This window comes from Kitasatospora sp. NPDC096147 (assembly GCF_044763225.1).
GTDB lineage: Bacteria > Actinomycetota > Actinomycetes > Streptomycetales > Streptomycetaceae > Kitasatospora.
Map to the genome: position 1 here is coordinate 601347 of NZ_JBIWFX010000001.1, position 50734 is coordinate 652080.

Sequence of the window (50734 nt, forward strand, 5' to 3'; positions counted from 1 at the left end):
CAGCTCGGCTCGGGCCCGGAGAGCACGGCGGGCTTCGGCGGCACGGGCTCCGGGCCGCGGCTCCACCACCAGCCCGCCGCCCCGGCGCCGGCCAGCCCGGCCGCGCCGAGCAGCAGCTGCCGCCGCGACGGTCCGCTGCGGGCCGGGCCGGTCGCCAACTCCTCGGCCCCGGTGTCGAGTCCGGGCCCCTCCGGCTCGTCGAAGACGATCGAACCGACCTGCTCTCCTCCGGCCACCGAGGCCCCCTCCCCGCTCCCCAGCCCGCTCCTTCGCAGGAGGATAACCCCCTCCCGATAGGGTCAGGGCAGAAAGGGGACGGCCGATGACGCTCGTCTCGCGTCCAGTGCCGTTTCCGTTCCGCAGAGAGGCCCGCCGCCATGAGCACCGCACCCACCTACCTGGTCCTGCCCGGCTACCAGAACTCCGACCACGACCACTGGCAGAGCATCTGGGAGCGCACCGACCCGGCCCGCTTCCGGCGGGTCCGGCAGGACGACTGGGACCGGCCGCAGCTGGGCAGTTGGGTCGCCGCCCTGGACCGCGCGGTGGCCGGGGCCGAGGGTCCGGTGGTCCTGGTCGCGCACAGCCTCGGCTGCACCACCGTGGCGCACTGGGCCGCCAACCCGGACGGCAAGGTGCTCGGCGCCCTGCTCGTCGCCCCGGCCGACATCGACACCGCCGAGGTCCCGGAGCTGGTCAACTTCCGCCCGGTGCCGCTGCGCCCGCTCCCCTTCCCCAGCGTGCTGGTCGCCAGCGGCGACGACCCCTGGTGCACCCTGGAGCGGGCCGGGGACTACGCGCGGGCCTGGGGCTCCCGCCTGGTCGAGGCCGGCGACCACGGACACCTCAACGCCTCCTCCGGCCTGGGCGACTGGCCGGTCGGCCGCGCCCTGCTGGACGGGCTCACCGCCTGAGCGTCCCGCGCGCCTGGTGATCCGCGTCACACCCGACCACCCCGGCCCCCTGTGAGGACCGCCACACGGCGGCCCGCAGGGGGCCGGTCCGGCCCCCTGCCCAGCACTCCCACCAGGTCCTCAACTTCCCTTCACACTAAGGCCGTTCTCCGTCGAGGCGCTGACCTGCGCAATCCCCCGGCCCGCCGCCGGAGGCCACCCCGGCATCCACTACGCTCCCCGACAGCACAGGGGTCCCACAGGTCCCCCGGGCAGTTTCCGTTATCGGCGGACGGCACCCCGCTCTCCCATCACGACAGGGCAGTACGGACGGGGCCGACGGAGAAGGTGGACCAGGCGGATGGACAGGCAGCACGCCGAACAGACCGGGCAGACGGTGCTTCAGGCACAGGCCGGTGACCAGCGGGCCACGGACGAGCTCATCGGCACCCACCTGCCGCTGGTCTACAACATCGTCGGCCGCGCCCTCGGCGGCCACCCCGACACCGACGACGTGGTGCAGGAGACCATGCTCCGCGCCGTCGACCAACTGCCCGCCCTCCGGGAGCCCGGCAGCTTCCGGTCCTGGCTGGTGGCCATCGCGATGAACCAGATCCGCCGCCGCCACCAGGTGCTCCAGCAGAGCCAGCTGCCGATCGACCCGGCCTGGGACTCGGCCGACCCGGGTGCCGACTTCGTCGACCTCACCATCGTCCGGCTGGGCCTCTCCGGCCAGCGCCGCGAGGTGGCCGAGGCGACCCGCTGGCTGGACGAGGGCGACCGCGAACTGCTCTCGCTCTGGTGGCTGGAGGCGGCCGGCGAGCTCAGCCGGGCCGACCTGGCCGGCGCGATGGAGCTCCCGGCCGCCCACGCGGCGGTCCGGGTGCAGCGGATGAAGGGTCAGCTGGAGACCGCCCGCGTGGTGGTCCGGGCACTGGCCGCCCAGCCGGCCTGCCCGCCGCTGGCCGAGCTGACCGGCTCCTGGGACGGCGTGCCGTCCGCGCTCTGGCGCAAGCGAATAGCCCGGCACGCCCGGGAGTGCGGCTACTGCTCGCGGCAGTGGGCCGACCTGTTCCCGGCCGAGGGCCTACTGGCCGGCCTCGCCCTGCTGCCGCTGCCGCACCCGGTCGACCCCGCCACCCTGCTCGCCGCGCACGCCTCCTCGGCGGCCGGCTCCGGCTCCGCCCCCACCGCCGGCGGGCTGCCCGCTGACGGTACGTCGGCCACCACCTCGATGCCCGCGGTCCGGCCCGGCCGGGCCGAGCTGCGCCGCGCCGCCGCCGGGCGGGGCAAGCACGGTGGCCAGGCCGCCCCGACCGGGCGGCACGGCCGCCGCGCCAAGCCCGGGGCCCGCCGCCGGGTGCTGATCACGGTGATCGGCACCGCCGTGGTGACCGTCGCCGCCGTCGGCGTGGTCGGCGCCGACCAGGAGCCGACCACCCAGAGCGCCGCCCCCCGGGTCGACGCGACCGCCGCCGAGTTCACCGCCCCGCCGGCCGAGCCGACCGCTTCCACCCCGGCGCCCTCCCCCGCCGTCAGCTCGGCGGCCCCCACCTCCGCGAGCCCGACCCCCTCGGCCTCCACCGCCTCGCCGAAGCCGAGCCCGAGCCCGTCCTCGGCGCCCCCGAGCCCCAGCCCGACGCCCACCCCGAGCGCCGCCCCCACCCCCAGCGCGACCCCCTCGCCGAGCCCGAGCCGGACCGCCACCACCACCGCCCCGACCCGCGCCACCACCGCCGAGCAGCAGGTGCTCGACCTGGTGAACTCCGAGCGCGCCAAGAACAACTGCGGTCCACTGAAGGCCAACGCCAAGCTCCAGGCCGCCGCCCAGGGCCACTCCGACGACATGGCCGCCCGGAACTTCTTCGACCACACCAACCCCGACGGCAAGGGTCCGCAGCCCCGGATCGAGGCCACCGGCTACCAGTGGAGCACCTGGGGCGAGAACATCGCCAAGGGCCAGAAGGACGCCGCTGCGGTGATGAACTCCTGGATGAACAGCCCCGGCCACCGGGCCAACATCCTCAACTGCGCCTTCACCGAGCTCGGGGTCGGCATCCACACCGGCTCCGGCGGCCCCTGGTGGACCCAGAACTTCGGCACCCCGGGATAGGCGACGGGCCACCACCGCCCGAACGGCACCCCGGCCGTCGCACCCGAGCCGCACCGGAATACCGTGTGCCGACGACCGGTTCTCCCCGCCGGGCCCGTTCCCCGCCGCCCCCGACCCGAAGGATCGATCCCCGTGAGCCTGTACGACATCCCGCTGCACACCCTCGACGGCACGCCGACCTCCCTCGCCGACCACGCGGGCAAGGCCCTGCTGCTGGTGAACGTCGCCTCCAAGTGCGGTCTCACCCCGCAGTACGCCGGCCTGGAGCGGCTGCAGAAGCGCTACGCCGACCGGGGCTTCACCGTGCTCGGCTTCCCGTGCAACCAGTTCCTCGGCCAGGAGCCCGGCACCGCCGAGGAGATCCAGACCTTCTGCTCCACCACCTACGGCGTCAGCTTCCCGCTGCTGGAGAAGATCGACGTCAACGGCGAGCACCAGCACCCGCTCTACGCCGAGCTCACCAAGACCCCGGACGCCGAGGGCATCGCCGGCGAGATCCAGTGGAACTTCGAGAAGTTCGTCGTCTCCCCGGCCGGTGCCGTCACCGCCCGCCTGCGCCCGCGCACCGACCCGGAGTCCGCCGAGGTCACCACCGCGATCGAGGCCCAGCTCCCCGCCTGACCCCGCGTCACCCCCGCCCCGGCCTCCCGGCCCACCCACCGGGAGGCCGTCGGCGTGCCCGGCCCGCGTCCGATCAGCGGTAAAGCGCTGGTCAGCGCCGCCGCCCGTCCCCCAGGATGTCGGCATGACCGCTCCCGCGCCGCTCGCCCGCATCCGCCGCGTCCTGGCCTCCGCCCGCACTCCGGACTCCGGCGCGGAGCTGCTCGCGGCCCTGGGCGAGCTGGCCACCGCGGCCCGGACCGCCACCTCCAGCGCCGCCCTGCGGCTGCTCGGCGAGCACCCCCGGGCCCTGCTCGAACTGGACCGGGCCGTCCGGGCGGACGGGACCCGGCAGGTCGCGGACCCGGGCCCGGAGCAGCTCCCCACCGACCCGGCCGCCCTCGCCCTCGCGCTCTGCGACCGGAACGGCCGGCTGCGCGAGCGGGCCGTGCACGAGGCCGCGGGCCGGCTGACCGGCCGATCCCCCGCCTTCGAACTGGCCGCCCTGCTGGTGATCCGTACCGGCGACTGGGCCGCCCCGGTCCGCCGCGCCGCCCGGGCCGCCCTCGCCCTGGCGCTGGACGAGCACCCGGCCGAGCTGCTCCCGGTGGTGGTCCGCACGGTGGTCCTGACGGACCGTCGGGACCGGGGCGCCTTCGCCCACCGGCAGACCGCCGCCACCCTGGCCCACCTGCCGGTCACCCCGCAGCTCGACCGGGTGGTGCCCGCGCTCCTCACCGCTCCCGACCTCCGGGTCCGCCGCTTCGCCCTGCAGGCCCGGCTCTCCGGTCCGCAGCGCCTCCCGCTGAGCACCCTGACCGACCTCGCCGAACGGGACCACGACGGCCGGCTGCGCTCGATCGCGGCCGAGGCCGCCGTCCGTGAGGCGCTCTGGACCAACCGGCCGGACCTGCTGCGGCGGCTGACCACCAGCCGGCACGCCGAGGTCAGGGCACTCGCGCTCACCGCCCTGGTCCGCAGCGGCCGACCGGACGAGGCGGCCGAGCGGCTCACCGACCCCTCGGGCCAGGTCCGCGCGCTCGCCCGGGACGCGGTCCGCCGGGCCGGCGGCGACGCCCTCGCCCACTACCGGGAGGCCGTCCGCGCTGACGAGCCGTCACCCGGCGCGATCGCCGGGCTCACCGAGACCGGCCACCGTGCGGACACCGCGCTGCTGCTCCCGCTGCTCTCGCATCCGCGGCCCCGGGTCCGGGCCGCCGCCGTGCGCGGTCTGCGCGGCCTCGGCCCCGTCCCGGCCGAGACGCTGCTGCCACTGCTGCGCGACCCGTCCCCGAAGGTCGTCCGGGAGACCGCCGGCACCCTGCGCTCCCGGGCCGCCCACCTGCCGTCCGACCTGGCGGCCGACCTGCTGGCCGAGCACGACCGCCCCGCCGTCCGCCGGGCCGGCTACCTGCTTCTGCACGAGCCCGACCCGGTCGCCCACCTCGCCCGCGTCCTGCGGCTCACCACCGACCCGGACCCCCGGCTCGCGAGCTGGGCAGCCACCAGCGCCGCGCACCGGGCCCGGGCCCTCTTCACCAGCGGTCGCCACACGCTCCGCCCGGCGAACCCGGAGGAGCGTGCCGCCCTCGTCCCCCTCGCCGAGTCCGCCGCCTCCGCCCTCCCGCCCGCCACCCGGCAGCTCCTCCGGGCGGCACTGGACCCGACCGCCGGTGAACCGGTCGGCTGAGCGGCCCGCCTGACCCCCGGTCAGCCCCCGCCCGGGCAGGGCCGCGCGTGTGTCGCCGCCGTCTGCTTGGATCGCCCTCGTCGAACGCTGCTGCCGCTCCTGGGGGACCCCGATGACCGCTCGTGCCGTGCTGTTCGCGCTGGACGACCGCGATGCCGCGCGGCTGCTGACCTGCCGGGAGGACCACCGGCGGCTCATGGAGCTGGTCGCGGAGGTCGAGGAGCGCTGGGACCCCGACCACCTGGTCGAGCTGGACAAGTCCTGGGACGCCCTGCACCGCTGCTTCACCGACGGCGATCTCGTCTTCGGCAACGGCGAGTTCCCCCTCTCCCACGCCATCCTCGGCGACGGTCCGCTGACCGAGGACGACGCGTACCTGGTCTGCTTCGTGACCGCCGAGCAGGTGTGCGCGGTCGCCGCCGCCCTGGAGCCGCTGGACGCCCGGTGGATCGCCGAGCGCTTCGCCGCCCTCGACTTCCCCGGCTACCAGGGCTCCGGGGACGCCGATGACATCGCCTACACCCAGGCGTACCTCGCCGACCTCCAGGACTTCTACCGCTCGGCGGCCCGGCACGGCCGTGCGGTGGTCTTCACCGTCGACCAGTGACCGGAGACGGATCACGCCCCCGCCCCGTGTGCGGGGTGGGGGCGTGATCCGGCGCAGCGTCAGTTCCAGGGGTTGGCCTGCTGGTCGTTGATGGCCACCCAGAAGCGGGTGTTGTTCGGGATGTCGCCGTACGCCCAGTAGGTCCAGCCGCCGGTCTGGGCGAGGTCCGGGCCGTAGTGGCCGTCGTGGAACTCGGCCTGCCGCCCCGGTGCCGTAGGTGGACTGGCAGATGGTGTCGGCCACCGCCCGGCTGTTCAGCCGGGAGCCCTTGACCGGGGCACTCAGCGCGACGCTGCCCAGCGCCCAGCCGTTGTGGAAGGCGATGGTCAGGTCGGCCGGGGCCGGGCTGCCGTCCACCCTGAGGCAGAGCACCGGCAGCGAGACGGACGGCGCGGTGTCGCCGTTGTAGGCGTTGCTGGCGCTGCCACCGGGCCCGCCGACCTGGACGCTGCCGTCCGGCCCGTGGTTGAGCACCTCCCAGGTCATCCCGAGGTGGGTGGCAGGCTGCCCGACGGCGGCGTCCGCCGGGGCGGCGGCCAGCGGGACCAGGCAGGCGGCGGCGAGGCTCGCCGCTGCGGCGGCCAGGCGCTTGGTGCGGGTCATGACGACTCCTCCGAAAAGCGTGGACAGGGAGGCCGGCTCCGCAGTGGTCGGCCGGCCGGGGCCGACCCTCCCAGGCCCCGGCCTCGAACGAGCACCGCCCCGACCTCGCCCCGGCATCCCGCCCGCACCCCGCCGCCGGCCGCGCACGGGCGGGCCGGCTGACCGGCCCGGCTCCGTCCCCCGTGACCGCACCGCCCGGCCCGCTCCGTCGTTGAGCACGGCGTCCGCCGTTCGGCGGTACGACTGACGGGCCGTCAGGGGCGGCGCAGCGGTGAGGGAGCAGTGGTGAACGAGCAGTGGCAGGCCCCGTGGCAGTACGAGTGGGAGCTCCAGCCCCCGGCCGCCGTACCGCCACCACCGCCCTGGGAACCGCCGGTCACCGTCGCACCGGCACCGCACCGCCGCCGGAGGCGCCGCGCCGCCTGGGCGGCCGGCGCGGTCGGCGTGGTCGGCCTGCTGGCCCTGCTGCCGAGCGCCTGCGACCCGGACACCACACCGACGGCCGCCGTCCTGGACACCCCGTCCCCCAGTCCGGAGACCTCGCCCGTACCGGTGCCCATGCCGCCGCCACCGCCGCCCCGGCCGAGCGCCTCCCCGTCCCCGCTCCCCTCACCGTCCACCACGTCGAGTGCCACCCCGGCCCGCCGCACGCCCTCCCCCAAGGCCCGCCCGAGCCGCACCCCCGGACCGTCCGGCACGGCGAAGCAGCCCACCGCCGCCACCGCGTCCCCCTCCCCCTCGGTCGGCCCGCCGCTGCTGGCCTCGCTGGGCATCTGCGCGCAGGCCGAGCAGCTCGGCCAGTGGGCCCCGGGCTCCGAGGAGGCCCGCGTCTGCCGGTCGCTGTACGGCGGCTGACGGAGGGCCGACTGACGGGCCGTTGCCTGACGGGCCGTCGCCTGGCGGGTGGTGCGCGGACGGAAAAGCGCTGGACGGCCCGGATAGCCTCGCCCCATGCGCTCGGAAAGATCAAGACTGCTGCTGGCCCTGACCGCTCTGACCCTGGTCGGCGCGTGTTCTTCCGGGGGGCCGCAGGCCGCCCCCGCCCCTGCCTCCATACCGACCACGGCCTCCGCCCCGACCGCCACCGCCACCGCCACCGCCAACAGCACCCCCTCGGCCACCGCCACCACCGCGCCCGGCAGGCTGGTGCCGGAGGCCCTCCAGAGCCGTTGGTGGAACTGGGCCGGCGGCACGGCGGCGATCGTCAGTCCGGTGACCGACCAGGACGGCAAGCGGTGCGGTCACCGGCAGACTCCGGACGTGTGGTTCCTGGCCGGCACCACCGGCGGGCACGCCGAGCGGAGCTGTACGGTGCCCGCCGGCGTCCCGATCGCGCTGCCGCTGGTGAACCTGATGGGCACCGACGAGCAGTGCCGGACCTTCATGGCCACTGCCCAGGGCGAAGCCGTCCTCGACGGCCGGGCCCTGCAGCCCGAGCGGGTCGAGGCCACCACCGCCACCCTGTTCCTGGGCGCGAACAACCCCTTCACGGGCAAGCGCTCGACCGGCTCGGCCACCCTCTGCGGTCTCTGGGTCCAGCTCGACCCGCCGAGCCCCGGCGCCCACCGGCTCACCATCAGCGGCAGCTCCGCGGACTTCTCGACCAGCGTCGCGTACGCCCTCACCGTCGGTACCTGAGCCCCGGCCGCCCCTCGCCCCCGCCGCCTCCGCGAGAATGACGGTCGAGTACGACCCGTCGGTCCGTCAGACCCGTGCGCAGGAGGCCCCCATGACCCCGTCCACCGCTACCGTCTACCGCGACGTCCGGCCCTTCGGCGCGGGGGCTCCCGTCGATCTGGTGGCCGTGGACGGAGTGCTCGCCGAGCGGGTGCCGGACGGGGCGGTGGTCGAGACCGTGGAGGGCGGCGGGCGGATCGCGCTGCCCGGGCTGGTGGACGCGCACATCCACCCGGACAAGACGGCTTGGGGCCAGCCCTGGTACACCCGGCGCCCGGCGGCCGGGCTCGCCGAGTACGTCCGGGGGGACGTGGAGCTGCACGACTGGCAGCGCACCCCGCTCGCCGACCGGGCGTACGGCCTGCTGGCACACGCGGTGAGCCGGGGCACCCGGGCAGTGCGGGCGCACGTGGACGTGGCGCCGGCCTACGGGCTGGAGGCGGTGACCGGGCTTGCCGAGGCCCGGGAGCGGCTGCGGTCCGCGCTGGACGTGCAGATCGTGGCCTTCCCCCAGCACGGGGTGCGCCGCGCGCCGGGGGCGGGGGCGCTGCTCGCCGAGGCGGCGGCGAGCGGACTGGTGGACGCGGTGGGCGGGCTCGACCCGGACGGCTTCGACGGGGTCGGGGTGGACGGCGAGGGGCCGGCCCAGTTGGACCAGGTCTTCGCCCTGGCGGAGCGTCACGGGCTGCCGGTGGACGTGCACCTGCACGACCGGGGCGAGCGCGGTCTGGCACCGCTGCGGGACATCGCGGCCCGGACGAAGGCGGCGGGCCTCCAGGGGCGGGTGGTGGTGAGCCACGCGTTCTGCGTGCCGGAGCTCTCGGGCCGGGCGCTGGAGGAGCTGGCGGAGCTGCTGGCCGGGGCCGGGATCGGGCTGACCACGGTGGCGCCGTCCGCCCACCAGGTGCTGCCGTTCCGTCAGCTGCTGGCTGCGGGCGTACGGGTGGGGCTCGGCTCGGACGGGGTGCGGGACTCCTGGAGCCCGTTCGGCAACGCCGACATGCTGCACCGGGCCCACCTGCTCGGCTGGACCACCGACGCCCGGACCGACCGGGACCTCGCCGAGTGCTTCGACCTGGCGGCCACCGGCGGCGCCGAGCTGATCGGGCTCCCGGCCGCCACCCTCGCCCCGGGTTCCCCGGCGGACTTCTTCCTGGTCGCGGGCGAGTGCCTGCCCCAGGTGGTGGTGGACCTGCCCGCCCGTGACCTGGTGGTCAAGGGCGGGCAGGTGGTCGCCCGGGACGGGAAGTTCACGGGCTGACCGCACCGGGACGGGACGGGCTGTCAGGGCAGCGGGAGCGCGACCACCTGCCGGTCGCGGCCGCGCACACGGGTGTGGAACGCGCAGACGTGGGTGTGGCGCCCGGCCGCCGACCGGATGCGCGGACGGGAACGGCTCGGCATCGAAGGGTCCTCCTGAGGCGCCGACGGGCGGGGGCCTCGGAGGTCGGGCGTCGGCGGGGACGGGAGGAGGGGCCGTACGGTCTCCGCGCCTCCCCCCGCCGCCCGCCGTCGGCACCGACGCCTCAGGAGAACCCCGAGCGAACCGGCCACGTCGTCACCTCACGGCAGCAGTCCGGCCGTTCGCAGGTCGAAGTCGATCCGGGGGGCCAGCGTGGCGGCCAGCGTGGAGGTGATGTGGCCGGTGTCGCGGTAGAGCAGCACGCCCTCCCGGGCGGGCGGGCACTCCCCCTCGCCGGGGCAGAGCAGGGCGCGGTAGTCCAGCACGGTGACGCCGTACTCAGCGGCCAGGCCGTCGGTGAGCAGCGGCTCGGGCAGCAGCGCCTGCTCGCGCGGGAAGGTGCACTGTTCGCCGGAGGCCAGGCAGACCGGGATGTCCTTGCCCGGCATCGGGGTGTCGGCCAGGTAGGCGACCGGGGCGCCGAGCGAGCGCAGCCGCTCCAGGGTGGTGGCCCAGCCGGCCGAGCGCTCCTCGGCGCTGCCGAAGCGGTTCAGCCCCGCGACCACCACCAGCCGGGGCTTGGCCCCGGTGGCCAGCCGGTTGAGGGTGTGCTCGCGCCAGCGGTCGCACTCGGTGTACTCGCGGCCGAGCACCTCGTCCCGCACCGTCATGGTCGGCAGCGGGCAGCCGGGCTTGACCAACACCTCGAGCGCCCAGCCGCGTTGGCGCACCACCGGCAGCAGTCCGGCCATCCACTGCCCGGCGTGCGAGTCGCCGAGCAGCACCACCCGGTCCGGGGAGTCGGGGTTGCCGAACCGGCAGGTCGGGCTCTGGTCCGCCGTCAGGGGGATCTGGCAGCCGCCGGCCGGCGGGTGGTCCGTCCGGGCCCGGGCCAGCGACGGGGTGAGACCGGCGAGTTGGACGTTGGGCGCGAGCAGCAGCGGGCCGCTCGGCGCACCGGCCGGGATCACCACGGCGGCGTCCGGGTCACCCAGCGCGCGGACCGCGCCGCCGCCGAGGGTGAGCCCGGCGATCAGCGGCACGGTGAGTGCCACCGCGCCGACCGCCAGGCCCTTGCGCGGGGCGTTGGACCGGCCGCGCCGCAGCGGCTGTTCGACGTAGCGCAGGGTCAGCCAGGCGGGCAGCGCGGAGCCCAGCGCGAGGGCCACCGTAACGGTCAACGGCAGGGCGCCGTACCGGGCCTGGGCGATCGTCAGGACCGGCCAGTGCCAGAGGTACCAGGCGTAGGAGAGCCGGCCGGCGGCCCGCAGCGGCGGGCTGGCGAGCAACCGCCCCGCCTGGTACCACCGGCCGGTGCCGGGGCCGGCCAGCAGGAGGGCGGCGGCGCCGAGGGCGGGCAGCAGGGCGGCGCTGCCGGGGAAGGGGGTGGAGCGGTCGTAGACCAGCGCGGCGGCGACCACGGCGGCCAGGCCGAGCCAGCCCAGCAGGGTGGCGCCGGGCAGTCGCCTGCGGTACAGCAGCGCGGCTGCGCCGCCGAGGGCGAACTCCCAGAGCCGGGTGGCGGTGGAGAAGTACCCGAGCGGGGCGGCGTCGGCGGTCCAGCGCAGGCAGAGCAGGAAGGAGAGCGCGCCGACCAGCAGGGTGAGGGCCCAGACCACCGGGCGGCGGCCCTTGGCCAGCAGCAGCACCAGGCCGCCCCACAGTAGGTAGAACTGGTTCTCCACGCCGAGCGACCAGAAGTGCAGCACCGGGCTCGGGTCCCGGGTGGCGGTCAGGTAGTCGGTCTGCTGCCCGGCGAACCGCCAGTTGGCGAACTGGCCGGCTGCGGAGAGCAGATCGCGCGCCAGGTCGGTGGAGCGCAGCGGGTCCAGCAGCAGCCAGCCGGCCAGTGCGGTGGCGGTCAGCACCACGGCGGCGGCGGGCAGGATGCGGCGGGCCCGGCGGGCCAGGAAGTCCCGCAGAGCCGGCGGCCGGGGGCCGGCCAGCAGGCCGGTGATCAGGAAGCCGGAGAGCACGAAGAACACGTCGACGCCCACGTAGCCGCCGCTCAGGGCGGGCACTCCGGCGTGGAAGGCGAGCACGGTCAGCACGGCGACGCCGCGCAGGCCCTCGATGTCGGGGCGGAAGGCGCCGCCCTTGGTACTCGGCACGGTCTTCGGCGGCGGGGCGGTGCCGGCGTCGGTGGGCCGGGTCAGGGTGATCAGGTCGGACACGGTGGTGCTCCTTGCGACGGCTGCGGTGGGTGGTGCCGCCGGGCCCATGGGGGTGGGCTGCCGGGGGCCGTTCCCGCGCCGGTGGGGCGACGCGCACGGAGGTTCTGAGGGCTGGTCAGCGGTGGTGCGGCTCAGCGGTGGTGCGGCTCAACGGTGGTGCGGCTCAACGGTGGTGCGGCTCAGCGGCGGTGCGGCTCAACGGTGGTGCGGCTCAGTGGCGGTGCGGCTCAACGGTGGTGCGGCTCAGTGGCGGTGCGGCTCAGTGGCGGTGCGGCTCAACGGTGGTGCGGCTCAACGGGGACACCGGGTCAGAACAGCGGGTCGGCCCAGCCCGAGGCGAGCAGCGCGGTGAGCGCCAGCACCGCGGTGACCGCGAGTGCCTCGGGGCGCTCGAAGCGCTCGCCCGTCCCGCTCCTCCTCGGCGCGCGCACCTGGTCCTCGCCGCGCAGTAGCGCCCAGAGCGCGGTCAGCACCGGCACGGTGGTGTAGGCGGTGAGCAGCAGCAGCGCGGCCAGCGCCCAGTACGGCTGCCAGCCGTGCAGCAGCACGGCCCGGACCAGGCCGACCGCCCCGGCGAGCAGGCAGAACGACAGCCAGAGCACCCCGATCCGGCCGACGGTGCGGCCCAGCGCGGAGCGGCCGGCGATCGCCCCGGTGGGCACCCAGTCGGCGCTGCGGCTGCGCAGCGCGTGGCCGAGCGCGATCAGGTGGCAGAAGCCGCCGAGGAGTTGGACCCGGGTGACCTCGAACCGCCAGCGGGTCCGGGAGGCGGCCGGGAGCAGCGCGAGCGAGACCCAGAGCGGCGGCAGGAAGGGCAGCACCTGCCAGGGCTCGATCCGCTCGGGCGCGAAGAACAGCAGCAGCAGGGCGGGCAGCGGCACCGCGAAGACGTTCACCGCGCTGCTGAGGTAGCCGAGGATGCCGTTCCAGAAGCACATCCGGGCGGAGCGGGAGAGCGGGCCCCGGTGGAAGTCCGGGTCGCGCAGCAGGGCGAGCGAGCCGAGGCACCAGCGGTACTGCTGGCTGATGAAGGCGGACAGCCCGGTCGGCGACATGCCCTTGGCCAGCAGGGTCGGCACGTAGCGGGTGCGGTAGCCGTGCCGGGTCAGGGCCAGGCCGGTGTAGAGGTCCTCGCTGTGGTCCGACTCGAAGAAGCCGCCCGCGAGTTCGAGCGCGCTGCGGCGGTAGAGGGCGTTGGTGCCGCAGCAGACGGTGCCGTCCTGGGCGTCCCGGGAGGGCTGGATCCAGCGGTAGAAGATCTCCTGGGTGGCGCCCGCGCCGCGCTCCAGCCAGCTCATCGTCGGGTCGGTGTCGAAGCACTGCGGGCTCTGCACGATGCCGGTGTCGGGCTGGTCGAAGTAGGGCACCAGGTGGTCGAGGAAGTCCTCGCGCGGGCAGAAGTCCGCGTCCAGCACCGCGACCAGGTCGGAAGTCCCTGCGGCCAGGCCGTAGTTGAGGTTCCCGGCCTTCTTGAACCGGCCCCGGTCCGGGCGGCTGTGGTAGTGGAAGCCGTACTCCTCGGCGAGCGCGCGCACGGCCGGGTCACCGGCGTCGTCCAGCACTCGGACGGTCAACTCGCCGTCCCAGCGCACCCGGGAGACGTACCGGTAGGCGTTCTCCAGCACGGCGAGCGGCTCGCCGCAGGTGGGCAGCAGCAGGTCGACGGCGGGTATCCGCTCGGGGCGCCAGGCGCGCAGCAGCAGTTGGTGGCCGTCCAGCGAGTGGCGCCGCTGGCGCTGGCCGTCACCGAGGCCGAGCAGCCAGGTCGCGCCGTTGAGCACCACCAGCAGCAGGAAGGGCCAGAGCAGCGGGTGACTCAGGGCGAACAGCCCGAGGGTGAAGGTCGCCCCGGCGTAGGAGAGGGCCGAGCAGAGCAGGACCCACCTGCGCTGCGGGCCGAAGTACCAGTAGAGCTCCCGGTCGCCGGGCGGCTCCGGCAGGGCCGGAGCGGGCGGAGTGATCAGGCGTGCAGGCATGCGGAAGAAAGCCCCCCCGGGCTCGGACGGACGGGACCGTACTGCCGCCAGTCTTCCACATTGGTCTGGACCAATCGTGAACAGGGCGTGAATCACGCCAGGCAGTACGGCCCCTGACGTCCCGTCAGGCCGCCTCGGGGCCCTCCCGCCCGGCTCAGAGCGCCTTGATCAGCTTCTCGAACCGCAGATCGGGGCGGAGCGGCACACCGAACCGCTCGTCCCCGTACGGGAACGGCGAGAACTCGCCGGTCCGGCGGTAGCCGCGCCGCTCGTACCAGGCGATCAGCTCGGCCCGCTGCTCGATCACCGTCATCTCCAGCTCCCGCACGCCCCACTCGGCCCCGGCCACCCGCTCGGCCTCCGCCAGCACCCGCCGGCCGACCCCGCCGCCCTGCTGCCCCGGCCGGACCGAGAACATCCCGAAGTACGCCCGCTCGCCCCGATGTTCGAGCTGGCAGCAGGCGAGCAACTCGCCGTCCCGCTCGGCCAGCAGCAGCCGGCTGCCGGGTGCGTCGATCACCGCCGTCACGCCCTCGACGTCCGTCCGCTGACCCTCCAGCAGGTCCGCCTCGGTGGTCCAGCCGGCCCGGCTGCTGTCCCCCCGGTAGGCCGACTCGACCAGGGCCACCAGGGCCGGCACGTCCGCCGGCCCGGCCGGCCGGAAGGTGAGTTCGGAGGTCTCGGAGCTCATCGTCGCCACTCGCTTTCCGCATCCCGGACCGCCCGTCGGCCCGCCCCCGCATCGTGCCACAGCCGCACGTCAGACGAGCCTCGCGGCCCGTCGCGGGCGGCACCGGCCCCACCCCGACGGACCCGGCGGCCGTCAGCCCTTCGGCCCTCGGCCCGCCGCCGCCCCCCAGGCAGCAGGAGGCCCGGACTACGGTCCGGACGATCAGGCGGGAGCCGTCGTACCGGGCCCGGGCGGCCGCAGCAGGACGGCCGACCATCCGTCCCCCGCCAGGGAATCCGACCTCCGCAGCACCATCGCAGCAGCGCCCGCCGCGCTCCGGTCAGGGCTGCACGGCGCGGAGCATCGCCCGTACCAACACAGCGAGTTCGGCCTCGTCCGGGGCCGGGCCGATGCGCGCGGTGGCGCCGGCCAGCCGGTCGTAGAGCAGGCCCTCGGACCTGGAGACCAGCAGATCGGCCGCCATCTCGGGCTCCGGGGCACCGAGCGCCTTGAGCAGCGCCACCGCAGCAGCGCCCGCCGCGCTCCGGTCAGGGCAGCACCGCGCGGAGCATCGCCCATACCACCGCAGCGAGTTCGGCCTCGTCCGGGGCCGGGCCGATGCGCGCGGTGGCGCCGGCCAGCCGGTCGTAGAGCAGGCCCTCAGTCCAGGAGACCAGCAGATCGGCCGCCACCTCGGACTCCGGGGCACCGAGCGCCTTGAGCAGCGCCACCGCGCGGACCCTGGCGAAACTGCCCGCCTGCTCCAACTCCGCGCGCAGCTCCGGCCGTCGGGCCGCCTCCAGGCTGAGCTCGAAGCGGACCAGCTGCCGCTCCCGGGCCCGCGTCATCCAGTGGTGCAGCAGGCCGGCCAGCGCGACGGCGGCCGCCTCCGGGGTGACCGCCCCGGCCGCGTAGAAGCTGGTCCATCGCGCGCAGCGAGAGCGCCGGGGGTGCGGTCAGCACCGCCGGATCGCGCAGCCAGGACGCCAACGGGTGGGTGAGGCGGACGAGTCGGCCCGTGCGGCGGGAGCTGAGGCTGACGGCGGCGGTGCGGTCGCGCCGGGCGATGGTGCCTAGCAGCCTCGGGCCGCCTGACCGCGCGTCCCGCCCGACGGCCGGCCCCTCGAAGACGGGCTCCAGTCGTCCGGGGCCGCACGAGCACCCGGGCAGCCCACCCGTGGGTCGGTGGGCGGGGCACACGGACGGCCGCAGCCACGCGGCTCCGGCGCCCAGGGGCACCGGCCACCTCCCCAGCCGGACCTGACGCCCGATCAGGCCTGCCCCCGCCCGGGGCACCGGCAGGGCCGGGCCCACCGGCCGCCCCACATCAGACGGCCGGTCAGGGCCCCTGCACGCCGCCGGCCGCTCTCGGCCTCCGGCCCACCGGCGGGCCGCCCCGGTCACTCGCCCAAGGCATCCGACCCGCGATCAGGCCTGCTGCGCGCTACCGCCCTCCAGCAGCTCCTTGAAGTCCCGCAGACACCGCTGCACGTCGTGCGCGACGAAGCCCAGCCAGTCGCCGAGGTTGTCCAGCACCCCGTGCGGGGTATGGTCCAGCTGGAGCATCACCCGGGTCTCCCCGTCGCCCAGGGGATGGAAGGTGACCACCCCGGACTCCTCCGCACCGCGCACCGCGCGCCAGGCGATCCGCTCCCCCGGCACCAGCTCGGTGAGCTCCGCCTCCGACTCCTGCTCCACCCCGTTGACCACCGTCACCCAGCGCATGCGCGCGCCGGTCAGCTGCACCGACTCCACCCCGTGCAGGAAGCCCGGGTAGCCCGGGCTCGCCAGCCACCGCTCGTAGGCGACCGCCACCGGCGCCGCCACCTCCACCGACTCCGCCACGTGCGACATCTCGCCCTCCCGATCCCCGGTCCCCTGTTCCGTCGCGTTCCGCCTGCCCCCGATCCCCCGCTTCACGCACCGCGACGCGCCATCCGCGCCCCGCCTGCGGCGTCTCGCTCCGCAGACGCACCACCACCTGACGACCCATCGGCCGCTATCGTGCCGCAATGACCTCCGAGCCCACGCCCCCGCCCGTCGCCGACGACGTCACCTCCCCCGCCGTGCTCTCGCTCGACGGGGTCTCGCTGCACCGGCCCACCTCGGGCCAGGCGGTCATCCTCGACCGGGTCGACTGGACCGTCCGCACCGGTCAGCACTGGGCCCTGCTCGGCGCCAACGGGGCCGGCAAGACCACCCTGCTGAAGATCGTCGGGGCGGTCACCTTCCCCACCTCCGGCACGGTCGAGGTCTTCGGCTCCCGCTTCGGCCGGGTGGACCTGCGCGAACTCCGGGCCCGGATCGGCCTGGTGTCCAGCGCGCAGCGCGTCCCGGCGGAGGCCACCGCCCACACCGTGGTGCTGACCGGCGCCACCGGCACCGTGCAGCCGGTCTGGCAGGCATACGACCCGGCCACCCACGAGCGGGCCCACCGCCTGCTGGCCGAGCTCGGCCTCAAGGAGCTGACGGACCGTCGCTTCGGCGACTGCTCCAGCGGCCAGCGGGCCCGCATCCTGATCAGCCGCGCCCTGATGGCCGACCCCGCCCTGCTGCTGCTGGACGAGCCGTTCAACGCGCTCGACCTGCCCTCCCGCGAGGACCTGATCGACGCGCTCAGCCTGCTGTCGGCCCGTCAGCCCGGCCTGACCACCATCACCGTCACCCACCACCTGGAGGAGCTGCCGCCGAACACCACCCACGCGCTGCTGCTCCGCGACGGCCGGGTGCTGGCCTCCGGCCCGGTCGCCACCGCCCTGACCTCGGACCACCTCTCCGCCTGTTTCGGCCGCCCGGTCCGGGTCACCCACGACGAGGGCCGTTGGTACGCCCGCTCCGGCCGGTGAACCGGGCTGCGCCGAACGGCTGAGCCACCGCTTCGGGGCCCGCCCACCGGGTACACGCGGTGAGGTCAGAACGGAGACAGCCATGATCGTCCTGGTCCCGACCCACCGGGTCACCGGCCGTGGCCACCAGCGGTGAGGCGGGGGCTGCGACGGCTCGCGACCACCCTGTGGGCACGCGGCCGGGAGGTCGAGCTGCTGCACCGGGCGATGGCCTTCGCCGCGCTCTGCTTCGTCACCCTGGTGCCGCTGCTGGTGGTGATCGCCGCCGCCTCGCCCACCGGGGGCAGCGGCATCTCCGACTGGCTGATCGACGGCCTCGGCCTCTCCGGCGCCTCCGCCGCACGGGTCTCCGAGCTCTTCGCCTCCCCCCGCCAGGTCCTCAGCACCACCACCGCACTCGGCCTCACCGCCCTCGCGGTCTTCGGCATCGCCCTGATGGGCGCGGTCCAGAACGCCTACGAGCGGATCTGGGGGCTCAGCCCCGGCGCCTGGCACAACGTCTGGCGCCAGGTCCTCGCCCTGGCCGGGCTGATCGGCTACATCCTGGTCGCCGCCTGGAGCGGCGTGCCCTGGCCGGACACCGGTGCCGGGACCACCCTGCGCTGGTTCACCACCGAGGTGGGCGGTGTCCTGCTGTTCTGGTGGCTCCAGCACTTCCTGCTCGACTCGCGGGTCCCCTGGCGCACCCTGCTCCCCGGCGCCGTCTGCACCGTGCTCGCGCTCACCGGCCTCCGGGTCTTCTCCCGGCTGGTCTTCGCCCCCCTGGTGACCGACAGCGCGGTCTCCTACGGTGCGGTCGGCACCGTCCTGGTGGTCCAGTCCTGGCTGATCGGCGTCGGCTACACCATCTACGCCGGCGCCCTGGCCGGCTGGTCCCTCCACCAGGCCCGCGGACCCGAGCCCGAGCCCACGCCCGAACCCGACGCCGAACCGGCCCCGGGGCCCGAGGCCGGCCCGCCAGGGACCACCTGAGCCACCGTCAGCGCGCCGCCGGGCCGAACAGCACCAGCGCCGCGTCGTCCTCGCTCGGCGCGCCCGTGTGCCGCTCCACCGCCGCCCGCAGGTCCGCCAGGGCGTCCCCGTAGTCCGGTGCGTCCAGCAGGTGCGCGTGGTCGGCGAGCGGGAAGAACCGGCCGGCGCCGTCCCGGGCCTCGACGATGCCGTCGGTGTAGAGCAGCACCCGGTCCCCGGCGGCCAGCCGCAGCCGGCTCCGGCCGGGGCCCTCGTCCAGCAGGTCCCCGAGACCCAGCGGCAGCCCCGGCGCGGCCGGCTCGGCGTACCGGGTGCCGCCGCCCACCGCCCGTACCAGCGGCGGGAGGTGACCGAAGTTCAGCACGCTGAGCACGCCGTCCTCGGTGTACTCCACCAGCACCGCCGTGACGAACCGGTCCCCGTCCCGGCCGCGCCGGAGCGCCCGCTCCATCCGCACGCCGATCTGGTCCAGGCTCTCCACGTACGGCGCGGCCTCCCGGAACGCGCCGAGCACCCTGGTCGCCGCTCCGGCGGCCGGCAGCCCCTTGCCCTGCACGTCGCCGATCACCATCCGCACGCCGCCCCGGTACGCGGCCACCCCGTAGAGGTCGCCGCCGATCGGCACGGCGTGGCCCGCGCAGGTGCAGGAGGCCGCCACCGCGACCGGACCGACGCTGGCGGGCACCGGCTCGAAGACCACCTGGCGGGCCACCCCGACCACCGGAGCCAGCTCGGCGAGCGCGCTGCGCGCCTCGTCGCGGGCCAGCTCGGTCCGGTGGCGCAGCACCGCCGCGTAGGCGGCAGCGGCGGTGACGCCGCAGATCGTCGCGTAGGCCACCAGGGCCCGGAAGGTCCCGGCGGTGCCCGCGGCGAGGGCGACGGCGAGGCAGACCACGAGGGCGACGCCGCCGGCCGCCACCACCCGGCGGACGCGTTCGTTGGCCGCCGCCATGGCGGGGGCCACGGAGTAGGCCGCCAGCAGGGTGAAGTCCTCGCCGGCCAGCGCGTCCGCGCCGACCACCCCGCCCAGGACCAGGAAGGGATAGGCGGCCACCAGCCGTCGGCGCGTGGTCCTGACCATGCTGCTCACCTGCCTGTCGGGGGCGGCTCCCCCACCGTGCCGCGAGCGAATGAGCAGTCATCCTAACAAAATACGTAAAGCAATAGTAAAGACATCCAAAACGACATACCCACTCATACTGGTCACATGGCCGACAACACGAACACCTCCGACCGCCCGTCCACCGTGACCGTCCGGGGCCGGGCCGTCCGCCTCCGCACCATCGGCGTCGCGGTCCTGGCCGCCCTGGCCGTCTGGTTCATCGCCGTCAACACCGCCTCGGTCCGGATCAGGCTCTGGATCCCGACCGTCACCCTCCCGCTCTGGCTGGTGCTCGCGGCCACCCTGCTGGTGGGCGCCGCGATCGGCTGGTGGGCGGCCCGCCGCCGCGCCAAGCGCTGACGGCGGGTCACCTCGCCCCCGGCGGCCCGACGGACCGTCACTCCCCCGGGTGGGCCATCGCGTCGATCGCGATCGCGGCGGCCAGCACGGTCGCCCGGTCCACCGCGTCCGAGACGTCGATCCCGTAGGTGTCGCGCACCCGGAACCACTTCTTCGACACCTCGGCCACCTTCACGCCGTCCCGCTCGATGGTGTACTCGTGGTCCAGCACGTTGCCCTGCACCGAGAGCTCGCCCCCGTCCTCCTGCTTGATCACCCAGCGCTCCCGCAGCGGGCTGATCAGCGCCTTCTTCACCAGGGCGATCCGGTGTCCGTCGGCGTCCTCGATCTCCATCGAGTCCTTGATCCGCATCGGCCGGCTCTGCACCTTGGCCACCCGGTGCCCGTCCGGGTCCTCGATGGCGTAGGTGCGGCGCAGCCGCAGCGCCTTGCCGTTCACCTTGTAGGCGTGCTGCCCCGCCTCGTCGTCGATCCAGTAGTCGTTCCCGATCGAGAACATCTTCTGCTGCATCCGGTACCGGCTGACCCCCTCTCCCCGGTCGAACGCGTGGTTGGCCTCCCGGCGGGCCCGGCGGTCCTCGAACATCGGCGTGTCCTCTCCTCGGCACTGCGGGTCCCCGCCTTCCTACCGCCGCGCCCTGCGGCCCGCCCGCCTTACGGGCGTCCGGGGGACGCCCGCCGCCGGCGCCGGGCCCGAACGGCGACGGCGACCGCCGTGGCGAGCACCGTGCCGGCCAGCAGGAGCAGCCAGTTCCGCAGGTACGGCAGCGGCAGCACGGAGGGGTTGCCGTGGTCCTGCCCGGCGCGCAGCACCACGGGGAGGGCGACCGCGGTGAGCGCGGCGGCCACCACCAAACCGGTGCGCACCGGCCAGGTCCGGGCGAGCAGCGTCCCGGTGAGCAGGACCAGCGGCAGCCAGAGGCCGTCGTGCAGCAGCAGACCGCCCACCGCCCAGACCAGCACCCCGAGCGGGTCGGCGATCTGAGGGTCGGTCAGCAGCCCGTACAGGCCGAGCCCGATCAGCGCGGTGCCGGCCGCTCCGGTCAGCAGACGGAGCGTCATCCGAGCACCTCGATCCGGGAGACCCACTTGGTCTGGAGCACACCGGGCCGGTTCGGCGCGATGATCCGGGCGGGGTGGCCGTGGTCGGGGGCCAGCTCCTCGCCGTCGAGCGCCAGGGCGAGCAGGGTGAGCTCGTCCCGGGCGTACCGGGGCGGCATCTCGGTGACCGCGTACGGGCCGTCGGCCTCCAGCGAGGTGATCCGCAGCAGGGCGCCGGGCGGGGCGCCCGCCAGGTCGAGCAGGTCCCGCAGCCGGACGCCGGTCCACTCGCCGTCGGCGCTCCAGCCCTCGACGCAGGCGATCGGCAGCCGGGCGGTGTGCTGGGGCAGGGCGCGCAGCTCGGCCAGGCTCAGCCGGTAGGGGCGCGGGCCGTCGACGGTGAGCCGCCAGTCGGCCGGCACGGCGGTGGTGCCGGCCTGGGCCGCGGTCCGGTTCACCGGCAGGCCCTGCGGCCCCAGGTCGGGGCGGCGCGGGGCGAGCAGGTCGAGGCGGCGCAGCCAGGGCACGGTCTGGCCGGCCGTGGTGAGGGTGACGGCGGCGGTGGCGGCGCCGACCGCCCCGAGCAGGGCGCGGCGGCCCGGTACCGCCCCGGCCGTCCGCCGCCACCAGTGGGCGGCGATCTGCGGCGCCTTGACCGCGAGGTGGAGCAGCAGACCTCCGACCACGGTCCAGCCGAGCCAGAAGTGGGTCTGCCGGAACGGGAACGGCCAGGGGTACCACTGGACGGTGTTGAGCAGGCCGGTGAACAGCTCCAGCAGCAGTCCGGCCACCAGCACGGCGATGCCGAGCCGCTCCAGCGCGTGCCGGAGGCTGCGCGCGGGCGGCCAGGCGAACAGCTCCGGGTAGACGGTCCAGAGCTTGGCCCCGAGCAGGGGGATCGCGGCCAGCCCGGAGATCACGTGCAGGCCCTGGCTGACCCGGTAGCCGTCGACCGGGCGGCTCGGCAGCCGGGTGCGCAGCCAGGCCGGGGGCTCCTGGAGGTAGTGGCTGGTCAGCCCGGTGACGAAGCAGACCAGCACCGCCGCCCCCAGCCAGCGGCCGATCACCACCGCCGTCCTGGGCTCGTGCAGGCCGGAGCGGAACGCCCCGGGGCGGAACGGGCCGACCCGCAGCCGGTCCGGCGGGGTGGGCAGCGGCAGGTCGAAGCGGCGCGGGGCGCCGGTGTCGGGATCGGTCACCCCTCCATCAGAGCGCCGACCGGCACCGCCCGGGGCCTGCGACATGCTTACGGAAGTCGTACGGCACCCGCGCCCGGCCCGTCATCCGACGGACCGTCGGCCGTGCGGAGCCCGGAGCCGGGGACGCTCACCTGCCTCCCGGGGGCGACGTGCGGACGAAGCCACCACCCGGCCCCGGCCGGAGCACCACCGGTACCGCAGAGCCGCGCGCTCCCCCTGACCGCGCTGTGCGGACGGACGCCGTACGGCGCCCCCGCCCGGGCCGTGACCTTACGGACTCCGTACGGCGCGGCGCGCACCCGCCGGACGGCCGGGCCCCGGTGGCACCCTGACGGTGTGTCCGCTCCCGCCCGCCGGCTGCTCGCCGCCGTCCTCGCCCTCGCCGCCCTGCTGTCCGCACTGGCCGCCACCGTCCGCACCGGCGGCACCCTCGGCGACCGCGATCACCTGCTCCCCTGGTACGCGGCGGACCTGCTGCTCTTCGCCCTCGCGCTGGTGCTGCTGCGCCGGGTGCCGGCCCGGGCGGTGCTCCCGCTGGTGCTGACGGGCAGTCTGGCCGCCGCCTGCGCCGGGCTGCTGGCCCCGCCGCGCACCAGCGACGACGCCTACCGCTACCTCTGGGACGGCCGGGTGCAGGCCGCCGGGCTCTCCCCGTACGCGGAGCCACCGGACGCACCGGGCCTGGCCGGGCTGCGGCTGCGCGCGCCGGAGCTGTTCCCCCGGGGCACCGCCTGCACCGGCTGGGACGAGCGCCGCACCGCCGCCGGGGAGTGCAGCCACGTCAACCGGCCCGCCGTGGTGACCATCTACCCACCCGTCGCCGAGGGCTGGTTCGCCCTGCTGTACGCGGCCGGCGGCCGGGCCGGGGTGCGGGCCGCGCAGGTCGGCGGCGCGCTGCTGGCGCTGGCCGTCACCGGCCTGCTGCTCGCCGCGCTCGGCCGGGAGCGGCGCTGGCAGGCCGCCCTCTGGGGCTGGTGCCCGGGTGTGGTGGTCTGGGCGGTGAACGACGCGCACGTGGACGTGCTGGGCGCGCTGCTGCTGGTCGGCGGGCTGCTGGCGGCGCAGCGCGGGCGGGCGGTGGCCGGCGGCGCGCTGCTCGGGCTGTCGACCGCCACCAAGCTGATCCCGGTGCTCGCGCTCCCCGGCGCGCTCTCCGGGGTCCTGGCCCGCCGGCCGCGCGCCCGGGACCTGGTGCTGCCGCTGACCGCCCTCGCGGTCTTCGCCCTCAGCTACCTCCCGTACGTGCTGCGCTCCGGCACCGGAGTGCTCGGCTACCTGCCCGGCTACCTCAGCGAGGAGGGCTACCGGGACGGCCATCTGGAGCGCTTCGCCCTGCTCCGGCTGGTGCTGCCGGAGCGCTGGGCCGCCCCGGCGGCGGTGCTGGCGGTGCTGCTGGCGGTCGGTCGGGTGCTGTGGCGCGGTGACCCCCGGCGGCCCTGGCGCGGCTCGCTGCTGGTGGTCGGCACCGCCCTGCTGGCGCTCACCCCCGGCTACCCCTGGTACGGACTGCTGGTGGTGGCGCTGGTCGCCCTCGACGGACGGTGGGAGTGGCTGGCCGTCCCGGCGGCGGCCCAGGTGGTCTACCTGGCGGGCGGTGGCGCCCAGCAGGCGGCGTACGGGACGGCACTGGCGGTCGTCCTGCTGGGCACGGCGTTCGCGGACCGTAAGGAGACCCGGGGCACCGGGGCCGGCTCGCCCACCTAGGCTGAGCAGCGCATCTGCACATCCAACACCTGGGCGGTACAGCATGACTGACGGTACGTCAGCACTTGGCGTGATCGGTGGATCGGGGCTCTACGCCCTGCTGGACGAGGTCACCGAGGTGGTGGTGGACACCCCGTACGGGACGCCCAGCGACTCGGTCCTCCTCGGCGAGGCGGCCGGGCGGCGGGTGGCCTTCCTGCCCCGCCACGGCCGGGAGCACTCCGTGCCGCCGCACCGGATCAACTACCGGGCCAACCTCTGGGCGCTGCACTCGCTGGGCGTCCGCCAGGTGCTCGCCCCCTCGGCCGTGGGCGGGCTGCGGGCCGAGTACGGGCCGGGCACGCTGGTGGTGCCGGACCAGTTCGTGGACCGCACCTCGGGGCGGGCGGGCACCTACTACGACGGGCTGCCGCTGGCCGACGGCAGCGTCCCGGGCGTGGTGCACGTCTCGTCCGCCGACCCGTACTGCCCGGACGGGCGGGCCGCCGCGCTGGATGCCGCCAAGGGGCTCGACTGGGAGCCGGTGGACGGCGGCACGCTGGTGGTGATCGAGGGCCCGCGCTTCTCCACCCGGGCCGAGTCCCGCTGGTTCTCCGCCAACGGCTGGTCGGTGGTCGGCATGACGGGCCATCCGGAAGCCGTGCTGGCCCGCGAGTTGGGCCTCTGCTACACCTCGCTGGCGCTGGTCACCGACCTGGACGCGGGCGTGAAGACGGGCGACGGGGTGAGCCAGGCGGAGGTGTTCGCGGAGTTCGGGCGCAACGTCGACCGGCTGCGCACCGTGCTCTTCGAGACCCTGACCAGGCTGCCCGACGCCCGGGACTGCCTCTGCTCGCACGCCTTGGACGGGCTCACCACCGGACTTCCGGGCGTCGGCGCCTGACCGGCCGACCGACCCCGCCGCCGCCGGGCCGCGCGAGGCGGCCCGGCGGCGGCGGCTCAACCGGCGGCCACCCGCAGGGCGGTGAAGCTGCGCCCCCGGCTGACCCAGCGGGCCGTCTCGACCAGGCCGGCCGCAGCGGCCCGGCGGGCCAGCGCGCCCGGTCCGAGCCGGGCCCAGACGAACGGCGGGCCCAGCCGGCCGGCACCGCCCTCGATCCGGACCCGGACGCGCTCGTCCACCGGCTCCGACTCCGTCTCGACGAACAACCACCCCTCCGGCGAGACGAGTTGGGCGAGCCGCCGGAGCAGCGCGGCCGGATCCCCGCCGATCCCGAGGTTGCCGTCCAACAGCACCACCGCACCCCAGCGGTGCTCCCCGGGCACCCGGTCGAAGACCGAGCGGTGCAGCGCGCTGCCGCCCGAGCGGCGGGTGCGCTCGACGGCGGCCTCGGTGAGGTCGATGCCGAGCGCGGGCACGCCGAGCGCCAGCAGCTCGGCCACCAGCCGGCCCGGGCCGCAGCCGACGTCCAGCACCGGGCGGCCGATCCGGACGCAGCGCTCCAGCACCGTCCGGTCGGCCGCGTCCGGCGGCGCGCACCAGCGCTCCACATCGAGCAACTGCCGTCCACCGTCGGCCCGTCGGAGCCAGAGCGGTCCGCGACCGGCCCGGATCGCCTCGGCGAAGGGATCGTCGATCCACGGGCGCGGCGCCCCCGCCACGCCGCGCGGCTGCGGAGCGCGTCGGCCCGGGGCCCTCACCGGACCTCCGCACCGACGGAGCGCCAGACCCGGGCGAACCGCCCACCGGGCACCAGCGCCGCCACCTGCGCCGCCTCGGCCGCGGTGTCCACATCGGTCAGCACCGGCAGCTCGCGCACCCGCAGCCCGGCTCCGGCCAGCCGCTCCCGCAGCACCGCTCCGGTCTCCGGCACGGACATCGGGACACCGGTCAACACCCGCTCGGCCAGCGCCGGTTCGGGCCGGGCCAGGCCGACCGCCCAGAAGCCGCCGTCCGCCGCCGGGCCGTACCAGGTGTCGATCCCCGCCCGGGCGGTCGGCGACAGCGCCTCCGCCAGCACCTCCGCCGGCAGCTGCGGGGTGTCCATCCCGACCAGCAGCACCGGCGCCCCGGCGGGCGCCGCGCCGAGCGCGGCGGCCAGCCGGACGTCCAGGCCGCCCGCCACCTGCGGCACCGCCCGCCACCCCGGCGGCAGCCAGGGCCCCGGCTCGCCGTCCAGCACCAGCACCCGGCGCCCGGCCGGCACGGTGGAGAGCACGTCCAGGGTGTCCCGCAGGGCGGCCTCGGCCAGCTCGGCGGCCTGCTCGGGCGTGCACGGCGGGGTGAGCCGGGTCTTCACCCGGCCCGGTACCGGGGCCTTGGCGATCACCAGCAGGGTGGCCGGCGGCGCGGCCAGCTGGGCCCGCATGTCCCGGACCGCCTGGCGGGTGCCGCGAAGGGTGCCGGTCACCTTCGAACGGCCCTTCCGGGGACGGTAGTCGACGTCCACCTCGGCGATCCGCAGCCCGGCGGCCGAGGCGTTCAGCACCATTTCCAACGGGTATCCGGACCGCCGGTCGCCGAGGCCGAGGGCCCGCAGCCGCTCCCGCCGGGCGGCCCGCATCGGGCCGAGGTCGTGCAGCGGCGCACCGGTCCGGGCCCGCAGCCGGCGGGCCAGCTCGGCGTTGGCCAGCCGGGCGTGCAGCGGCCAGGCACCCGGCCTGGTGGGCCGACGGCGGCCGAGCACCAGATCGGCCGTCCCGTCCACCACCGGGCCCACCACCAGCGGGAGTTGGGCCGGATCGAGCGAGCCGTCACAGTCCAGGAAGCAGACCAGCTCGGCCGTGGCGGCGAGCAGTCCGGCGTGGCAGGCGGCACCGAAGCCCCGGCGCGGTTCGGTCAGCACGGTGGCGCCGAGCTCACGGGCCAGCTCGGCCGAGCCGTCGCGCGAGCCGTTGTCCACCACCAGGGCGCGCCAGCCGGCGGGAATCCGGCCGAGCACCCAGGGCAGCGCGGCGGCCTCGTCCAGGCAGGGGAGCACGACGTCGACCGAGGGACCGGCGGGCGGGAGCAGGGGACCGGCGAGAGGGTGCAGGGGAGGGGTCACCCCTGCACCGTAGGCCGACGGCCGCCGGGACGGGCCGCACCGACTCCTTACGGAACGCGGACGTCCGGCCCGGCGTTACCCGTCCGGCCGAGCCCTCTCCTAGGCTCGACCCGTGACAGAGCCGAATCCTCCCGCGACCGTCCTGGTGGTGGACGACGACCCCACGGTGGCCGAGGTGGTGGTCGGGTACCTGCGCCGTGCGGGCCACACCGTCCACCACGCCGCCGACGGCCCGCAGGCACTGGCCCATCTGGCCGGGCACCGCACCGACCTGGTGGTGCTCGACCTGATGCTGCCCGGCATGGACGGATTGGAGGTCTGCCGCCGGCTGCGGGCGGGCTCCGACGGCCGCTCCCCCGCCGTCATCATGCTGACCGCCAAGGGCGAGGAGGCTGACCGGATCCTGGGCCTGGAGCTCGGCGCGGACGACTACGTGACCAAGCCGTTCAGCCCGCGCGAGCTCACCCTGCGGGTCGGCTCGGTGCTCCGGCGGCACGGAGCGGCCACCCCGCCGGCCGGGGTCTCGGTGCGGGCCGGCGACCTCTCGCTCGACCCGCAGGCCCGCCGGGCGTTCCGGTCCGGGCGTGAACTCCAGCTGACCCTGCGGGAGTTCGACCTGCTGGAGTTCCTCCTCCGGCATCCGGGGGCGGCATTCTCCCGGGACGAGCTGATGCGCCGGGTCTGGGGCTGGGAGTTCGGTGACCAGTCGACCGTCACGGTCCACGTCCGGCGGCTTCGGGAGAAGATCGAGGACGACCCGGCGGCACCGCTGCGGCTGCACACCGTCTGGGGCGTCGGCTACCGCTTCGACCCGCTCGACCCCACCGGCACGGCGGGCGCGACCGGCACCGTCACCGTTGAGCACGTCGGCGCCCTCGATCCCGTCCCGCCCGTCGACCGGTCCGCCCCGGAAGCCCGGCACCATCCCGCCCCGCACGGCCCGACGGAGAGCTGACGCACCGCCATGAACGACATCCTGCTGATCGCCCTGTTCGCCGCCGTCGGAGCCGGGCTGGCCGGCCTGCTGGGCTGGCCCGCCGTCCGGATGCTGCGCCGCCGCTCGGTCGCCCTCTCGCTGTTCGCCGTGGCCGTGGTGACCGTGCTCGCCATGGTCTCCGGGACCGCCTCGGTCGCGCAGGCGATGTTCCTCTCCGACCACGACCTGGGCGTGGTGCTCACCGTGCTCGGCATGGGCGCGGTGGTCTCGCTGCTCACCGCCGCGCTGCTCGGCCGGCAGGTGGTCGCGGGCAGCCGGGCCCTGACGCTGGCCGCCCGGACGGTCGGCAGCGACGCCGGCTTCACCGCCCCTGACCGGCCGTTCGGCTCCGAACTCGCCGACCTCAGCGCCGAGTTGGCCGCCACCAACGAACGGCTGGCGGAGTCCCGCCGACGCGAGCGCACCCTGGAGGCGTCCCGCCGGGAGCTGATCGCCTGGATCTCGCACGACCTGCGCACCCCGCTCGCCGGTCTGCGCGCGATGGCCGAGGCGTTGGAGGACGGCGTCGCCGAGGACCCGGACCGCTACCACCGCTCCATCCGCACCGAGGTGGACCGGTTGAGCGGCATGGTGGACGACCTGTTCGAGCTCTCCCGGCTCCAAGCCGGCGCGTTCACCCTGACCCCCTCCCGGGTCTCGGTGCACGACCTGCTGGACGAGGCACTGGCCGGCGCCCACCCGCTGGCCACCCGGCACGGCGTACGCCTGGTCGGCGGCCCGGTCGCCCCCGTGCCGGTCGAGGTGGACGGCCGGGAGATCGGCCGTGCGCTGGGCAATCTGCTGGTCAACGCCATCCGCGCGACCCCGGCCGACGGCGAGGTGGCGGTCAGCGCCCGCCGCGAGCAGGACCACGTGGTGCTGGCCGTCACCGACGGCTGCGGCGGCATCCCCGAGCCCGACCTCCACCGGGTCTTCGAGACCGGCTGGCGCGGCGCCCCCGCCCGCACTCCGCTGCCGGGCTCCGCCCCGCTCCCCGGCGACAGCGGCGCCGGACTCGGCCTCGCCATCGTCCGGGGCATCGCCGAGGCCCACGCCGGCCGGGCCGCCGTGCGGAACGTGGCCGGCGGCTGCTGCTTCGAGATCACCCTCCCGGCGCCCCAGCCGTCCTGAGCGCGGGGTACCGCACTTCCGTACGCCGCTTCCCGGTCATCCGCTGACGAACTACTTTTGCTGACGGCCCGCTTGCCCTCCGGGCCGGTCAATTCACCGTATGCAGAAGACAGTTCAGTACTGATGAATTGAGGAAAAGATGACCAGGTTCCGGCTCTCCCTCGTCGTGGCGACCGCCCTGACCGTCCTCCCCCTGCCGCTGGCGACCGGCGCCACCGCGGCCACCCCGGCCCCCGCCGAGGCCCCCACCCGGACCGCCGCACCGCCGGCGGCCGGCACCGGCGCGCTCGCTCCGGCACTGGCCGCCAACTACCGCACCACCCGCTTCAGCAGCGGCCACGGCGGCCGCTGTCTGGACGCGGACCTGAACACCATCAACGGGAACGGCACCAAGGTCCAGCTCTGGGACTGCAACGGCTGGTCGAACCAGACCTGGATCTGGACCCCGGTCTCCGGCCAGCCGGTCGGCTACTACTGGATCCAGACCGAGAAGAACTACCGCTGCCTGGACGCGGACCTGAACACCATCGGCGGGAACGGCACCAAGGTCCAGCTCTGGGACTGCAACGGCTGGGACAACCAGATCTGGATCTGGGACGGACAGACCCTCCAGACCAAGAAGAACGCCCGCGTCCTCGACGCCGACCTCGGCACCATCAACGGGAACGGCACCAAGGTCCAGCTCTGGGACCGCAACGGCTGGGACAACCAGCGCTGGATCTGGGGCTGATCCTTCCCCGGTGTCCGGCCCCGCCCGGGTGAGGGCGGGCGGGGCCGGACACACCCTCACCCCCTCAGCGGCGCACCGGCGAAGTCGGCCATGCCCTGCGCGAAGCCGACCTCCGGGCGCCAGCCCAGTTCGGCCCGCAGCCGGCCGGAGTCGGCGGTGACGTGACGGACGTCGCCCAGCCGGTACTCACCGGTGACCACCGGGGCCGGCCCGCCGTACCCGGCCGCCAGCGCGGCGGCCATCTCGCCGACGGTGTGCGGATCACCGCTGCCGACGTTGTAGGCCCGGCTGCTGCCGGCCGGCCGCCGCCCTACCGCCGCCAGCGCGGCCAGGTTCGCCCGCGCCACGTCGTCCACGTGCACGAAGTCCCGCCGCTGGCCGCCGTCCTCGAACACCCGGGGCGCCTCGCCCCGGGCCAGCGCGGAGCGGAACAGCGAGGCGACCCCCGCATACGGGGTGTCCCGGGGCATCCCCGGGCCGTAGACGTTGTGGTAACGGAGCGTCAGGACCGCCCCGCCGGTGGTCCGGGCCCAGACCGCCGCCAACTGCTCCTGGGCCACCTTGGTCACCGCGTACACGTTCCTCGGATCGGCCGGAGCGTCCTCACCGACCAGACCCGGAGCGAGCGGCGCACCGCAGCGCGGGCACGGCGGCTCGAACCGCCCCGCGTCCAGGTCGGCCACCCGGCGGGGCGCGGGCGCCACCGCGCCGTGCTCGGCGCACGCGTACCGCCCCTCACCGTAGACCACCATCGATCCGGCCAGCACCAGCCGTCGCACCCCGGCCCGGTCCATCGCGGCCAGCAGCACCGCCGTCCCCAGATCGTTGCACCCCACGTAGTCGGGCGCGTCGCCGAGGTCCAGCCCCAGCCCCACCATCGCGGCCTGATGGCACACCAGATCCACTCCCGCCAGGGCCCGGTCCACCACCGCCGGATCGCGGACGTCCCCGACCACGAACTCGGCCGGCAGCTCCGGCTGCCGCCGCCCCGGGTGAACCGCCTCCAACAGCGCGTCCAGCACCCGCACCCGGTGCCCCTCCGCCGCCAACCGCCGCACCACGGCGGACCCCACGAATCCGGCTCCGCCGGTCACCAGAACGTCCATGACGGCACGTTAGAGCGCCCACCCCGCCCCGGCGGGCGCGCCGGGCCCGCCGTCAGCGAACGGTAAGACACCGCAGCCGCGTCCCGGGTACTGACCGGCGGGGCCTGGCAGGTCCATGCTGTACTCCTCGCATCCCACCGGAGCCGGAGGACCCTCGCATGCGCCTGCTCACCACCACCGCGCTGGCCGCCACCCTGCTCGTCTCCCCCACGGCCACGGCCACCACCACCGCCTCGACCTCGACCTCGACCTCGACCTCGGCCTCGACCTCGACCTCGACCTCGACCTCGACCTCGACCGAGCGCATCCCCGTGATCCTGGTGCACGGGCGCAACGCGGGCCCCGGGGTCTGGGGCACCGCCACCGCCGCCCTCACCGCGCGCGGCATACCGGCGGACCGGATCTTCGCCTGGTCCTACGACACCTCCCGCTCCACCAACGAGGTACTGGCCGGCCAACTCTCCGCCTACGTCGACCAGGTGCTCCGGCAGACCAGCGCCACCCAGGTCGACCTGGTCGCCCACAGCCTCGGCAGTCTGCCGACCCGCTGGTACGTCAAGTACGGCAACGGCTCCCGGACCGTCCGCACCTGGGTCTCGCTGGCCGGCCCCAACCACGGCACCGGGCTCGCCTGGTTCTGCGCCCTGTGGGACCAGGGGTGCAAGGACATGACCCCGAACTCCTACGTGGTCGGCCGCCTCAACGCCGCCCCCGAAACCCCCTCCCCCGTCCGCTACTTCACCTTCTGGTCGGACTGCGACGAGCAGATCTCCCCGCCCACCAGCACTCCCCTGACCGGCGCCGTCAACACCAAGACCGCCGCCTGCCTCAAGCACAACGACCTGCTCACCGACCCCGCCGTGCTGGACGGCGTCACGGCTGCCCTCACCGGCACCTGACCGGTGGGGCAGCCGACCGGACGCCGACCGACCGGATGTCAGCCGACCGGGTGTCAGCCGAGCCGGATCAGACCGGCCGTCGCGGAGGCGGGCTCCAGTGCCGGGCCACCCGCGTAGGTGGCGGTGTAGCCGAGGTGCAGCAGCACGGTGAGCACCGGGACCAGCCCCGTGCAGCGGGCGGTGCCGTTGGCGTCGGTGACGCCGGAGCAGACTGCGGTGGAGCCGACCGTGAAGCGGATGGTGGCGCCGGGCACCGGGCGGCCGGTGGTGGTGTCGGTGAGGGTGGCCGCGAGGGTAAGGTTGACGCTCAGCTGGCCCGGCGCGATGGAGAGCAGCAGCGGACTGGCCGTCAGCTTGCTGGTGTCGCGGGTGTAGTTGTAGCCGGCCTTGGCGCTGCCGCCCGGGGTGGTCACCGTGAGGTCGACCGGGCCGGCCGCGCTCGCGGACGGGGCGGTGGCGCTGATCCGGCCGTCGCTCTCGACGGTGAACGCGGCGGCGGGGACGGCGCCGAAGGAGACGGCGGTGGCGCCGCCGAGGTTGCCGCCCGTGATGGTGACCACGGTGCCGCCGGCCGCCGGGCCGTGGTCGGGAGCGATGCCGGTGATCACCGGGGCCGGGGCGCGGTAGGTGTAGCGCCCGGCCGGGACGGTGCGGCCGCCGGCCGAGGTGAGCTGCACGTCGACGGTGCCCGGTGCGTGCGGCGGGGCCGTCGCGGTGACGGTCGTGGCGTTCACCACCGTGACGTTCGCGGCCGGAGCGCCGCCGAAGCTCACCGACCGGGTGCCGGCCAGGTGACGGCCGGTCAGGGTGACGGTGGTGCCGCCGGCTGCGGGGCCCTGGTCCGGGGTGATCCGGTCGACGACCGGGGCCGCCTGAGCCTGCCCGAGGGCGAACGGGGTGTTGCCGGTCGGGACGGTACCGGTCACCGTGTGGGTGGCGGGGTCCACCACCGACAGGGTGTTGCCGCCACCGTTGGCGACGTACAGGGCGTCACCGTCCGGGTCGGCCAGCACCGCGACCGGGATCGACCCGACCGGCACCGAGGCGACGATGCCCAGGGTCGAAGTGTCCAGCACCGAGAGGGTGTTGGCGTTCTCGTCGGCGGTGTACGCGAAGCGCCCGTCCGGTGAGACCGCGACGCCGCCGGGGCCGCCGCCGGTCGGTACCAGGGCGGTGATGGTGTCGGTCGCGGTGTCGATCACCGAGAGGTTGTTGCTGTTGAAGTTGGCGACGTACACCCGCCCGCCGTCCGGGCTGACCGCGAGGGCGGAGGGGGTGCGGGCGTCGGGCCGGGCGATGGTGCTGCTGACCGTGGTGCTGGCGGTGTCGATCACCGACACCGAACTGCCGACGAAGTTCGCCACGTAGGCCCGCCGCCCGTCCGGGGCGAAGCCGATCGCGAACGGCTGGTTGCCGACCTGCACGGTGCCGGTGACGGCCTGGGTGGCGGTGTCGATCACGTCCACACCGCCCACCCCGGGGCTGATGAAGCGCCCCACGTACACCGAGCGCCCGTCCGGCGAGATCGCCACCGGCCCGGGCAGCCGGCCGACGGCGATGGTGCCCGCCACCGTGTTGGTCGCCGTGTCGATCACCGAGACCGAGTTGTCGCTGTTGTTGGTCACGTACGCCTTGGCGCCGTCCGGCGAGACCGCCACCCCTTCGGGGCTGCGCCCCACCGGGACGGTCGCCACCACCGCGCCGCTCACCGGGTCGTACGCGCTGACCGAATTGCCGCGCAGGTTGGCGACGTAGACCAGCCGCGCCGCCTCCGCCTCCGCGTGCGCCGCCCCCGCCGGTACGGCCACCGCCCCGAGCGCCCCGACCAGCGCGGCGGCCACCAACCCGGCCGTCCCGCGTCTCACCCTGTCCCCGAGCACGAGTGTCATCCGCCCCACCCCTCCACCGGATCCGAGCACCGGACCGACCGGCCCCGTGCTGTCAAATCACGGTAGCCACCGCACTGCTGACTGCTCGCCGGATGTCCGATGCCGCCTCGTTCCGCCCGTCTCCGATCGATGACCGACCGCTCGGGACCGGATGCCGCCCCCACCGGGGCCCGGCCGCCCGCTCACCACCGCAGCTCCGGCCGGACGTCAGCGGGGCTCGACGCCGCGTCCGGGAACCACCGCGAGACCTCTGCCACCGGCGCCCGGCCGCCGGGCCACGCGGTGCCGGCGAACTCCCGTGGTGCAAGCGCCGGTTCGCCTGCCCGGCGCACGCGGCCCCGATCGCGACCCGGTCCTCGACCCGGTCCGCCCCGTCGATGTGCGCCTCCGGCGGTCCTCCGGCACGACCCACCCCGGCTCCACCAGCCGCATCAGCGGCTCCGCGGGCATGACGCGGCGGCGCCCGTCCGGCCCGTCCCCCGAGCCGCGAAGCCCACCGCCGCCGTCACCAGCGCCGCTGAACCGTCCCGGGCAGGCAGAAGGGGCACCGCCTCCCCCGGGAGGGAGGCGAGTGCCCCGGAGACCGCCTGCTGTCAGGCGACGACCTCGGACTCCTCGGTGCGCCGTTCGGCCTCCGCCGGCGCGGTCCGCCGGCCCCCGCCGAATCGGCCGCTCAGCGCCGTGGCGATCGGCTCGGTCCACCGGGCGGCCAGCGGGCCGATGATGACCAGCAGCAGCACGTACGCGGTGGCCAGCGGACCGAGCGCCGGCTCGATCCCGGCCGCCACCGCCAACCCGGCGATGACGATGGAGAATTCACCCCGGGCGACCAGCGCACCGCCGGCCCGCCAGCGGCCCCGGGAGGCCAGACCGGCCCGCCGGGCGGCCCACCAACCGGTGGCGATCTTGGTGAGCGCGGTGACCACGGCCAGCGCCAGCGCGGGGAGCAGCACGGGCGGGATGCTGGCGGGGTCGGTGTTCAGGCCGAAGAAGACGAAGAACACCGCCGCGAACAGGTCGCGCAGCGGGCTGAGCAGGGTGTGCGCGCCCTCGGCCGCCTCACCGGAGAGCGCGATGCCGACCAGGAACGCGCCGACCGCGGCCGAGACCTGGAGCTGCTGGGCGACGCCGGCCACCAGCAGGGTGAGGCCGAGCACCACCAGCAACAGCTTCTCGGGGTCGTCGTGCGAGACGAACCGGGAGATCAGCCGGCCGTACCGGAGGGCGACGAAGAGCACCGCGCCCGCCGTGGCCAGCGCGATGGCCAGCGTGATGCCGCCGGCCACCAGCCCGGCGCCCGCCAACAGGGCGGTCAGGATGGGGAGGTAGACCGCCATCGCCAGGTCCTCCAGCACCAGGATGCTGAGGATCACCGGGGTCTCCCGGTTGCCGAGCCGGCCGAGGTCGCCGAGCACCTTGGCGATCACCCCGGAGGACGAGATCCAGGTGACGCCCGCCAGCACGACGGCGGCGACCGGGCCCCAGCCGAGCAGCAGGGCCATCGCCGCGCCGGGTAGGGCGTTGAACGCGAAGTCCACGATCCCGGCGGGGTACTGGCTCTTCAGGTTGGTGACCAGGTCGGAGGCGGTGTACTCGAGGCCGAGCATCAGCAGCAGCAGGATGACGCCGATCTCGGCGCCGGTGGCGACGAACTCCTCGCTGCTGCTCAGCGGCAGCAGTCCGCCGTGGCCGAAGGCCAGGCCGCCGAGCAGGTAGAGCGGGATCGGCGAGAGGCCGTACCGGCCGGCTATTCGGCCCAGCAGCCCCAGGGTCAGGATGATCGCACCGAGCTCGATGAAGATGGTGGCGGTGTGCAAGCGTTCACTCCCGTCCAAGGATCAGTGCGGCGGCGTCGACGCCCTCACGGGTGCCGATCACGATCAGGGTGTCGCCCCCGGCCAGCCGGAAGTCCGGGGTCGGGGACGGCACGGCGCCGGTGCGGCGGAGCACGGCGACGATCGAGACGCCGGTCTCGGTGCGCATCCGGGTGTCGCCGAGCTCGCGGCCGTTCCAGTGCGAGGAGCCGGAGAGCTCGATCCGCTCGGCGACCAGGCCGAGCTCCACGGTGTGCAGCACGGTGGGGCTGTGGTGAGCGGGCGTCAGGGCGTCGATCAGGGCGGCGGACTCACCCTCCGTCAGGTGGACGGAGAGCGAGCAGGCGTCCGGGTCGTCCCGGCGGTAGGTGTTGAGGGTGCGGGTGCCGTCCCGGTGCGCGATCACCGAGAGGTGCTGATGTTCTCGGGTGGTCAGGTCGTACTGCACGCCGATTCCGGGCAGCGGGGTCGATTGCAGACGGGGCACGGGCACGGGGCTTCCCTCCGGCAGGGCGCTGGGGCGCAGGTCAAGGGGTGGTCGCACAGTCTTTCAGGGGACCACCCAGCTTCGAAAGGGTCAACGAAAAGTAAAGGCAGGATCAAGGCGTGACGTTCGGCACCTTGACTCTCCGTCACCTACCCCGTCGCGCTCCCGGAATTCGCGAGCCCCGCGCGCCCCCGGGCGGCTTCCGTCCGCGCCGTGACCGACTGGAAGCTGATCGAGGCGGCCGGCTTCGCCGTCCCCGCCGACCGCACCGTGGCCGGGCTGCTGCCCCAGCTCTCCGCCGCGCCGGCCGATCCGGACCCGGCGGTCCGGGACGGCGCGGCCTACACCGTACTGGACACCTGGATCGAACGGGGCGTCATCCCGCCGCCGCTGCGCCGCTCGCTCGGCGACGAGATGGCCGCCCGCTTCGCCGGTCCCCGGGTGCAGGCCCGGACCTTCGCCCCGCTGGTCCTGGACATGCTGGTGACGGCCGGCGACTTCGCCCCCGACTGGGTGACCGCCTTCGCCCGCTGGTACCCGGCCGAACCGGACCTGCGCGGCCACCGTCCGGAGCCGGGGTGGCTGCACGCCGTCGCCCACGGCGCCGATCTGCTCGCCACCTTCGGGCTGCATCCGGAGGTGGCGCCGGAGCGGATGCTCACCCTGGCCGCCGCCCGGCTGGCCGCGCCGACCACCCACGTCCGGGCGCAGCTGGAGGGCGACCGGCCGGCCCGGGCGATCAGGCGGGTGCTCACCCGCCCCGACCTGACGGAGTCCCAGGCCGTTTCCTGGCTGGTCCCGTTGGGCGAGCGCTTCCGCACGGGACCCGACGGCCCGGCGATGCCCGTCCCGGCGGAGTACGGCAACTGCCTGCGCACCCTGTGCCTGCTCCACCTGCTGGCACACCGGGGCGTGCGCGCCCGGAGCGAGGCCCCGCAGTGTGCGCTCCGACACCGCGAAGCGGTGAGCACGGCGGTCGCCGACACGCTGGACCTGATGGTCCGCCGCTGACCCCGGCCCGCCCGGGCTCCTCGCGTCCTGCCAGACGGTCCGTCAGCTTCCGTACCGGGCATGCTCCTTGGCACTTCGGCAGGCTTCCCGTCGCATCCGGCAACAGGATGTTAACCACACCGGCACGTCTCCTCCCCTCGCATCGACTTTGACTGGTACATACTCATGCTTTACTGAGTCTTGACGCGACATCAGGTCACCGGGGATGCACCCTGGGTCACGCCTGGCGTTCACCGGCGTACCCGTACGCCCGCTCCCGTCTGCCCGATCCGACCACGCCCCCCGCAGCGCCAGACGCGAGGGTGGCCGAAGGAGGCAATCCGCATGGAACCGCTGATCGACCGAGCCCGGGCCTTCCCGCAGCGAGCCGGCGACGCCGGCCGCGAACTCACCGGTCTGGCCGCCGGCCAGACCCCGCAGGCGCTCTTCATCACCTGCTCCGACTCCCGCGTGGTGCCCAGCCTGATCACCGGCGCCGACCCCGGCGACCTGTTCGAGCTCCGCACCGCCGGCAACATCGTCCCGGCGCACCGACCGGGCACCACCTCCGGCGAGGCCGCCACCATCGAGTACGCCGTCGAGGTGCTCGGCGTGCGCGACATCGTGGTCTGCGGCCACTCGCACTGCGGCGCGGTCGGCGCCGTGGTGCGCGGCGACGACCTCAGCGTGCTGCCCGCCGTCGACGCCTGGCTGCGCACCGCCGACCACCACCTGCTCCGCTCCGGCGACGAGACCGAGGTCTTCGACCCGACCGTGGCCGGCCCCGTCCAGCGCCACGTGCTCGCCCAACTCGACCGCCTGCGCGCCTACCCGGGCATCACCCGCCGCCTGACGGACGGTCGGCTCAGACTGCACGGCTGGTTCTACGAGATCCACACCGGCCTGGTGCTCTCGCACCGCCCGGAGAGCGGCCTCTTCCTCCCGCTCTAGCCGGTCCGCCCGGGCCGGCCGTCCCATCGCGCCGGCCTCGCCGACCACACCCCCGGCCCTCCGGGCCACCGCACGCCGCACGCCGCACCGGCCCGCCGCGTCCGTGGCTCCGCCCGGCCGGCCGCACCACGCGCTCACACCCGACACCCTGCTCCCGCCTCCCCCGGCCACCGGCCGTGCGGTGGACGCGCCCTGCCACGAGGGCCGTCCCGGCCGTGCCGGCGGGAGGCCCCCGTCCTGCCGCCTCCAGACCCTCGCGAGGAACCCATGCCACCTCACCCCGTCCCCGCAGCCCCGGCACCCCCGGCGCCCGCCCGCTCCCGGCTCGCCGCCCTCAAGGCCGACTTACCCGCCTCCCTGGTCGTCTTCCTGGTCGCGCTGCCGCTCTGCGTCGGCGTGGCCGTGGCCTCCGGCGTCCCGGCCGAACTCGGCCTGGTCACCGGCATCGTGGGCGGTCTGCTGACCGGCCTGCTCCCCGGCAGCAGCCTCCAGGTCTCCGGCCCGGCCGCCGGCCTCACCGTGCTGGTGTACGGCGCGGTGCAGGAGCACGGGCTGGGCACCCTCGGCGTGATCACCGCCGCCGCCGGGCTGATCCAGCTGGCGATGGGCACCGCCCGGCTCGGCCGGCTGTTCCGCGCCATCTCGGTCTCGGTGGTCCAGGGCATGCTGGCCGGCATCGGCCTGGTCCTGATCGCCGGTCAGCTCTACGCGATGGCCGACCTCAAGGCGCCGTCCACCGGCCTGGACAAGCTGGCCGGCCTGCCCGGCCTGGTCCTCGACACGGCCTCCTCCCGGACCTCGCTCACCGCCGCCGCGATCGGCGTCGGCACGGTGGCGGTGCTGGTCCTGTGGCCCAAGCTGCCGGGCGCCTTCCGCGCCCTGCCGGCGCCGCTGGCCGCCGTCGCCGGGGCCACCGCCGTCACCGCCGCGCTCTCCCTCCCGGTCGCCAAGGTGGACGTGGCCGGCCTCGCCGGGGTGATCAGCCTGCCGGGCACCGACGATCTGGCCGCCCTCGGCAGCATCAGCGTGCTCGGCACCGTGCTGGCCTTCGCCCTGATCGCCTCCGCCGAGAGCCTGTTCAGCGCCGCCGCCGTGGACCGCCTGCACGACGGACCGCGCACCCAGTACGACAAGGAACTGCTCGCCCAGGGCGCGGGCAACACCGTCTGCGGCCTGCTCGGCGCCCTCCCGATGACCGCCGTCATCGTCCGCAGCGCCGCCAACGTCCAGGCCGGCGCCCGCACCAAGGCCTCCCGCGTCCTGCACGGCCTCTGGCTGCTGCTCTTCGCCGCCCTCATCCCGGCCGCCCTCACCGTCATCCCGCTGGCCGCCCTGGCCGGCGTCCTGGTGCACGCCGGCTTCAAGCTGATCCCGGTCAAGTCCCTCGTCCCGCTGTGGCGTTCGCACCGTCACGAGGCACTGATCCTGGTGGTCACCGCCGTCGCCATCGTCGCCACCAACCTCTTCGAGGGCGTGCTGCTCGGCCTGCTGCTGGCCGTCCTCAAGTCCGCCTGGGACACCTCGCACCTCCAGGTCGAGGTCTCCGATCCCGGAGCGGACGGCCCGATACACGTCGCGCTGGCCGGCAACGCCACCTTCCTCCGGCTCCCCCGCCTGCTGGAGACCCTCGAACGGCTCCCCACCGACCGCCCGGTCCACCTGGACCTGCACGGCCTGCGTCACCTCGACCACGCCTGCCGCACCGCCCTGGAGACCTGGGAGGACCGCCACAACCGCACCGGCGGCGCCGCCGAGGTCATCCGCGTCCCCGCCCCGGTCTGAGCAGCCCCCGGGCCCGCCCCCCACCGGGCCCGGGGCCTCCTCCGCTCCCACGGCTACGACGAACTGCACTGTTGACAACGGTTCCTGACGATCCATCAGTCAAGCGGCGGTACAGTCCCCTCCTCCAGACCCGAGGGGGAGCCCGTGCCGGAGAGCGATGCACTACCGTCCGCACCCGCCGGACCGCCCCGCTGGGCCGCGTACGCCGACGCCTTCTTCGACTACCTCACCCTGATCGCCGGCGTGCTGCTGGCCGACCTCCTGGCGCCCGGCTTCACGCTCGGCTCCACCGGCACGCTCTCCTCCCGCATCGCTGCGGCCGGAGTGATCGCGGGTCTGATGAGCTACGCCCTCGGGGTGTTCACGCGGTTCGTCACCACCGACCGCACCGGCTGGACCAGGACCGTCCCGGGTGTCCTGGTGGTCTTCGCGGGCCCGATGGTCCTGGGCGCCGTGACGCTCTGGGCGGGAGCCGAGGGGCAGCGGCTCCTGGGACTGCCCGCGGCGGCACCGGGCTTCGGCACGGTCGTGACGGCCGCCCTGCTCGCGATGGAGGCGGCCTCGCTGATCTCCCTCCTGACGCAGCTGCCGTTCCGGCTGCGCACGCCGATCGGGCCCGACGGCCCGCAGCCGCTCCTCCTACGCCGTCTCCTCCTGGTGGGCGGTCTGGCCCTGTCCGCCGCCGTGCTCAGCGGGGTGTCCCAGTCCGGCGACGGCGGTTGGCATCAGCGGCTCACCTTCGTCCTGCTCGCGGCCCTGCTCAGCGTCCGACTGCTCCCGCCCCAACCCCGGCCGATGTCCGCCGCCGACTTCCTCCGGAGCCGGGTGGTCGCAGCCGCCACCGCCACCGCCTGGAAGCTCTGGGCCGTCACCTGGCTGAGCGGCTGGACCCTGTACCCGCTGCACGTGGCCGGCCTCCGCAACTACGCCCTGACCGGGCTGATCACCGCGCTCGTGGTCCTGCCCGGCACCCTGTACGAACTCCACCTCAGGTTCGCGGCCGGCGAGTAGCGGACCACCGGCACGGCGGTGGGCGGACCACCGCCCACCGCCGTCAGACCCGTCAGCTCGGCCAGGTCACCCATCGAGTACAGCGTCCACCCGTTCATGGCCTGCCCTGCCGTCCCCCCTCACGAGAGACTCGGACCCGTGGCGCCCGGCCGCCCTCAGGACCCGTCGGCCCGGAGGTCCCAGACCGTCAGCTGACCCTCGATCAGGCCGTAGGAGCCCTCCTTGTAGCGGGTGCCGGTGACCTTGAGGGCGGCGATCGGCGAGTGGTCGTTGACCACGCAGACGGTCTGGCCGACCCCGACCACCACCGCATCGACGGACTGGGTGGCCAGCAGCTCCCGGCAGCCCTGCGCGGTGGCCTCGCCGGAGCCGGTCCACCGGGCGGAGGTGCCCTGGATCTGCATCCCGCTCGACCCCTCCCGCGCGGCCCGCGGCCGGTCCGAGTACAGGGAGTCCGTCCCCTTCCGGGGCGGCACCTGCTCCAGGTCGATCCCCTCCATGCCGAGCACCACCGCGCCGGACCACCGCACCGCACCCGCCGGGGCGGCCGGCGCCGCCGGGCTCACGGCCGGGGCGCTCGTCGGTGCCGCACCGGCGGTGGCCGGCACCGGCTGACCCGACTGCCCCGGCGGCACCGTGACGGTGACGGCGGGCACCGGCAGCGGCGGCGCCGCCGAAGGCGATCCGCTCCCGAAGATGGCCACCCCGGCCGAGACCAGGCCGGCGAACGCGCTGGCCACCGCCGCACCGGTCGCCCACAGCTTCGCCTGCGACCGCTGACCCGGAGGCGGTGCCACCACCGGCTGCTGATCCGTCGGCTGTCCCTGCTGCATCTCGCTCCCCCATGGCTCCGGACGACGCCCAGCACCCTAGCAACCCCGGGAGCCCTCGGCCGCCCGGCGAGCAGGTCGGCGACGGTCGAGCCCCACCCCCCGTGTCCGGACCCGTCCCGAGCGGCCCGGCCTTGACGGAGGATCAGCCCTCCGCTGGGGGGCGGTCGGCGGTGGCGGACCCGGTCCGGGCAACCGATCGCCGTCGCGCGCCGCACGGCTGACGACGGATGAACCGAACGGCCGTCACCTCCTCACTCCTTCGGGAGGGCGCGCCACGCCGATTCACAGAATGTCCATATTGTGCGAGATCTGTCACCTGTAATGGTTTGCGACTGTTTGACGATCTCCGCTGTCCTGACCAGCGGCGGACGGAACCACCCGCACCGGAGGTACCCACGTGCAGCGCCAACGTGCCCGCACCCGCGCCCTGGCCCTCGCGGCGAGCGTGGCGGCCATCGCCACCGTCGCCGCCGGACCGGCCCCGCAGCTGAGCCCCGCCAAGACTCGCGGCGCCGGCACCGAGCGGCCGATCGGCCAGGACCCGGCGGTCAACCTGCTGGCACGCGGGAACCTGACGATGGCCTCCAACTCGGTGCTCGCCTGCGACGACAGCCAGGGCGACGAGTGCACCGACAACAGCTACAACAACGGCCGCACCAAGTGGGTGAAGTCCGACCCGAACGCACCCGGGAACACCGCCTCCGCCGCCACCCTGACGATCCCTCCGGGCTCCAAGGTGCTCTCGGCCCGGCTGTACTGGCAGCTCAACCCGGACGGCACCAGCGTCACCTCCACCTCGGGCGACGCCTCGAAGGCCGACCAGGTCGAGTTCAAGGTGCCCGGCGCGGCCGGGTACCAGCGGCTGACCGCCGACACCTACGACTGGTTCGACCAGCAGACCGGGGGCAACCCGCCCAAGCCGATCACCGCGCACGCCGGGGTGAAGGACGTCACCGACCTGGTGGGCGCGGCCGGTTCGGGCTCCTACACGGTGGCCGACATCCAGGCCTGCCAGGGCCGCTCCTCCACCGCCGACTACGGCGGCCAGAACGTCGGCTGCTGGGGCGGCTGGTCGCTGGTGGTCGCGTACGAGAACCCGTCCGAACCGCTGCGCTACCTCCAGGTCTGGGACGGCTACCAGCTGGTGCGGCCGCCCAACTCGGCCACCACGATGACCCTTTCGGGCATCCGGACCTCGCCGAACCAGGCGCCCGCCGCCACCATGGGCGTCACCGTCGGCGACGGCGACACCCCGATCGCGGGCGACTCGCTGGAGGTCGGCCCCGACACCTCCTCGCTCACCAAGCTCAAGATGCCGACCCCGAGCGGCCAGGTGGTCGAGGACAACGCCTTCACCGGCCGGATCGACCGGGTGGCCGCCGACGGCACCGGCAGCAACATCACCGACCGCGATCCGAACCCGGTCAACAACCTGGGCTACGACGCCCGGATCATCGACATCACCGGCAAGCTGCCGGCCGGCAGCCGGCAGGCGGTGCTGCGGATCAACGGCGAGGGCGACGCGCTGCACCCGCAGGCGGTCTGGCTGGCGCTGGCGGCGGTCGAGCCCGACCTGCAGATCGCCAAGGCCAACGACCCGGCCGGCAGCACCGACGACAACCCGCCCGGGCTGGTCGAGGCCGGCGGCCAGGTGACCTACTCCTTCACCGTGACGAACCGGCACGCCGACGGCTCCGGCACCGACCTGGACACCGCGACCGGCGTCGCGCTGACCGACGACCTGCCGGCCGGCGCGAGCTTCGTGGCCGGCTCCAACCCGGACTGCTCGGCGAGCGGGCAGACCGTCACCTGCCAGGTGGCGGACCTGGCGCCGGGCGCCTCCGCCACGGTCTCCTTCAAGGCTGCCGTGGAGCCCGGCACCGCCGCCGGGACCAAGCTGGACAACACCGGCTCGGTCTCCTTCACCGGTGCCCAGACCGGCCGCACCCAGCAGCGCGACAGCAACACGGTGCGCAACACCGTGACGGACGCCCCGAAGTACGCCGTCACCAAGGCCGCCGACAAGGCCGACGCCGCGCCCGGCGACCGGGTGACCTACACCGTGACGGTGGAGAACACCGGCACCGTGGCGATCGAGAAGCTCAACCTCACCGACGACCTGACCGAGGTGCTGGACGACGCCGAATACGGCGGTGACGCCACCGCCTCGACCGGCCAGACCTCCTACCAGGCACCGGTGCTGAGCTGGACCGGCGACCTCGCCCCGGCCGCGAAGGCCACCATCACCTACTCCGTGACGGTCCGGCAGCCCGCCGCCGGCGACGACTCGATGGTCAACACGGCGGTCACCGACCGGGCCGGCGGCAACTGCCTCGCCGACTCCACCGACCCGGCCTGCACCGCCACCGTCCGGGTGCAGCGCCCGTCCCCCAGCCCGTCTCCGAGCCCCTCGCCCGAGCCCTCCGGCTCCCCGAGCCCCGAGCCGAGCCCCAGCAGCAGCCCGGCGCCCAGCGGCAGCACCACCCCGACCCCGGGTGTGAGCCCGCGACCGAGCCACTCCCCTGACTCCGGCACCGACCAGGGCGGGCTGCTCCCGCACACCGGCGCCACCGTCACGCTCGCCGCGCTGATGGCGGGCGCCACCCTGATCGTCGGTTTCGTCCTGTTCCGCCTCTCCCGTCGGGGTCGGCGCAGCTGACCTGCCGTTCGCAAATTCCTGACATCAGAAGCGCAGATCAGTAACAACTGAATGCAAGAACCTTGTGGGCGCAGCTGCGGAGGCCCTACTGTCACGTGCCAATCCCCCTCCAGAGACAGGCACCTGATGGCACGGAACCTCCGCAGGGCGCTCGCACCGCTCTCCGCGACCCTGCTCCTGTTCGGCCCGCTGCTCACCACCACGGCCGAGGCGGCCACCACCGCACCGGCCCCCGTCCTCACCCGGGCCGGGCTCGCCCCGGCCCTCACCGAAGGACGCGGCGCCCGGGTCGGATTCGCCGAGCAGGAGGCCGAGTCGGCCGTCACCACCGGCACCGTGATCGGCCCCGACCGCACCGCCTACACGCTGCCCGCCGAGGCCAGCGGGCGGAAGGCGGTGAAGCTGACGGCCGGTCAGTACGTGGAGTTCACCCTCCCGGCGGCGGCCGACGCGATCACCGTCCGGTACAGCATCCCGGACGCGCCCCGGGGCGGCGGGATCACCTCTCCCCTGGACGTCACCGTCAACGGCAAGAACCGCCGCACCATGACGCTGACCTCCGAGTACTCCTGGCTCTACAACCAGTACCCGTTCTCCAACGACCCGCAGGCCGGCCTGCTCCACCCCGACTGGTGGATCACCGAGTGCGCCTGCGTCCCGGCCGCCACCACCCCGGCCCCGGAGATCGCGAAGCCGTTCCGCCCGAGCCACTTCTACGACGAGCAGCGCCTGCTGCTCGGCAAGCGGTACCGGGCCGGCGACGTGGTCCGCCTCACCGTCCCGCGCGGCGCCACCGCCGACTGGACGGTGGTCGACCTGCTGGACTCCGAGCTCGCGGGCGCCCCGCACGTCGAGACCTTCGCCGCCAACGTGCTGGCCTTCGGCGCCGACCCGACCGGCCGCCGCGACTCCGCCCCCGCGATCGAGCGCGCCATCGCCTTCGCCCAGCGCACCCGGCTCAAGGTCTACCTGCCGCCGGGCACCTACCAGGTGAACCGGCACATCACCGTGGACGACGTCACCATCGTCGGCGCGGGAAGCTGGCACACCGTGCTGAAGGGCCGTCAGACCACCCTCCCGCAGCCCGCGCCCGACGGCTCGGTGCACACCGGCGTCGGCCTCTACGCCAAGAGCGCCGCCGAGGGCGGCAGCCGCAACGTCCACCTCTCCGGCTTCGCGATCGAGGGCGACGTCCGGGAGCGGATCGACACCGACCAGGTGAACGCGATCGGCGGCGCGCTCAGCGACTCCACCGTCTCCGGCCTCTACCTGCACCACACCAAGGTCGGCCTCTGGCTGGACGGCCCGATGAGCCGGCTGAAGGTGACCGGGAACGTCATCGCCGACCAGATCGCCGACGGCCTCAACTTCCACACCGCCGTCACCGACTCGTTGGTCGCCGACAACTTCGTCCGCAACACCGGGGACGACGGCCTGGCCATGTGGTCCGAGAAGACCGCCAACGCGCGGAACGTCTTCGACCACAACACCGTGCAGTCCCCCGTCCTGGCCAACGGCATCGCGATCTACGGCGGCACCGACACCACCCTGTCGAACAACCTGGTGGCCGATCCGGTCCGGGAGGGCAGCGCGATCCACGCCGGCTCGCGGTTCGGCGCCGAGCCGTTCGCCGGGAAGCTCTCGATCACCGACAACACCACGGTCCGGGCCGGGACGTTCGAGCTGAACTGGAAGATCGGGCTGGGCGCGATCTGGTTCTACGCCCTCGACCGCTCCATCGACGCCGACATCCGGGTGACCGGTGACCACCTGCTGGACTCCACCTACAACGCGCTGATGCTGGTCTCCGACTGGCCGGTCAAGGACCAGGTGGCCATCAACGGCCTGAAGTTCAAGGACCTGCGGATCGACGGCACCGGCACCTCGGTGCTCTCGGCCCGGGTGGCCGGCGCGGCCAGCTTCGAGAACGTGGACGCCCGCAACGTCGGCGCCGTCGGCGTCAACAACTGCGGCACCTTCCACTTCACCCCCGCCGGCTCCGAGTTCGCCCTCACCGACCTCGGCGGCAACGACGGCGGCGGCACCACCGGCCCCTGGCTCGCGCCCTGGGAGCTCCCCAACACCCTGACCTGCGACGACCGCCCGCCCGTGGTCGCCCCGCCGGCCCCCTCCCCCTGGGGCTGAGCCCCCGTCGCCAGCGGCGGCGCCCCCCCCGCCCCCCCCCCCCCGGCGGGGCGCCCCCCCCCCCCCGCCCCCCCGGCCCCGCCCCCCCCCCCCGGGGGCGCGGCGCTCCGCCGCACCCCGGCCCGGTCGGTTAGGTTCGAAGGCCGAGCACCACCCCTTCGAACGGACCGATGCATGCCTACGTCCTCCTGGACCACCCGCCCCGAGAGCCCCGCCGACGCCGACGCCGTCCGCACGGTCAACCTGGCCGCCTTCCCCACCCCCGGCGAGGCCGATCTGGTCGACGCCCTGCGGGCCGACCCCGCCGCCTGGCTCGACGGCCTCTCCCTGGTCACCGTCGACGCCGACGACCGCCCGGTCGGCCACGCCCTGCTGACGCGCTGTCACATCGACGACACCCCGGCCCTCTGCCTGGCCCCCTGCGCCGTCCTCCCCACCCACCAGCGGACGGGTGCGGGCGCCGCCGCGATCCGCGCCGCCCTCGAAGCGGCCACCGCCCGGGGCGAGCACCACGTGGTCGTGCTCGGCCACCCCGGCTACTACCCGCGCTTCGGCTTCACCCGCGCCTCCGCCCACGGCATCAAGCTCTCCATCGAGGTGCCCGACGAGGCCCTGATGGCCCTCGCCCTCGACCCGGCCGTCCCGCTCCCCTCCGGCACCGTCCGCTACGCGGCGGCCTTCGGCATCTGAGACGGCCGACCTGAGACGGCCGGCCTGAGACGGCCGACCGTCCCCGGCCGAACGCCGCCGGAACACCGAAGGGCCGGGACGGTGGTCGTCCCGGCCCCGGTACCGCGAACGGATCAGCGCAGCAACTGCTCGGCGGCGGCGAGGAGTTCGACCACCGTCAGGCCGAAGGCCGCGTCCTGCGGGTCCGGCGTGCCGTCGGCCGCCGAGCGGAGCAGGGCGGAGACCGCGCGGGCGTACGCCTGCTGCGGGGACTCGTGGCGCTCCGGCATCGTGAACCGGCCGGCCTCACCGCGCAGTTCGAGGACCACGCCCTCCACCGCACCGGCCACCGGCATGGTGAGGCTGAGGGTGAGGTGGCTCAGGGCGCCGGAGGTGTGGCGGAGCACCAGGTGGACGGTGTCCAGCGGGCCGGCGGTGGCGGAGAGCACCTCGGCGTCGCCGAGCACCGGGAGCAGCACGGAGAGGGCGTGCGGGCCGACGTCCCAGAGGGCGCCCTTCTCCCGGCGCCAGGGCGAGTCCGCGTACGGGCTGCCGCTGCCGGGGGCGAAGACCGAGCCGAACCACTCCGCGCGCGCGGTGAACCAACCGTCCCGGGCGGCCTGTTCGGCCAGCCAGTCGGCGATGTCCGGGTGGTACCGGAGGGTGAAGAAGACCACCGAGGCGACCTTGGCGCGCTCCGCCGCCTCGACCACCGCGCGGGCCCGGTCCACCGTCAGGGCGACCGGCTTGTCCAGCAGCAGGTGCTTGCCGGCCTCGGCCGCCCGCACCGCGTACTCGGCCTGGACGGCCGGCGGCAGCGCGATGGAGACCGCGTCCACCGAGGCGAGCAGCTCGTCGACGTCCTCGAACACCGGGACGCCGTACGGCCCGGCCAGCTCCGCCGCCGCGGCGGGGCGCCGGCCCCAGACCCCGGCGAACTCCGCCTCCGGGTGGGCGGCCAGCGCGGGCGCGTGCACCCGCTCCGCCCACGGGCCGGTGCCGAGCAGACCGATCCGCATCCGCGTCACCGCTCGACCCGGATCAGGGTGAAGCCGTCGTACCCCTTGGACCCGACGGTCTGCACGGAGGTGGCGGTGACCCGGGGTTCGGCGGCCAGCTGCTCGTGCAGGCGGCGGGTGCCGAGCACGGACGGGTCGGTGGAGTCGGCGTCGGCGACCGCGCCGCCGCGCACCACGTTGTCCACCACGATCAGGGTGCCGGGGCGGGAGTGCTCCACCGCCCAGGCCACGTAGTCGGGGTTGCTCGCCTTGTCGGCGTCGACGAAGACGAAGTCGAAGGGCTCGACGCCCTCGGCCGCCAGCTCGGCCAGGCTGTCGACGGCCCGGCCCAGCCGGACCTCCACCTGCTTGCCGAGCCCGGCCCGCTCCAGGTTGCCCCGGGCCACCTCGGCGTGCGCCGGGTCGATCTCCAGGGTGATCATGCGCCCGTCCTCGGGCAGCGCCCGGCCCAGCCAGATCGCGCTGTAGCCGCCGAGGGTGCCGACCTCGAGGATCCGCTTCGCCCCGACCGAGCGGGCGAACAGCTGGAGCATCCGCGCCTGGTTCGCCGCCACGGCGATCCTCGGCAGCCCCGCCGCGTCGGCGGCGGCCTGAGCCGCCGTCAGCACCGGGTCGTCACCGATCAGCACCTCGCTGAAGTACTCGTCCACCCTGGTCCACTGCTCCTGGCCCACCGTGGCCCTCCGTTCCGTCGACTGATCGTCAGCCTAGTCCGAGGGGCGGGCGGAGCACGAGGTGGTCAGTCCACGATCAGCAGCCGGGCGCCGGCCGGTGCGGCCGAGCGGTGCGCCTCGCGGTCGTCGGCGACCTGGTAGCTGGAGCCGGCCCGGGTGGTGACCACCCGTCCGTCGTCCAGGGTGGTCACCAGCTCGCCCTCCAGCACGAAGAGCACGTGGCCCTTGCGGCACCAGTGGTCGGCCAGGTAGCCCGGGGTGTAGTCGACCCGGCGGACCCGGATCGGCCCGAAGGTCCGGGTGCGCCAGAGCGCCTCCCCGGTCTCGCCGGGGTGGCGCTCCACGGGCACGTCGTCCCAGTCGGTCGCGGTGAAGTCGAAGCCGGTGATCTCCATCGCGCCAGGCTAGTCGAGCTGCGCTGACGGTCAGTCAGCCGGGGCGGGCTCCGGGACGGGGGTGCCGCCGCTGGTCTCCGGGTGGGCGGCGCGGTGCTTGGCCGCCCGCCGCTTGAGGACCAGGGCCGAGCCGACGCCGAACAGCGCGGCCAGCACCAGGCCGGCCCAGGAGAAGGACTTCAGCCAGTGCTCGGCCGCCTTGCCGACGGTGTAGATCAGCCAGGTGGTGCCGCCCGCCCAGACGATGCCGCCGAGCACGTTGGCGATCAGGAACTTCCAGTACGGCATCTTCAGCGCGCCGGCCAGCGGCCCGGCGAAGATCCGCAGCAGGGCGATGAAGCGGCCGAAGAAGACCGCCCACATCCCCCACTTCTGGAACGAGCGCTCGGCGGTGGCCAGGTGGTCGGGCCCGAAGTGCTTGGGGAACTTCTTCCCGACCTTCTCGAACAGCGGCTTGCCGCCCTTGCGGCCGATCGAGTAGCCGATCGAGTCGCCCACGATCGCGCCCGCGATCGCGCAGATCGCCACGCCCCAGGGGTTCACCACACCGCTGGCGGCCAGCACCGAGGCGGTCACCAGGGCGATCTCGCCGGGCAGCGGGATGCCCAGGCTCTCCAACAGGATGATCACTCCGACCACCGCGTAGACCGCGGTGGGCGGTACGTGCTCCAGCCAGACGTCGAGGTGCAAGGTCGGTTTCCCTCCGTGGGCGGGGCAGCACCCGGTGGGCGGTGCCGAAGAAAGTCGTGCGCAGCCTAACCCGGCCCGTCCCCCGCACACTCCCACGTACGGCGGCCCCGGACGGTTCCCGGCGCCGTCTGCCGTCCGCCGCCCCGGCTCAACCCGCGCGGAACAGCTCCGGCAGGCCGACCGACCCGACGATCCGGGCCCGCCGGTCCGGCAGGTCCAGCGCCAGCACCCGGAACAGCCAGCCGTGCCGGGCCGCCAGCGGCACCGTGCGCGGGTCCCGCAGCAGCTCCCGACCGCCGACCGACCAGGGCATCGGCGGCACCCGGTACCCGGCCTGCCGGGAGACGCCTCGCAGGGTGGCCCGGCCGAACCAGTGCGGGATCGAGTCGAAGACCAGCGTCCCGCCGGGGAAGCGGTCGGCACACCGCTCGAACAGGGTGTGCACCTCGCCCGGCCGCAGGTACATCAGCAGGCCCTGGGCGACCACCATCACCCCATGCTCGGTCTCCACCTCGGCCAGCCAGGCCGGGTCGGTGGCCGAGCAGGCCAGCAGCCGCTGCCGGGGCTCCGGCGGCAGCAGCCGGGCCCGCAGGCCGATCGCCTCGGGCAGGTCGACCGAGAGCCAGTGGGCCCGGCCGTTGTCCACCCGCCAGTACTGGGTCTCCAGCCCGTCCCCGAGGCAGACCACGGTGCCGCGCGGGCACCGCCGCAGGAAGTCGGCCACCTCGCCGTCGATCAGCTCCACCCGGTGGCGCTGCATCCGGCTGCCCAGGCCCTGGCCGCTGCCGAAGCGCTCGGCGAACGGGAAGTCCAGCCGCTCGGTGAGCTCCACGGCCTTCGGGTCGTGGAAGGTGGTGCCGGGCTGACGGGCCGCCACCGCACGGTGGTGCAGGGTCCACAGCGCGGTCTCCGGGATCGCGGAGAGCTGTTCCATCTCCTCAGGGTGCCCCATCGGGCCCCGGCCGACGGCCCGACACCACGAGCGGCTGACGCCCGGTCAGCCGAGGCCCCCACCCGGGGACGGACGCCGCGCAGCCCCGGCGGACGGCCCGGACCGGGCGGGCCCGAGGTGCTACCGGTACCGACGACGCACCACAGCACCGCCGACCCGTCGGCCCGCTGCTCGAACGACCGCCCGCCCACCACCCACCAGTTCGCCGAGCTGCCCGCTTGCCCGCTTGCCCGCTTGCCCGCTTGCCCGCTTGCCCGCTTGCCCGCTTGCCCGCTTGCCCGCTTGCCCGCTTGCCCGCTTGCCCGCTTGCCCGCGT

Annotated in this window: 48 protein-coding genes and 2 pseudogenes (1 of these 50 running past the window's edge); 26 read left to right on the forward strand and 24 right to left on the reverse strand. The window is 75.1% G+C overall.

Annotation, left to right across the window (positions count from 1 at the left end; all coding sequences use genetic code 11):
- Positions 1-236: the 5' portion of a PQQ-binding-like beta-propeller repeat protein gene (locus ACIRBX_RS02400; protein ID WP_402293258.1), read on the reverse strand. It extends 973 nt beyond the left edge of the window; 236 of the gene's 1209 nt are visible here — the first part of the coding sequence; it begins with the start codon at positions 234-236; its stop codon lies beyond the left edge, outside the window.
- 141 nt (positions 237-377) lie between these two features.
- Here ACIRBX_RS02400 and ACIRBX_RS02405 point away from each other — a divergent pair, with 141 nt between their 5' ends.
- The 9 genes from ACIRBX_RS02405 (at position 378) to ACIRBX_RS02445 (ending at position 9444) form a co-directional block, all read left to right on the forward strand.
- A complete protein-coding gene (locus ACIRBX_RS02405) occupies positions 378-914 on the forward strand; it encodes an RBBP9/YdeN family alpha/beta hydrolase (RefSeq protein WP_402293259.1) in 537 nt (178 codons plus the stop codon).
- A 340-nt stretch (positions 915-1254) separates the two neighbouring features.
- Positions 1255-3006 carry a sigma-70 family RNA polymerase sigma factor gene (locus tag ACIRBX_RS02410; RefSeq protein ID WP_402293260.1) on the forward strand — a complete coding sequence of 584 codons (1752 nt, stop codon included), beginning with the start codon at positions 1255-1257 and terminating at the stop codon, positions 3004-3006.
- 132 nt (positions 3007-3138) lie between these two features.
- Positions 3139-3627: a glutathione peroxidase gene (locus ACIRBX_RS02415; RefSeq protein WP_402293262.1), complete on the forward strand. Its 489-nt coding sequence runs from the start codon at positions 3139-3141 to the stop codon at positions 3625-3627.
- Between the two features lie 124 nt (positions 3628-3751).
- Positions 3752-5296: a HEAT repeat domain-containing protein gene (locus ACIRBX_RS02420; RefSeq protein WP_402293263.1), complete on the forward strand. Its 1545-nt coding sequence runs from the start codon at positions 3752-3754 to the stop codon at positions 5294-5296.
- Between the two features lie 112 nt (positions 5297-5408).
- Complete coding sequence (locus tag ACIRBX_RS02425; protein WP_402293264.1) at positions 5409-5903, forward strand: DUF1877 family protein; 495 nt, start codon at positions 5409-5411, stop codon at positions 5901-5903.
- 217 nt (positions 5904-6120) lie between these two features.
- Positions 6121-6312, forward strand: coding sequence for a hypothetical protein (locus tag ACIRBX_RS02430; protein ID WP_402293265.1), 192 nt, complete (start codon positions 6121-6123; stop codon positions 6310-6312).
- Between the two features lie 479 nt (positions 6313-6791).
- Complete coding sequence (locus tag ACIRBX_RS02435; RefSeq protein ID WP_402293266.1) at positions 6792-7361, forward strand: hypothetical protein; 570 nt, start codon at positions 6792-6794, stop codon at positions 7359-7361.
- 96 nt (positions 7362-7457) lie between these two features.
- On the forward strand, positions 7458-8144 hold the full coding sequence (locus ACIRBX_RS02440; protein WP_402293268.1) for a signal protein: 687 nt from the start codon (positions 7458-7460) through the stop codon (positions 8142-8144).
- A gap of 37 nt (positions 8145-8181) precedes the next feature.
- Positions 8182-9444 (forward strand): amidohydrolase, encoded by a 1263-nt coding sequence (locus ACIRBX_RS02445; RefSeq protein ID WP_402293269.1) that lies wholly within the window; start codon positions 8182-8184, stop codon positions 9442-9444.
- A 302-nt stretch (positions 9445-9746) separates the two neighbouring features.
- On the opposite strand, the gene ACIRBX_RS02450 is transcribed toward ACIRBX_RS02445, so the two are convergent.
- From ACIRBX_RS02450 to ACIRBX_RS02475, 6 genes and pseudogenes are all read right to left on the reverse strand, one after another.
- On the reverse strand, positions 9747-11759 hold the full coding sequence (locus ACIRBX_RS02450; protein WP_402293270.1) for an acyltransferase family protein: 2013 nt from the start codon (positions 11757-11759) through the stop codon (positions 9747-9749).
- Between the two features lie 308 nt (positions 11760-12067).
- On the reverse strand, positions 12068-13735 hold the full coding sequence (locus ACIRBX_RS02455) for a glycosyltransferase family 2 protein (protein WP_402293272.1): 1668 nt from the start codon (positions 13733-13735) through the stop codon (positions 12068-12070).
- A 154-nt stretch (positions 13736-13889) separates the two neighbouring features.
- Positions 13890-14426 (reverse strand): GNAT family N-acetyltransferase, encoded by a 537-nt coding sequence (locus ACIRBX_RS02460; protein WP_402293274.1) that lies wholly within the window; start codon positions 14424-14426, stop codon positions 13890-13892.
- 319 nt (positions 14427-14745) lie between these two features.
- Positions 14746-14928, reverse strand: a complete 183-nt coding sequence (locus ACIRBX_RS02465) for a hypothetical protein (RefSeq protein WP_402293275.1) — start codon at positions 14926-14928, stop codon at positions 14746-14748.
- A gap of 25 nt (positions 14929-14953) precedes the next feature.
- A pseudogene (locus ACIRBX_RS02470) lies at positions 14954-15289 on the reverse strand (TetR family transcriptional regulator); the annotation flags it as partial.
- Between the two features lie 544 nt (positions 15290-15833).
- Positions 15834-16259, reverse strand: coding sequence for an SRPBCC family protein (locus ACIRBX_RS02475; RefSeq protein WP_402293276.1), 426 nt, complete (start codon positions 16257-16259; stop codon positions 15834-15836).
- Positions 16260-16417: 158 nt separating this feature from the next.
- Here ACIRBX_RS02475 and ACIRBX_RS02480 point away from each other — a divergent pair, with 158 nt between their 5' ends.
- Together ACIRBX_RS02480 and ACIRBX_RS02485 are read left to right on the forward strand one after the other, a co-directional pair.
- Positions 16418-17251 carry an ABC transporter ATP-binding protein gene (locus ACIRBX_RS02480; protein WP_402293278.1) on the forward strand — a complete coding sequence of 278 codons (834 nt, stop codon included), beginning with the start codon at positions 16418-16420 and terminating at the stop codon, positions 17249-17251.
- Between the two features lie 132 nt (positions 17252-17383).
- The gene (locus ACIRBX_RS02485; protein WP_402293280.1) at positions 17384-18223 is read left to right on the forward strand and encodes a YhjD/YihY/BrkB family envelope integrity protein; all 840 of its coding nucleotides are present in this window, start codon (positions 17384-17386) and stop codon (positions 18221-18223) included.
- 7 nt (positions 18224-18230) lie between these two features.
- Here the strand turns inward: ACIRBX_RS02485 and ACIRBX_RS02490 are convergent, their stop codons facing one another.
- On the reverse strand, positions 18231-19304 hold the full coding sequence (locus ACIRBX_RS02490) for a PP2C family protein-serine/threonine phosphatase (RefSeq protein ID WP_402293282.1): 1074 nt from the start codon (positions 19302-19304) through the stop codon (positions 18231-18233).
- Between the two features lie 126 nt (positions 19305-19430).
- Between ACIRBX_RS02490 and ACIRBX_RS02495 the strand changes: the two genes are divergently transcribed.
- Positions 19431-19685, forward strand: coding sequence for a LapA family protein (locus ACIRBX_RS02495; RefSeq protein ID WP_402293284.1), 255 nt, complete (start codon positions 19431-19433; stop codon positions 19683-19685).
- Between the two features lie 37 nt (positions 19686-19722).
- Here the strand turns inward: ACIRBX_RS02495 and ACIRBX_RS02500 are convergent, their stop codons facing one another.
- From ACIRBX_RS02500 to ACIRBX_RS02510, 3 genes are all read right to left on the reverse strand, one after another.
- On the reverse strand, positions 19723-20271 hold the full coding sequence (locus ACIRBX_RS02500) for an LURP-one-related/scramblase family protein (protein WP_402293286.1): 549 nt from the start codon (positions 20269-20271) through the stop codon (positions 19723-19725).
- Positions 20272-20339: 68 nt separating this feature from the next.
- Positions 20340-20747 carry a hypothetical protein gene (locus tag ACIRBX_RS02505; protein WP_402293288.1) on the reverse strand — a complete coding sequence of 136 codons (408 nt, stop codon included), beginning with the start codon at positions 20745-20747 and terminating at the stop codon, positions 20340-20342.
- Entirely contained in the window at positions 20744-21859 is a 1116-nt protein-coding gene (locus tag ACIRBX_RS02510; protein WP_402293881.1) for a molybdopterin-dependent oxidoreductase, read from the reverse strand. Before ACIRBX_RS02510 ends, ACIRBX_RS02505 begins: the two co-directional genes overlap by 4 nt.
- Before the next feature lie 402 nt (positions 21860-22261).
- Between ACIRBX_RS02510 and ACIRBX_RS02515 the strand changes: the two genes are divergently transcribed.
- Together ACIRBX_RS02515 and ACIRBX_RS02520 are read left to right on the forward strand one after the other, a co-directional pair.
- Positions 22262-23629, forward strand: coding sequence for a glycosyltransferase 87 family protein (locus ACIRBX_RS02515; RefSeq protein ID WP_402293289.1), 1368 nt, complete (start codon positions 22262-22264; stop codon positions 23627-23629).
- 43 nt (positions 23630-23672) lie between these two features.
- The gene (locus ACIRBX_RS02520) at positions 23673-24512 is read left to right on the forward strand and encodes an S-methyl-5'-thioadenosine phosphorylase (RefSeq protein ID WP_402293290.1); all 840 of its coding nucleotides are present in this window, start codon (positions 23673-23675) and stop codon (positions 24510-24512) included.
- A 56-nt stretch (positions 24513-24568) separates the two neighbouring features.
- Here the strand turns inward: ACIRBX_RS02520 and ACIRBX_RS02525 are convergent, their stop codons facing one another.
- The 3 genes and pseudogenes from ACIRBX_RS02525 to ACIRBX_RS02535 form a co-directional block, all read right to left on the reverse strand.
- The gene (locus tag ACIRBX_RS02525) at positions 24569-25231 is read right to left on the reverse strand and encodes a methyltransferase domain-containing protein (protein WP_402293291.1); all 663 of its coding nucleotides are present in this window, start codon (positions 25229-25231) and stop codon (positions 24569-24571) included.
- Positions 25232-25266: 35 nt separating this feature from the next.
- Positions 25267-25899: a DUF2064 domain-containing protein gene (locus ACIRBX_RS02530; protein WP_402293882.1), complete on the reverse strand. Its 633-nt coding sequence runs from the start codon at positions 25897-25899 to the stop codon at positions 25267-25269.
- Between the two features lie 9 nt (positions 25900-25908).
- Positions 25909-26583: pseudogene (locus ACIRBX_RS02535) on the reverse strand (glycosyltransferase family 2 protein); the annotation flags it as partial.
- A gap of 145 nt (positions 26584-26728) precedes the next feature.
- Between ACIRBX_RS02535 and ACIRBX_RS02540 the strand changes: the two are divergent.
- From ACIRBX_RS02540 to ACIRBX_RS02550, 3 genes are all read left to right on the forward strand, one after another.
- On the forward strand, positions 26729-27571 hold the full coding sequence (locus tag ACIRBX_RS02540) for a response regulator transcription factor (protein WP_402293292.1): 843 nt from the start codon (positions 26729-26731) through the stop codon (positions 27569-27571).
- Between the two features lie 9 nt (positions 27572-27580).
- Positions 27581-28723, forward strand: coding sequence for a sensor histidine kinase (locus ACIRBX_RS02545; protein WP_402293293.1), 1143 nt, complete (start codon positions 27581-27583; stop codon positions 28721-28723).
- Between the two features lie 139 nt (positions 28724-28862).
- Entirely contained in the window at positions 28863-29453 is a 591-nt protein-coding gene (locus ACIRBX_RS02550) for an RICIN domain-containing protein (protein WP_402293294.1), read from the forward strand.
- 56 nt (positions 29454-29509) lie between these two features.
- Here ACIRBX_RS02550 and ACIRBX_RS02555 read toward each other — a convergent pair whose 3' ends face one another.
- On the reverse strand, positions 29510-30559 hold the full coding sequence (locus tag ACIRBX_RS02555) for an NAD-dependent epimerase/dehydratase family protein (protein WP_402293295.1): 1050 nt from the start codon (positions 30557-30559) through the stop codon (positions 29510-29512).
- Positions 30560-30717: 158 nt separating this feature from the next.
- Between ACIRBX_RS02555 and ACIRBX_RS02560 the strand changes: the two genes are divergently transcribed.
- A complete protein-coding gene (locus tag ACIRBX_RS02560; RefSeq protein WP_402293296.1) occupies positions 30718-31458 on the forward strand; it encodes an esterase/lipase family protein in 741 nt (246 codons plus the stop codon).
- Between the two features lie 53 nt (positions 31459-31511).
- On the opposite strand, the gene ACIRBX_RS02565 is transcribed toward ACIRBX_RS02560, so the two are convergent.
- The 3 genes from ACIRBX_RS02565 to ACIRBX_RS02575 all read right to left on the reverse strand — a co-directional run bounded on the left by ACIRBX_RS02565 (position 31512) and on the right by ACIRBX_RS02575 (position 35639).
- Positions 31512-33347, reverse strand: a complete 1836-nt coding sequence (locus ACIRBX_RS02565) for an IPT/TIG domain-containing protein (RefSeq protein WP_402293297.1) — start codon at positions 33345-33347, stop codon at positions 31512-31514.
- A 593-nt stretch (positions 33348-33940) separates the two neighbouring features.
- The gene (locus ACIRBX_RS02570; RefSeq protein ID WP_402293298.1) at positions 33941-35164 is read right to left on the reverse strand and encodes a cation:proton antiporter; all 1224 of its coding nucleotides are present in this window, start codon (positions 35162-35164) and stop codon (positions 33941-33943) included.
- A gap of 4 nt (positions 35165-35168) precedes the next feature.
- Positions 35169-35639 carry a cation:proton antiporter regulatory subunit gene (locus tag ACIRBX_RS02575; RefSeq protein WP_402293883.1) on the reverse strand — a complete coding sequence of 157 codons (471 nt, stop codon included), beginning with the start codon at positions 35637-35639 and terminating at the stop codon, positions 35169-35171.
- 222 nt (positions 35640-35861) lie between these two features.
- Between ACIRBX_RS02575 and ACIRBX_RS02580 the strand changes: the two genes are divergently transcribed.
- The 4 genes from ACIRBX_RS02580 (at position 35862) to ACIRBX_RS02595 (ending at position 40382) form a co-directional block, all read left to right on the forward strand.
- Positions 35862-36659, forward strand: a complete 798-nt coding sequence (locus tag ACIRBX_RS02580; protein ID WP_402293299.1) for a DUF2785 domain-containing protein — start codon at positions 35862-35864, stop codon at positions 36657-36659.
- A gap of 324 nt (positions 36660-36983) precedes the next feature.
- Complete coding sequence (locus tag ACIRBX_RS02585; RefSeq protein WP_402293300.1) at positions 36984-37589, forward strand: carbonic anhydrase; 606 nt, start codon at positions 36984-36986, stop codon at positions 37587-37589.
- 267 nt (positions 37590-37856) lie between these two features.
- Positions 37857-39371, forward strand: a complete 1515-nt coding sequence (locus tag ACIRBX_RS02590; RefSeq protein WP_402293301.1) for a SulP family inorganic anion transporter — start codon at positions 37857-37859, stop codon at positions 39369-39371.
- 144 nt (positions 39372-39515) lie between these two features.
- A complete protein-coding gene (locus ACIRBX_RS02595) occupies positions 39516-40382 on the forward strand; it encodes a hypothetical protein (RefSeq protein ID WP_402293302.1) in 867 nt (288 codons plus the stop codon).
- 155 nt (positions 40383-40537) lie between these two features.
- Here ACIRBX_RS02595 and ACIRBX_RS02600 read toward each other — a convergent pair whose 3' ends face one another.
- Positions 40538-40882, reverse strand: a complete 345-nt coding sequence (locus ACIRBX_RS02600) for a hypothetical protein (protein ID WP_402293303.1) — start codon at positions 40880-40882, stop codon at positions 40538-40540.
- Positions 40883-41024: 142 nt separating this feature from the next.
- Between ACIRBX_RS02600 and ACIRBX_RS02605 the strand changes: the two genes are divergently transcribed.
- From ACIRBX_RS02605 to ACIRBX_RS02620, 4 genes are all read left to right on the forward strand, one after another.
- Positions 41025-41162 (forward strand): hypothetical protein, encoded by a 138-nt coding sequence (locus tag ACIRBX_RS02605; protein ID WP_402293304.1) that lies wholly within the window; start codon positions 41025-41027, stop codon positions 41160-41162.
- A 450-nt stretch (positions 41163-41612) separates the two neighbouring features.
- A complete protein-coding gene (locus tag ACIRBX_RS02610; RefSeq protein WP_402293305.1) occupies positions 41613-43874 on the forward strand; it encodes a hypothetical protein in 2262 nt (753 codons plus the stop codon).
- A 126-nt stretch (positions 43875-44000) separates the two neighbouring features.
- Positions 44001-46019, forward strand: a complete 2019-nt coding sequence (locus ACIRBX_RS02615) for a glycosyl hydrolase family 28-related protein (protein ID WP_402293306.1) — start codon at positions 44001-44003, stop codon at positions 46017-46019.
- Positions 46020-46193: 174 nt separating this feature from the next.
- A complete protein-coding gene (locus tag ACIRBX_RS02620; RefSeq protein ID WP_402293307.1) occupies positions 46194-46709 on the forward strand; it encodes a GNAT family N-acetyltransferase in 516 nt (171 codons plus the stop codon).
- A 113-nt stretch (positions 46710-46822) separates the two neighbouring features.
- On the opposite strand, the gene ACIRBX_RS02625 is transcribed toward ACIRBX_RS02620, so the two are convergent.
- The 5 genes from ACIRBX_RS02625 to ACIRBX_RS02645 all read right to left on the reverse strand — a co-directional run bounded on the left by ACIRBX_RS02625 (position 46823) and on the right by ACIRBX_RS02645 (position 50400).
- Positions 46823-47707: a Gfo/Idh/MocA family protein gene (locus ACIRBX_RS02625; RefSeq protein ID WP_402293308.1), complete on the reverse strand. Its 885-nt coding sequence runs from the start codon at positions 47705-47707 to the stop codon at positions 46823-46825.
- Between the two features lie 5 nt (positions 47708-47712).
- Positions 47713-48381 (reverse strand): O-methyltransferase, encoded by a 669-nt coding sequence (locus tag ACIRBX_RS02630; protein WP_402293309.1) that lies wholly within the window; start codon positions 48379-48381, stop codon positions 47713-47715.
- Positions 48382-48446: 65 nt separating this feature from the next.
- Positions 48447-48776, reverse strand: coding sequence for a DHCW motif cupin fold protein (locus ACIRBX_RS02635; protein ID WP_402293310.1), 330 nt, complete (start codon positions 48774-48776; stop codon positions 48447-48449).
- A 30-nt stretch (positions 48777-48806) separates the two neighbouring features.
- Positions 48807-49466: a DedA family protein gene (locus ACIRBX_RS02640; RefSeq protein ID WP_402293311.1), complete on the reverse strand. Its 660-nt coding sequence runs from the start codon at positions 49464-49466 to the stop codon at positions 48807-48809.
- Between the two features lie 148 nt (positions 49467-49614).
- Positions 49615-50400, reverse strand: a complete 786-nt coding sequence (locus ACIRBX_RS02645; RefSeq protein ID WP_402293312.1) for a class I SAM-dependent methyltransferase — start codon at positions 50398-50400, stop codon at positions 49615-49617.
- Positions 50401-50734 lie beyond the last annotated feature (334 nt).

Excerpts from the sequence above, each read along its gene's own strand:
- ACIRBX_RS02420 (WP_402293263.1), top strand. The coding sequence starts at position 3,752 with ATGACCGCTCCCGCGCCGCTCGCCCGCATCCGCCGCGTCCTGGCCTCC.
- ACIRBX_RS02410 (WP_402293260.1), top strand. The coding sequence starts at position 1,255 with ATGGACAGGCAGCACGCCGAACAGACCGGGCAGACGGTGCTTCAGGCA.
- ACIRBX_RS02445 (WP_402293269.1), top strand. The coding sequence starts at position 8,182 with ATGACGGTCGAGTACGACCCGTCGGTCCGTCAGACCCGTGCGCAGGAG.
- ACIRBX_RS02520 (WP_402293290.1), top strand. The coding sequence starts at position 23,673 with ATGACTGACGGTACGTCAGCACTTGGCGTGATCGGTGGATCGGGGCTC.
- ACIRBX_RS02625 (WP_402293308.1), bottom strand. The coding sequence starts at position 47,707 with ATGCGGATCGGTCTGCTCGGCACCGGCCCGTGGGCGGAGCGGGTGCAC.
- ACIRBX_RS02425 (WP_402293264.1), top strand. The coding sequence starts at position 5,409 with ATGACCGCTCGTGCCGTGCTGTTCGCGCTGGACGACCGCGATGCCGCG.
- ACIRBX_RS02620 (WP_402293307.1), top strand. The coding sequence starts at position 46,194 with ATGCCTACGTCCTCCTGGACCACCCGCCCCGAGAGCCCCGCCGACGCC.
- ACIRBX_RS02550 (WP_402293294.1), top strand. The coding sequence starts at position 28,863 with ATGACCAGGTTCCGGCTCTCCCTCGTCGTGGCGACCGCCCTGACCGTC.
- ACIRBX_RS02460 (WP_402293274.1), bottom strand. The coding sequence starts at position 14,426 with ATGAGCTCCGAGACCTCCGAACTCACCTTCCGGCCGGCCGGGCCGGCG.
- ACIRBX_RS02635 (WP_402293310.1), bottom strand. The coding sequence starts at position 48,776 with ATGGAGATCACCGGCTTCGACTTCACCGCGACCGACTGGGACGACGTG.
- ACIRBX_RS02560 (WP_402293296.1), top strand. The coding sequence starts at position 30,718 with ATGCGCCTGCTCACCACCACCGCGCTGGCCGCCACCCTGCTCGTCTCC.
- ACIRBX_RS02500 (WP_402293286.1), bottom strand. The coding sequence starts at position 20,271 with ATGTTCGAGGACCGCCGGGCCCGCCGGGAGGCCAACCACGCGTTCGAC.
- ACIRBX_RS02555 (WP_402293295.1), bottom strand. The coding sequence starts at position 30,559 with ATGGACGTTCTGGTGACCGGCGGAGCCGGATTCGTGGGGTCCGCCGTG.
- ACIRBX_RS02615 (WP_402293306.1), top strand. The coding sequence starts at position 44,001 with ATGGCACGGAACCTCCGCAGGGCGCTCGCACCGCTCTCCGCGACCCTG.
- ACIRBX_RS02495 (WP_402293284.1), top strand. The coding sequence starts at position 19,431 with ATGGCCGACAACACGAACACCTCCGACCGCCCGTCCACCGTGACCGTC.
- ACIRBX_RS02645 (WP_402293312.1), bottom strand. The coding sequence starts at position 50,400 with ATGGAACAGCTCTCCGCGATCCCGGAGACCGCGCTGTGGACCCTGCAC.
- ACIRBX_RS02505 (WP_402293288.1), bottom strand. The coding sequence starts at position 20,747 with ATGACGCTCCGTCTGCTGACCGGAGCGGCCGGCACCGCGCTGATCGGG.
- ACIRBX_RS02475 (WP_402293276.1), bottom strand. The coding sequence starts at position 16,259 with ATGTCGCACGTGGCGGAGTCGGTGGAGGTGGCGGCGCCGGTGGCGGTC.
- ACIRBX_RS02405 (WP_402293259.1), top strand. The coding sequence starts at position 378 with ATGAGCACCGCACCCACCTACCTGGTCCTGCCCGGCTACCAGAACTCC.
- ACIRBX_RS02440 (WP_402293268.1), top strand. The coding sequence starts at position 7,458 with ATGCGCTCGGAAAGATCAAGACTGCTGCTGGCCCTGACCGCTCTGACC.
- ACIRBX_RS02480 (WP_402293278.1), top strand. The coding sequence starts at position 16,418 with ATGACCTCCGAGCCCACGCCCCCGCCCGTCGCCGACGACGTCACCTCC.
- ACIRBX_RS02590 (WP_402293301.1), top strand. The coding sequence starts at position 37,857 with ATGCCACCTCACCCCGTCCCCGCAGCCCCGGCACCCCCGGCGCCCGCC.
- ACIRBX_RS02490 (WP_402293282.1), bottom strand. The coding sequence starts at position 19,304 with ATGGTCAGGACCACGCGCCGACGGCTGGTGGCCGCCTATCCCTTCCTG.
- ACIRBX_RS02585 (WP_402293300.1), top strand. The coding sequence starts at position 36,984 with ATGGAACCGCTGATCGACCGAGCCCGGGCCTTCCCGCAGCGAGCCGGC.
- ACIRBX_RS02600 (WP_402293303.1), bottom strand. The coding sequence starts at position 40,882 with ATGGAGGGGATCGACCTGGAGCAGGTGCCGCCCCGGAAGGGGACGGAC.
- ACIRBX_RS02545 (WP_402293293.1), top strand. The coding sequence starts at position 27,581 with ATGAACGACATCCTGCTGATCGCCCTGTTCGCCGCCGTCGGAGCCGGG.
- ACIRBX_RS02455 (WP_402293272.1), bottom strand. The coding sequence starts at position 13,735 with ATGCCTGCACGCCTGATCACTCCGCCCGCTCCGGCCCTGCCGGAGCCG.
- ACIRBX_RS02565 (WP_402293297.1), bottom strand. The coding sequence starts at position 33,347 with ATGACACTCGTGCTCGGGGACAGGGTGAGACGCGGGACGGCCGGGTTG.